The organism is Treponema sp. OMZ 788, from assembly GCF_024181245.1.
Classification (GTDB): Bacteria; Spirochaetota; Spirochaetia; order Treponematales; family Treponemataceae; genus Treponema_B.
Genome location: NZ_CP051199.1, coordinates 1672472 through 1730142, shown reverse-complemented (window position 1 = coordinate 1730142; position 57671 = coordinate 1672472). Strand labels below are relative to the sequence as shown.

The 57671-nt window shown below is 37.7% G+C and carries 58 protein-coding genes and 6 pseudogenes (2 of these 64 running past the window's edge); 44 read left to right on the top strand and 20 right to left on the bottom strand.

Features of this window, described 5'->3' with window-relative positions:
- The 9 genes and pseudogenes from E4O00_RS08495 to E4O00_RS08450 all read left to right on the top strand — a co-directional run.
- Positions 1–339, top strand: a pseudogene (locus E4O00_RS08495) (FprA family A-type flavoprotein) (it extends 890 nt beyond the left edge of the window).
- A 181-nt stretch (positions 340–520) separates the two neighbouring features.
- Positions 521–874: a transposase gene (locus tag E4O00_RS08490; protein ID WP_253676949.1), complete on the top strand. Its 354-nt coding sequence runs from the start codon at positions 521–523 to the stop codon at positions 872–874.
- Entirely contained in the window at positions 867–1355 is a 489-nt protein-coding gene (locus E4O00_RS08485) for a hypothetical protein (RefSeq protein ID WP_253676948.1), read from the top strand. The genes E4O00_RS08490 and E4O00_RS08485 overlap by 8 nt, the downstream gene beginning before the upstream one ends.
- Positions 1356–1483: 128 nt before the next feature.
- Positions 1484–2387 (top strand): annotated as a pseudogene (locus tag E4O00_RS08480) (Rpn family recombination-promoting nuclease/putative transposase).
- 113 nt (positions 2388–2500) lie between these two features.
- On the top strand, positions 2501–3148 hold the full coding sequence (locus tag E4O00_RS08475) for a PTS sugar transporter subunit IIA (RefSeq protein WP_253679699.1): 648 nt from the start codon (positions 2501–2503) through the stop codon (positions 3146–3148).
- A 12-nt stretch (positions 3149–3160) separates the two neighbouring features.
- A pseudogene (gene rsmA / locus E4O00_RS14270) lies at positions 3161–4052 on the top strand (16S rRNA (adenine(1518)-N(6)/adenine(1519)-N(6))-dimethyltransferase RsmA).
- Positions 4053–4547 carry a hypothetical protein gene (locus tag E4O00_RS08460; protein WP_253676946.1) on the top strand — a complete coding sequence of 165 codons (495 nt, stop codon included), beginning with the start codon at positions 4053–4055 and terminating at the stop codon, positions 4545–4547.
- Positions 4534–5540 (top strand): annotated as a pseudogene (locus tag E4O00_RS08455) (RluA family pseudouridine synthase). The gene E4O00_RS08460 and the pseudogene E4O00_RS08455 overlap by 14 nt, the downstream one beginning before the upstream one ends.
- The gene (locus tag E4O00_RS08450; RefSeq protein ID WP_253676945.1) at positions 5534–6328 is read left to right on the top strand and encodes a pseudouridine synthase family protein; all 795 of its coding nucleotides are present in this window, start codon (positions 5534–5536) and stop codon (positions 6326–6328) included. Before E4O00_RS08455 ends, E4O00_RS08450 begins: the two are co-directional and overlap by 7 nt.
- Here the strand turns inward: E4O00_RS08450 and E4O00_RS08445 are convergent.
- Positions 6261–7613, bottom strand: a complete 1353-nt coding sequence (locus E4O00_RS08445; RefSeq protein ID WP_253676944.1) for a bifunctional folylpolyglutamate synthase/dihydrofolate synthase — start codon at positions 7611–7613, stop codon at positions 6261–6263. The two genes, E4O00_RS08450 and E4O00_RS08445, sit on opposite strands and share 68 nt — an antisense overlap.
- Before the next feature lie 73 nt (positions 7614–7686).
- Between E4O00_RS08445 and murC the strand changes: the two genes are divergently transcribed.
- From murC to cmk, 3 genes are read left to right on the top strand one after another with little or no spacing between them, the layout of a single operon-like run.
- Entirely contained in the window at positions 7687–9132 is a 1446-nt protein-coding gene (gene murC, locus E4O00_RS08440) for a UDP-N-acetylmuramate--L-alanine ligase (RefSeq protein ID WP_253676943.1), read from the top strand.
- 2 nt (positions 9133–9134) lie between these two features.
- Positions 9135–10001, top strand: coding sequence for a YicC/YloC family endoribonuclease (locus E4O00_RS08435; RefSeq protein WP_253676942.1), 867 nt, complete (start codon positions 9135–9137; stop codon positions 9999–10001).
- Positions 10002–10018: 17 nt separating this feature from the next.
- Entirely contained in the window at positions 10019–10582 is a 564-nt protein-coding gene (gene cmk / locus E4O00_RS08430) for a (d)CMP kinase (RefSeq protein ID WP_253676941.1), read from the top strand.
- On the opposite strand, the gene E4O00_RS08425 is transcribed toward cmk, so the two are convergent.
- Both E4O00_RS08425 and E4O00_RS08420 read right to left on the bottom strand, forming a co-directional pair.
- Positions 10574–11251 carry a hypothetical protein gene (locus E4O00_RS08425; protein WP_253676940.1) on the bottom strand — a complete coding sequence of 226 codons (678 nt, stop codon included), beginning with the start codon at positions 11249–11251 and terminating at the stop codon, positions 10574–10576. The genes cmk and E4O00_RS08425 overlap by 9 nt on opposite strands.
- Positions 11252–11263: 12 nt before the next feature.
- On the bottom strand, positions 11264–12238 hold the full coding sequence (locus tag E4O00_RS08420) for a hypothetical protein (RefSeq protein ID WP_253679695.1): 975 nt from the start codon (positions 12236–12238) through the stop codon (positions 11264–11266).
- A gap of 208 nt (positions 12239–12446) precedes the next feature.
- On the opposite strand from E4O00_RS08420, the gene thrS reads away from it, so the two are divergent.
- Positions 12447–14204: a threonine--tRNA ligase gene (gene thrS / locus E4O00_RS08415; RefSeq protein ID WP_253676939.1), complete on the top strand. Its 1758-nt coding sequence runs from the start codon at positions 12447–12449 to the stop codon at positions 14202–14204.
- A gap of 21 nt (positions 14205–14225) precedes the next feature.
- Here thrS and E4O00_RS08410 read toward each other — a convergent pair whose 3' ends face one another.
- Together E4O00_RS08410 and flcA are read right to left on the bottom strand one after the other, a co-directional pair.
- Complete coding sequence (locus tag E4O00_RS08410) at positions 14226–14984, bottom strand: hypothetical protein (protein WP_253676938.1); 759 nt, start codon at positions 14982–14984, stop codon at positions 14226–14228.
- 30 nt (positions 14985–15014) lie between these two features.
- The gene (flcA, locus tag E4O00_RS08405; RefSeq protein ID WP_253676937.1) at positions 15015–18425 is read right to left on the bottom strand and encodes a periplasmic flagellar collar protein FlcA; all 3411 of its coding nucleotides are present in this window, start codon (positions 18423–18425) and stop codon (positions 15015–15017) included.
- A gap of 176 nt (positions 18426–18601) precedes the next feature.
- Here flcA and E4O00_RS08400 point away from each other — a divergent pair, with 176 nt between their 5' ends.
- From E4O00_RS08400 to ispH, 5 genes and pseudogenes are all read left to right on the top strand, one after another.
- Positions 18602–19306: a DUF4912 domain-containing protein gene (locus tag E4O00_RS08400; RefSeq protein ID WP_253676936.1), complete on the top strand. Its 705-nt coding sequence runs from the start codon at positions 18602–18604 to the stop codon at positions 19304–19306.
- Positions 19293–20366 carry a polysaccharide deacetylase family protein gene (locus E4O00_RS08395; protein WP_253676935.1) on the top strand — a complete coding sequence of 358 codons (1074 nt, stop codon included), beginning with the start codon at positions 19293–19295 and terminating at the stop codon, positions 20364–20366. The genes E4O00_RS08400 and E4O00_RS08395 overlap by 14 nt, the downstream gene beginning before the upstream one ends.
- 64 nt (positions 20367–20430) lie before the next feature.
- Positions 20431–20871 (top strand): 1,4-alpha-glucan branching protein domain-containing protein, encoded by a 441-nt coding sequence (locus E4O00_RS08390; protein ID WP_253676934.1) that lies wholly within the window; start codon positions 20431–20433, stop codon positions 20869–20871.
- Between the two features lie 95 nt (positions 20872–20966).
- A complete protein-coding gene (alr, locus tag E4O00_RS08385; protein ID WP_253676933.1) occupies positions 20967–22106 on the top strand; it encodes an alanine racemase in 1140 nt (379 codons plus the stop codon).
- 51 nt (positions 22107–22157) lie between these two features.
- Positions 22158–23043: pseudogene (gene ispH / locus E4O00_RS08375) on the top strand (4-hydroxy-3-methylbut-2-enyl diphosphate reductase).
- A 120-nt stretch (positions 23044–23163) separates the two neighbouring features.
- On the opposite strand, the gene E4O00_RS08370 reads toward ispH, so the two are convergent.
- Entirely contained in the window at positions 23164–24075 is a 912-nt protein-coding gene (locus E4O00_RS08370; RefSeq protein ID WP_253676930.1) for a tetratricopeptide repeat protein, read from the bottom strand.
- 140 nt (positions 24076–24215) lie between these two features.
- Here E4O00_RS08370 and E4O00_RS08365 point away from each other — a divergent pair, with 140 nt between their 5' ends.
- Positions 24216–25841, top strand: coding sequence for an ATP-binding protein (locus tag E4O00_RS08365; protein WP_253679693.1), 1626 nt, complete (start codon positions 24216–24218; stop codon positions 25839–25841).
- Here E4O00_RS08365 and E4O00_RS08360 read toward each other — a convergent pair.
- Entirely contained in the window at positions 25828–26478 is a 651-nt protein-coding gene (locus tag E4O00_RS08360) for a HEPN domain-containing protein (protein WP_253676929.1), read from the bottom strand. The two genes, E4O00_RS08365 and E4O00_RS08360, sit on opposite strands and share 14 nt — an antisense overlap.
- A gap of 401 nt (positions 26479–26879) precedes the next feature.
- Between E4O00_RS08360 and E4O00_RS08355 the strand changes: the two genes are divergently transcribed.
- From E4O00_RS08355 to E4O00_RS08295, 14 genes are all read left to right on the top strand, one after another.
- Entirely contained in the window at positions 26880–27815 is a 936-nt protein-coding gene (locus E4O00_RS08355) for a helix-turn-helix transcriptional regulator (protein WP_253676928.1), read from the top strand.
- Positions 27816–27925: 110 nt separating this feature from the next.
- On the top strand, positions 27926–28267 hold the full coding sequence (locus E4O00_RS08350) for a YkvA family protein (RefSeq protein WP_253676927.1): 342 nt from the start codon (positions 27926–27928) through the stop codon (positions 28265–28267).
- A gap of 10 nt (positions 28268–28277) precedes the next feature.
- Positions 28278–28460, top strand: a complete 183-nt coding sequence (locus E4O00_RS08345) for a hypothetical protein (protein ID WP_253676926.1) — start codon at positions 28278–28280, stop codon at positions 28458–28460.
- 19 nt (positions 28461–28479) lie between these two features.
- On the top strand, positions 28480–29499 hold the full coding sequence (locus E4O00_RS08340) for a GTPase family protein (RefSeq protein ID WP_253676925.1): 1020 nt from the start codon (positions 28480–28482) through the stop codon (positions 29497–29499).
- A gap of 13 nt (positions 29500–29512) precedes the next feature.
- Positions 29513–29704, top strand: a complete 192-nt coding sequence (locus E4O00_RS08335) for a hypothetical protein (protein WP_253676924.1) — start codon at positions 29513–29515, stop codon at positions 29702–29704.
- Positions 29705–29762: 58 nt separating this feature from the next.
- Complete coding sequence (locus E4O00_RS13995; RefSeq protein WP_256483875.1) at positions 29763–29897, top strand: hypothetical protein; 135 nt, start codon at positions 29763–29765, stop codon at positions 29895–29897.
- A 41-nt stretch (positions 29898–29938) separates the two neighbouring features.
- On the top strand, positions 29939–30511 hold the full coding sequence (locus E4O00_RS08330) for a hypothetical protein (RefSeq protein WP_253676923.1): 573 nt from the start codon (positions 29939–29941) through the stop codon (positions 30509–30511).
- A gap of 19 nt (positions 30512–30530) precedes the next feature.
- Entirely contained in the window at positions 30531–30830 is a 300-nt protein-coding gene (locus tag E4O00_RS08325; RefSeq protein WP_253676922.1) for a hypothetical protein, read from the top strand.
- A gap of 2 nt (positions 30831–30832) precedes the next feature.
- Complete coding sequence (locus E4O00_RS08320) at positions 30833–31111, top strand: hypothetical protein (protein ID WP_253676921.1); 279 nt, start codon at positions 30833–30835, stop codon at positions 31109–31111.
- 77 nt (positions 31112–31188) lie between these two features.
- Entirely contained in the window at positions 31189–32937 is a 1749-nt protein-coding gene (locus tag E4O00_RS08315; protein ID WP_253676920.1) for a hypothetical protein, read from the top strand.
- A 27-nt stretch (positions 32938–32964) separates the two neighbouring features.
- Positions 32965–33294: a hypothetical protein gene (locus E4O00_RS08310; protein WP_253676919.1), complete on the top strand. Its 330-nt coding sequence runs from the start codon at positions 32965–32967 to the stop codon at positions 33292–33294.
- A gap of 364 nt (positions 33295–33658) precedes the next feature.
- On the top strand, positions 33659–34114 hold the full coding sequence (locus E4O00_RS08305) for a lecithin retinol acyltransferase family protein (protein WP_253676918.1): 456 nt from the start codon (positions 33659–33661) through the stop codon (positions 34112–34114).
- A gap of 93 nt (positions 34115–34207) precedes the next feature.
- Positions 34208–34420, top strand: coding sequence for a hypothetical protein (locus E4O00_RS08300; protein ID WP_253676917.1), 213 nt, complete (start codon positions 34208–34210; stop codon positions 34418–34420).
- Between the two features lie 100 nt (positions 34421–34520).
- A complete protein-coding gene (locus E4O00_RS08295; RefSeq protein WP_253676916.1) occupies positions 34521–34751 on the top strand; it encodes a hypothetical protein in 231 nt (76 codons plus the stop codon).
- 44 nt (positions 34752–34795) lie between these two features.
- On the opposite strand, the gene truB is transcribed toward E4O00_RS08295, so the two are convergent.
- From truB to rimP, 5 genes are read right to left on the bottom strand one after another with little or no spacing between them, the layout of a single operon-like run.
- The gene (gene truB, locus E4O00_RS08290) at positions 34796–35866 is read right to left on the bottom strand and encodes a tRNA pseudouridine(55) synthase TruB (protein ID WP_253676915.1); all 1071 of its coding nucleotides are present in this window, start codon (positions 35864–35866) and stop codon (positions 34796–34798) included.
- A 2-nt stretch (positions 35867–35868) separates the two neighbouring features.
- Complete coding sequence (gene rbfA / locus E4O00_RS08285) at positions 35869–36243, bottom strand: 30S ribosome-binding factor RbfA (protein ID WP_253676914.1); 375 nt, start codon at positions 36241–36243, stop codon at positions 35869–35871.
- Positions 36236–38938, bottom strand: coding sequence for a translation initiation factor IF-2 (gene infB / locus E4O00_RS08280; RefSeq protein ID WP_253676913.1), 2703 nt, complete (start codon positions 38936–38938; stop codon positions 36236–36238). Before infB ends, rbfA begins: the two co-directional genes overlap by 8 nt.
- 7 nt (positions 38939–38945) lie before the next feature.
- A complete protein-coding gene (nusA, locus tag E4O00_RS08275; protein ID WP_253676912.1) occupies positions 38946–40427 on the bottom strand; it encodes a transcription termination factor NusA in 1482 nt (493 codons plus the stop codon).
- Positions 40428–40462: 35 nt separating this feature from the next.
- Complete coding sequence (rimP, locus tag E4O00_RS08270; RefSeq protein WP_253676911.1) at positions 40463–40909, bottom strand: ribosome maturation factor RimP; 447 nt, start codon at positions 40907–40909, stop codon at positions 40463–40465.
- Positions 40910–41179: 270 nt separating this feature from the next.
- On the opposite strand from rimP, the gene E4O00_RS08265 reads away from it, so the two are divergent.
- From E4O00_RS08265 to E4O00_RS08245, 5 genes and pseudogenes are all read left to right on the top strand, one after another.
- A complete protein-coding gene (locus E4O00_RS08265; protein WP_253676910.1) occupies positions 41180–42349 on the top strand; it encodes a type III PLP-dependent enzyme in 1170 nt (389 codons plus the stop codon).
- A 24-nt stretch (positions 42350–42373) separates the two neighbouring features.
- Positions 42374–43693: a leucine-rich repeat domain-containing protein gene (locus tag E4O00_RS08260; protein WP_253676909.1), complete on the top strand. Its 1320-nt coding sequence runs from the start codon at positions 42374–42376 to the stop codon at positions 43691–43693.
- Between the two features lie 39 nt (positions 43694–43732).
- Positions 43733–44962 (top strand): dicarboxylate/amino acid:cation symporter, encoded by a 1230-nt coding sequence (locus tag E4O00_RS08255; RefSeq protein ID WP_253676908.1) that lies wholly within the window; start codon positions 43733–43735, stop codon positions 44960–44962.
- A gap of 43 nt (positions 44963–45005) precedes the next feature.
- Entirely contained in the window at positions 45006–45635 is a 630-nt protein-coding gene (locus E4O00_RS08250; RefSeq protein WP_253676907.1) for an adenylate kinase, read from the top strand.
- Between the two features lie 204 nt (positions 45636–45839).
- A pseudogene (locus E4O00_RS08245) lies at positions 45840–46719 on the top strand (Rpn family recombination-promoting nuclease/putative transposase).
- A gap of 490 nt (positions 46720–47209) precedes the next feature.
- Here E4O00_RS08245 and E4O00_RS08240 read toward each other — a convergent pair.
- The gene (locus E4O00_RS08240) at positions 47210–48589 is read right to left on the bottom strand and encodes a tyrosine phenol-lyase (RefSeq protein WP_253676906.1); all 1380 of its coding nucleotides are present in this window, start codon (positions 48587–48589) and stop codon (positions 47210–47212) included.
- 114 nt (positions 48590–48703) lie between these two features.
- On the opposite strand from E4O00_RS08240, the gene E4O00_RS08235 reads away from it, so the two are divergent.
- Positions 48704–49324, top strand: a complete 621-nt coding sequence (locus tag E4O00_RS08235; RefSeq protein WP_253676905.1) for a hypothetical protein — start codon at positions 48704–48706, stop codon at positions 49322–49324.
- Positions 49305–50132, top strand: coding sequence for a hypothetical protein (locus E4O00_RS08230; protein WP_253676904.1), 828 nt, complete (start codon positions 49305–49307; stop codon positions 50130–50132). The genes E4O00_RS08235 and E4O00_RS08230 overlap by 20 nt, the downstream gene beginning before the upstream one ends.
- 7 nt (positions 50133–50139) lie before the next feature.
- Here the strand turns inward: E4O00_RS08230 and E4O00_RS08225 are convergent, their stop codons facing one another.
- The 7 genes from E4O00_RS08225 to E4O00_RS08195 all read right to left on the bottom strand — a co-directional run bounded on the left by E4O00_RS08225 (position 50140) and on the right by E4O00_RS08195 (position 54884).
- Entirely contained in the window at positions 50140–50682 is a 543-nt protein-coding gene (locus E4O00_RS08225; protein WP_253676903.1) for an ATP-binding protein, read from the bottom strand.
- A 15-nt stretch (positions 50683–50697) separates the two neighbouring features.
- Positions 50698–51036, bottom strand: coding sequence for an anti-sigma factor antagonist (locus tag E4O00_RS08220; RefSeq protein WP_010696721.1), 339 nt, complete (start codon positions 51034–51036; stop codon positions 50698–50700).
- A gap of 25 nt (positions 51037–51061) precedes the next feature.
- Complete coding sequence (locus E4O00_RS08215) at positions 51062–51580, bottom strand: PP2C family protein-serine/threonine phosphatase (protein ID WP_253679691.1); 519 nt, start codon at positions 51578–51580, stop codon at positions 51062–51064.
- A 73-nt stretch (positions 51581–51653) separates the two neighbouring features.
- Positions 51654–52010, bottom strand: a complete 357-nt coding sequence (locus E4O00_RS08210; protein WP_253676902.1) for a hypothetical protein — start codon at positions 52008–52010, stop codon at positions 51654–51656.
- Between the two features lie 19 nt (positions 52011–52029).
- Entirely contained in the window at positions 52030–52749 is a 720-nt protein-coding gene (locus E4O00_RS08205) for a hypothetical protein (protein WP_253676901.1), read from the bottom strand.
- Positions 52750–52822: 73 nt separating this feature from the next.
- On the bottom strand, positions 52823–53500 hold the full coding sequence (locus tag E4O00_RS08200; RefSeq protein WP_253676900.1) for a metallophosphoesterase: 678 nt from the start codon (positions 53498–53500) through the stop codon (positions 52823–52825).
- 10 nt (positions 53501–53510) lie between these two features.
- Entirely contained in the window at positions 53511–54884 is a 1374-nt protein-coding gene (locus E4O00_RS08195; RefSeq protein WP_253676899.1) for a tetratricopeptide repeat protein, read from the bottom strand.
- A 28-nt stretch (positions 54885–54912) separates the two neighbouring features.
- Here E4O00_RS08195 and E4O00_RS08190 point away from each other — a divergent pair, with 28 nt between their 5' ends.
- The 4 genes from E4O00_RS08190 to E4O00_RS08175 all read left to right on the top strand — a co-directional run.
- Positions 54913–55365, top strand: a complete 453-nt coding sequence (locus E4O00_RS08190; protein WP_253676898.1) for a tetratricopeptide repeat protein — start codon at positions 54913–54915, stop codon at positions 55363–55365.
- Positions 55352–55525 carry a hypothetical protein gene (locus tag E4O00_RS08185; RefSeq protein ID WP_253676897.1) on the top strand — a complete coding sequence of 58 codons (174 nt, stop codon included), beginning with the start codon at positions 55352–55354 and terminating at the stop codon, positions 55523–55525. Before E4O00_RS08190 ends, E4O00_RS08185 begins: the two co-directional genes overlap by 14 nt.
- A gap of 131 nt (positions 55526–55656) precedes the next feature.
- Positions 55657–57417: a tetratricopeptide repeat protein gene (locus E4O00_RS08180; RefSeq protein ID WP_253676896.1), complete on the top strand. Its 1761-nt coding sequence runs from the start codon at positions 55657–55659 to the stop codon at positions 57415–57417.
- Positions 57392–57671 carry the 5' portion of a tetratricopeptide repeat protein gene (locus E4O00_RS08175; protein ID WP_253676895.1) on the top strand. It continues 134 nt past the right edge of the window, so 280 of the gene's 414 nt are visible here — the first part of the coding sequence; the start codon lies at positions 57392–57394; the stop codon falls past the right edge of the window. The genes E4O00_RS08180 and E4O00_RS08175 overlap by 26 nt, the downstream gene beginning before the upstream one ends.

The window sequence follows — 57671 nt, the reverse complement described above, 5'->3', positions numbered from 1 at the left end:
ACCGCATTCCCGACACCGATGCTACCTTTATCTTGGGCGAGGCCTACCGATCTGCAGGGCTCTTGCTGGCTATGCCCACCTACGAATACAAGATGTTCCCGCCTATGGCTCATATTCTTGACTTGTTTGAAAGGAAGCACTTTATCAACAAAAAGGTATTCCGTATAGGAAGCTGGGGCTGGGTAGGAGGAGCCAAAAAAGAATATGAAACCCGTATCGAAAAAATTTAAGTGGACCAACATCGAATCCCATGAATGGCAGGGCAAGATAAGCGAAGAGGATAGGCGTATCTTAAAAGAAAGAGGAAGAGAATTGGCAAGGGCCGTAAAAAACGGATAAAAAAAATTTATCTTGACATCTTACATTTTGTAGAGTATACTCATTTTTGTGGATAGACATTATTTTTGGTTAACATCATTTTTTTCTCATTTTTTCCTTTTAAGGGCTTGTGATAAAGTGAGGATGTTAACCTTGGTTTGAACTGACCCCATAAATTAGGACACCTTTTGGAGGTGTACAGATGGGAAAAATAGAGAAGTACAGTATTGACTTCAAACTAGAAGTTGTAGGAAAATATGAACGAGGAACATGCGGCTACAAAAGACTCGCCAGAACATATGGGCTTTCTCGAGATACCGTACGCGATTGGTGTCTAAATCCACGTCTGCATGAAATAACAACTATGGCTCGGAAAAAGAAAATTAACAACGAAGAGCACGACCTTGAATATTATAAAACGGCAGCTCTTTTTTGGGAAACGTACGCAAAGAATGTCGAAGAGGAACTTGCAAAACAAGGTAAAAAAACTCGTTTTGAAAACGATTCAGGACTGTCTGGCAATAGCACCGCACACGAAGATACGGAAATTGTGTAAAGTTGCAGGAGTTTCAAAGTCAACATTCTATTATAACCGGAACAATGACCGTCAAGCACAAAAGGATGAAGAAAGACAAAATGTTTTCGCCGATTTTTTATCAAAGCTGCATAACAATAAGATAAAGGTCAAATTCGACGATGATAAAACATTTACATTTTTTATCGAAGATCCCTTTGTCCGCATGACCCTCGAAGGTCTGCTTAAAAAAAATCAAGGTATTACTATCGACTATTCCTTTAACCGCGAACTTATAAAAATAAAAAGAGAAGATTTTATTACTTTGCTGATTGAGGAAAGTGCAAAAGGCAATAAAGATGAAAAAAACAATAAAGATGAATTTGTTAAGTCTTTACAAAAACAACTAACTGCCGAACAAATAAAAAAGTTCGGCTTAACAACACTAGCCATCATTGAAAAAAGTCTAAATCTGACAGCTCTTTTTATGCCTATCATAAAAACCGCCTTAAGTTTTATGTAAAAATAAACATTAGTTAAGGCTTTATAAAAATTAACTTTTTTAAAATTTACTATCCATTGCAAACAATTCTTATAATAATTATGAAGGGAAAATTTTTTTCTTTTAAATAATTATTATGAGAGGCTAATATGAAGCAAGTGTTTAAAATTACCCTCCGCAATGACTATGCTTTTAAAAAAGTATTCGGAGTAGAGGAAAACAAGGATATCTTACAGGATTTATTGGAATGTATCTTAGACATTCCGCCTGAGGATATCTCAGGTTTGGAAACTCTTGGATAAGGAGTTTCATAAGGAACTTTTAACTGAAAAGTTAGGTATCTTGGATATTAAGCTGCGATTAAAAGATGGAACCTTTGTAGATATTGAAATTCAAAACAGGTGGCATTTTGATTTTCCTGAAAGAACCTTGTATTATTGGTCCAAGATGTACAATGAAAGAATAAAACAAGGCCAAGACTATACAAATCTTCCAAAGTGTATTACAATAAACTTGATAGGACAAGGTTTTAATAAAAATAAGCGTTTACACAACAAGTATCTTATTCTTGAGCAAGATACAAAAGAGCCCTTAGTTTCTAAACTTGAGATTCATATATTAAACCTTGAAAAGGCAAGGCTCTTAAAAGAAAGTCAATGTAAAGATGATAAAATGAAACGCTTATTAACTTGGTTAAAATTTATTGAAACTGATGACAGGGAGGTAAGAAAAATGTTGGCAGAAACTTCTAAAGTAATGGCAAAAGCAAATGATAAAATTATAGTAATGGAAATGAGTCCTAAAGAAAAATGGCTATATGACTCACGCATGAAATATGAAAACGACAGAGCCTCATGTATAAGTGAAGGGTATAGAGAAGGAATTTTACAGGGTGAAATAAAAGGCAGACAGGAAGGAATAGAACAAGGTTTTGCCGAGGGCTCATACCACAACAAACTTGAAACAGCAAAAAATTTAATTGAAATGGGTTTTGCTGTAGAAGATATAGTAAGAGCTACAGGACTAGGCAAAGAAGAAATTGAGAAACTCTGATTAATTTGATAAATTAACTGCACCGGCCCGTAAAAAAAGGGTAAAAATCTTTGCTATATCTTGACATATTTGTACATTTAGTGCAAAATGCCTGTATTTAGTGAGGTGGATTGTTGGCAAGCGAAATTTTAACGATTGAAGAAGTTGCCCGTTATTTGCGTGTTTCAGAAAGAACCGTATACGAGTGGGCTCAAAAGGGTGAAATACCTGCCGGAAAGATTGGGACGGTCTGGCGTTTTAAAAAAGATGACATAGAAAGCTGGGTTGATGAAAGATTGGCCTCTCCAAAAACTTCTGCTCCTAAACAGCATAAAATAGCAACTGAAAATGTTTTGTCGCCCGATAGGGTAGTTATGTTGGATTATGCTTCAAAGCATGATGTATTGGTTATGATGTCCGAGGTTTTGGCAAAGGCTCCTCAGGTAAAAAATTCCGCAGAGCTTTTGGATGCCATTCTAAAAAGAGAAGCTCTTATGTCTACGGCTGTAGGAAGAGGTCTTGCCATTCCCCACGTAAGGCTCGCTTCCGTAACAGACTTGGTTATGGCTGTGGGCGTTTCTAAGAGGGATATTTTAGATTTTGATGCTATTGACGGGAATCCTGTACGGCTTGTCTTTATGATTGCCGCTGCAAACAACCAGCACGATTATTATTTGCAGACTATTTCTCATTTTAGTGCAAAACTGCGCAATGACGAACTTAAAAGCCGCCTCTTAAATTCGTCCGACCCCATGGAGATTTACGCCCTCTTGTGCGAATAGGGTGACATTTTGATGGAATCCGGGACTTTTTTAGGTCTTCCTAATTATGATTCTCCTGCAGAGCTCAAGGCTCTTTTAGAGACCTTGGGTTTTGCCATGCAAAAAAAATTCGGTCAAAATTTTTTAATCGATAAAAAAACTCGTGAGGCCTTGGTTTCTTTTTTGGATATAAGGGAAGGAACAAGGGTTTGGGAGGTAGGCCCCGGCCTTGGAGCCATGACGGCCATTTTTTTAGAAAAAGGAGCTTCTCTCACAGCCTTTGAAATAGATAAGGGCTTTATTTCTCTTTTAAAAAAATTCTTTTTGGAAAATGCAAAAACTGATTTTATCTTAGTTGAGGGCGATGTTCAAAAAAACTGGTTCCCTCATTTAAAAGCACACGGGAAACCGGATATATTTTTCGGTAACTTGCCGTATAACATAGCTTCCGAATTTATTTCTTCTACAATAGAAGCCGGAGCCGTTTTTGATACCATGCTCTTTACAGTACAAAAAGAGGCAGCCGAAAGGATTACGGCAAGCCCCAATCAAAAAAAACTATACGGCATTTTCGGTGCTTTGTTCCTTTTTTTATGATTGCAAGATAGTTAAAACAATTCCGGCTTCAGCATTTTGGCCGCAGCCCAATGTAGAATCTGCAACTGTCTTGTTTAAGGCGAAAAAAGAATTTGCCGGGTATAAAAATTTTAAGCTTTTTATCAAAATAGTAAAGGCTCTTTTTTCTTCCCGCCGAAAAAATATAAAGAACAATTTGGGTGCATGGATGAAATCAAACGGATACGGCGATAATACCGATCCTGTTTTGCAAAAAGCCGGATTAGACGGAAATTTGCGGGCCGAGTCCTTGGCCCTATATGATTTTTTGCGGTTATCTGATATAATGTCCTCTTTAGGACAAAAATAAATGAAGCATACAAAAAAGATAGCCTCTTTGATTTTATTTGTTTCTCTTTTTTCTATTTTTCCGGTTTATGCTGACGATGCAAGGGTTTCAAGAACTCCTGACCCCTATGGAGCAGAGGAATTTAAGCAATGGCAAAAGGATTTACGCCGTTTTGAGATTATTACCTTTGGGGCCTTGCCCTTTGTATCGCTTTTATCTTTTTGGACCTATGATATAGCCCGTTCGATAATACACAAGGGCGATCCGGCCTATAATCCCTGGCCTCTAAAGGATGCCAAGACTGCGATCAAGCTTACCGAAAAGGAACAGCTGAATATTTTTTTAACGGCTGTTGGAATTTCTTTGGCTGTTGCCGTAATCGATTTGACATACCGTTCAATTAAAAGAGCCAACGAAAAAAAGCAGGAACAAAAAACTGAAGAACCTTCGATTTTGCTGATTCCTCTTGAAGATAATCAAAATGTAAACCCTGAGGCGGCCGATGGCTCTAAATAGGATGAGCTCTTATAGATCTATATCCGAAAAGTTTAAGGTTGAAGGTCTTTTATCTCCTTGCAGAATTGATGTTTATTGTACCGAAAGGCTAAAAAATTTAAGCCGTTCCCAATTAAAAACCGGCTTAAAATCCCTTTTTGTAAATTCAAAAAAAGCTAAACTTTCCCGCAATGTTCAAAACGGAGATATTGTGGAGCTGGTGTGGGATAATCCTGTACCCGAATATGCCTACCCTCAAAAACTGCCTTTAAATGTTATTTATGAAGATGAGAACATTATCGTTATAAACAAGAAAAGGGGCTGTGTAACCCATCCTGCAGGCGGAAATTGGGATAAGACCCTTGTAAATGCCTTAAATTATTACAGGCTCTATGATTCCCAAATCAGCGATGAGTTTGCCGAAATTCTTAATAGTTTTTTAATTACAGAAGATAAATTACCAATTCTTGATAAGTTTCCCTTGGATCTTTACCGCATGGGCATTGTTCACCGTCTGGATAAAGAAACTTCCGGCCTTATAATTACTGCAAGAAATTCAAAAACCGAAAAACTTTTAAAATCATTTTTTAAAAAAAAGGGTGGTAAGAAAATATTATCTTGCAGTTCTTGACGGCGTTCCGCCTAAAACCAAGGGAAGGATAAAAACTTCGGTTTTTAGATCCGGCTCCGACAGGAAAAAAATTTAGGGTTTCAGGCGATTTGTCTAAAGGGAAGGCCGCTCTTTCATCATACAAGGTGCTTAAATCTAACGGAAACAAGTCCTTGGTGCTTTTTAGAATTTTTACAGGCAGAACTCATCAAATCCGTTTGCATGCAAAATTTATGGGCTGCCCTGTTGCAGGCGATAAGGTTTACGGTAAGAAAAAAGATACTCCTATGATGCTGCACGCTTATAAGATAGTAATTCCTTACGGCTCAAATTCAAAAAAAGAATTTACGGCTCCGATACCTAATGATTTTAAACAAATACTTATACGGGAGGCTTTATGTTAGTTGATTGTAAATTTTCTTCCAAGATTGAAGTGATTTTTGAAAATGAGGCTTATGCCGTTTTATATAAGCCGCGCGGGATTCCTACGGCTCCTTTGTCGGCTGATGAAGAAGGAACTTTAATTTCACATTTTTTAAAAAGATGCCCTGAAGCTTATGCAGTAAAAGGTAAAAAGGATATTGAAGCAGGCCTTATCCATAGGCTTGATACGGCAACGAGCGGCTTGGTTTTAATTGCAAAAAATCAGGAGACCTATGATGCTTTAGATTTGATGCAGTCAAATAACCTGATTAAAAAAACATATGCCGCCTTTACGGATATTAATGATGCGGCCGATTTAAACCCAGATTTTTCTCCTTCAAGTCTTCCGTATAGAATTTCAAGCCAGTTCAGAAGTTACGGCCCTAAAGGGAAAAAAGTTCTTCCGGTTTTTTACGGTATGAGAGGTTTTTGCTCTACAGGGAAAATTTATACAACCAACATTATCGAGATAATAAACTTTCCGCCTAGGGGAAATTCGGTGCCGATGGTTTCATGTACACTTACACAGGGCTTCAGGCATCAGGTAAGGGCTCACCTTGCTTCAATAGGACTGCCCATTTACGGAGACCCCTTATACAACGGAAAATTCAAAGATTTTCCGCAAGAAAAAATAGATTATCACTCCTATCCCTTGCAGCTATATGCTATAGGTCTTTCCTTCCCTGAGCCTAAAAAAAACTTTAAGCTTGAGGATCCAAAAGAGTATGTATCCTTTTCGCTTCGGCCGCCAGATAAAATGATCCTGTAATCAAAATAGGTCTGTTTTTTTTACGGCATTCGATGATTTCGTTTTTTATTGCTTCCTCATAGTCTTCATTTTTTTCTACTATACATGGAGTGCCATTTAGGGCTTCTTGTACGGCTTTGTAGCTTAAATCGGGATTGCTTTTTTTTGCAGTCCCCGGAATTGTTACAACTATTTTTGAAAAATGATTTTTAAAAAACGGAACCATGTCTTTTACATTTTTGTCTTCTGCACAGGCAAAGATAAGACTGCCTTTTTCTTTTACAAGTGCGGTATAAGTGCTCATGCAAAGGCCGATGCTGTTTTTGGTATGTGCTCCGTCAATTATGATTTCAGGCTTATCCGAAAGAAGCTCAAAGCGGGCAGGGAGCCAAGCCCTTGAAAGTCCTCTTTCGATAACTGCCTCATCCATCTCGGGGAAAAGATATTTGACCGTGCAGGCGGCAAGGGCCGCATTTTCTGCCTGAATGCAATCGAGGAGTTTTAGGTTTGCACTTATAGGCCTTTTAAACAGCTTGCTTAAATGATGCGAATCTTGAAAGTTAATATCGATTGTTAAGCCCGCCTTTGATAGATTGCAGCTTACAGGCTCTTTTACGGTTTCGGGGATATAAAAAAATTCGGCATTCAGCTCAGCCGCTCTTTTTTTAAAGACCCTTAAAGCCTCATCAGGCTGCTTACAGCAAAAGACCGGCGTGTTCTGCTTGATTATGCCGGCCTTCTCAAAGGCGATTTTTTCTATAGTGTCTCCTAGGTATTGGGTGTGTTCAAGCTCAATTGGGGTTAAAACGCAGGCTCTTGGTTTTAGGATGTTGGTCATATCCAGCCTTCCTCCCATGCCTGTTTCGATAACTGCCCAATCCGTTTTTTGCATACTAAAAAGCAAGAAGGCCGTAACCGTAACTATTTCGAACCAGCCCGGATCTATTTCGGGTTCTTTTTTAATAATCTCCTCAAAGCCCTTTACGATTTTTCTATAAGCAGAGGAGTAGGCTTCATCATCAAAAAAGCTGCCTGCCTGGGTCATCCTTTCTCTGAAGTCCGATACATGAGGCGATGTGTAAAGACCTGTTTTTTTTCCGGCTTCTTTTAAAATTGATGCAATCATGGTAGAAACCGACCCCTTGCCCTTTGAACCTGCAATATGCACCGATAAAAAATCATCTTGCGGATTCCCGAAAACTTGGGCAAATTTTCTCATTTTTTTAAGATTATCTTCGTCTTTATGTGCGTTTCTTTCATAATTTATAAAGGCATCCAGCCATATACCGAATTCTTCCGTGTTCATCAGGCTCCTCTTGTTTTTGAGTTTCGCTTAAAACCCTATTGCTAAAAAACAGAATATAGAATATTATATATATATGTGTCAAGTTATTCTACCCGATAATTTAAAAGGTTTTAAGATTTACATGATCGGCATTAAGGGCACAGGAATGACGGCTTTGGCGGAAATTTTGGTTTCTCGCGGAGCCGTGGTTTCAGGAAGTGATGTGCCTGAAAGTTTTTATACTGAAGATGCTTTAAAAAAACTTAATATAAATATTTTTTCTCCTTTTTCCTCAAATAATATTCCCGATGATGTAGGGCTTGTAGTTTATTCGGCAGCCTATTCTCCGGAAAATAATGAGGAAATGTATGAGATAGAACAAAGAAATCTGCCCAAGATGTCATATCCTGAAGCAATAGGGGCATTGTCACGCAATTCCTATTCTTGCGGCATAGCCGGGGTTCAAGGAAAAACCAGTACAACGGGCATTACCGGTTCTATCTTAAAAGAATTAAAGCTGCCCGTTTCCGTTTTGGCCGGAAGCGTGATAAAGAGTTTCGGCGATTCATGCACTATGCTTTCCGGATCAAAATACTTTGTTGCCGAAACTTGCGAATATAAAAGGCATTTTTTAAACTTTTACCCCAAAAAAATAATTTTAACCGGAATTGAGCCGGATCACCAAGATTACTATCCGACCTATGAGTCCATATTAACCGCCTTTTTGCAGTACATAGACAGGCTTCCGCAATTTAGCGAACTTTTTTATTGTGCAGATGATGAGGGGGCTTGCGAGGCTGCCCATCTAAGTTTTTCGAGCAGGCCGGATCTTGTTTTTATTCCCTATGGAGAAAAAGCATCGGGCGACTATAAACTTAATGTTTTGGGTGTGAGTGACGAAAAACTCTACTTTTCTCTTGCAGGCTTTTCCGGGGAATTTTATTTGCAGATACCGGGAAAGCACAATGCCTTAAATGCCGCCGCTGCAATAGCCCTTTCGGTTAGCCTTTTAAAGGAAGAAAATGGCGAAATATCTATGGCCGATGTTTCTGCCATAAAAAAGGCTATATCTTCTTACGCCGGAGCAAAGAGGCGTACCGAGCTTATAGGCAGGGTTTTATCTAAGGATATTTTGGTTTATGATGACTATGCACATCATCCTACGGCAATTAAATCCCTTTTGAGCGGACTGCGTCAATTTTATCCCAAAAGGCGTATCATTGCAGACTTTATGTCCCATACCTATACCCGTACCGAAGCTCTTTTGGAAGAGTTCGCTTCTTGTTTTGGCGATGCCGATATGGTTATTTTGCACAAAATTTTCAGCTCTGCACGCGAGCAATATCAGGGGCAGGTTGATGCCGAGCTCCTTTTTAACCGCACAAAAAAATACCATAAGAACGCCTTTTTCTTTAATGAGGTCTTGGATGCAAAGAAATTTGTTCTAGAAAAATTAAGACCGGGAGACCTTTTTATTACGATCGGTGCCGGCGATAACTATGTTCTGGGAACGGAAATATTAAAGGAGCTGAATGTTTAAATATGAAAAGCATGACGGGCTATGCCCTTACCGAAAAAAATGAGCCTAATTCCTTTATAAGTTTGGAAATAAAAAGCTATAATTCAAGATATTTGGATTTAAATTTAAATTTTCCTTTTTGGCTTTCTGCACTTGAGCCTGTTTTTAGATCATACTTTTCTGAAAGAATAGCCCGAGGAAAGGTTGAGGTTTCCCTCCATGTAAAGGATGCGGATATCGATGTAGACATTCTCACAAATACAAAGGTCGCAAAGGCCTATGCAAAGGCTATGAGGGAAGTGGCAGAAGCTGCCGGAATAAACCCCGAAATAGATATAAACCGCTTTTCTGAAAAAGACGGCGTAATCATAATAGAAAGAAACATAGATATTCCTGCTTGGGAAAATACCCTTCTTCCCATATTTGAAGAAGCATTTATAAAATACGATAAGACAAGGCTAGATGAAGGTGCTGTCTTAAAAAAAGATATTTTAACAAATCTCGATAGAATTTATGCCTCTTTAAAGATAATAAAAAAATATGCTCCTCAAATGGAAGAAATTTTTTGCCAGAATATTAAGGAACGATTTACCGAGCTTTTAGGCAGTGAAATAAACGAGCAGCGCATTATGCAGGAAGTTGCCGTAATGCTTGTGAAATATACGATTAACGAAGAAATTGTCAGGCTTGAAGCCCACTGTAATTCTCTATCTCAGGAGTTAAAGAAAAATGAACCCATAGGCAAAAAGCTCGATTTTATTTGTCAGGAAATAAACCGGGAAATAAATACCATAGGTTCAAAAAATCAGATGATTGAAATGTCTCAATCCATTATCGAAGTAAAAGATGCTCTTGAAAACATAAGAGAACAAAGCAGAAATGTAGAGTAGGTTTTATTGGAGAAAATATGAAAAAGACGGCTTTTAAAATCCCTGAAGGAAGGGAACTTCGGATTGCTATTTCCGGCCCTTCGGGTTGCGGAAATACTACGGTTTCTACATTAACCGCAAAGATCTTAAATTTACCCTGCATTAATTACACATTTAAAAATATAGCTAAGGAGCTAGGTCTTCCCTTTGATGAGGTTTTACGAAGAGCCCAAAAAGATTTTTCCTTTGATAGAACGGTAGATCAAAAACAAATCGAGCTTGCCTCTGCAAGATCCTGTGTTTTGGGTTCAAGATTGGCTATCTGGCTTTTAAAGCAGGCCGATTTGAAGGTTTATCTAAGAGCTTCTATAGATGTCCGCTCAAAAAGGATTCAAAAGAGAGAGGGCGGCGATATAGAAAAAATAAAGGCCGACACTAATTTGCGGGATCTTGAAGACACCCGAAGATATAAAGAATTGTACGGTATCGACAACACAAAATACGAAAAAGCTGATCTTATTATAGACACCGATAATATTTCACCGGAAAAAATTGTGGAGAAAATATTGGATGAACTTTATGATAGAGGTCTTTTAATTTAAAAAGTCTGCGATAGTTTGTCTATCCTCATCGGATAAATCCACAAATTTTAAATTTAGCACACTGTCAGTTGAAAGAATCTTACAATTCGGAACGATAAAATTATGCTCGATTTTTAAGGAGCATTGATCGAGAATCATGTCTACATTTAAGTTCCCCACATTGGCCGGCATATCCGGTAAAAATACCAGATCGTTTTCGGTTAAGTTTTTTACCGTTCCGGTTATTATGGTTTCGTTTATAGGATTTGTGAACAAAAATTGAACACTCTTTGAAAGATTTTTAATATGCTTGTAATTATACCTATCAAAAATCACTCTAAGCTCTTCAAGGATGTCTTTAAACTCATCATTTTCTTTTATATTTATAATGCCTTGAACGCCCAAAAACATTGCCTTATCTGCTTCATCTGCCGAAAAATCTGGAGGAGTCAAAAGGATTACCAGCATTTCCTCTCTTGATGTATCCCAGCGGATGTGCTGAGTGATAGGCTTCCAATGGCGCGGAAAGTCTCTGGAATTTATTATTACCATGTTGGGACTTATTTCTTCTATATTATCCAAGGCCTTTAGAGGAGAACGGTAATGTATCAGCTCAAATCCATACTCCGAAAAAAGAGGCTGTAGATCGTCGGTTGAGCGGGGTAAATCCGAAATCAATAATGCTTTCATTAAAATTCGTCCTTATTCTGTTCCTAAGTTTTCGACTATATAATCGTATACAGTCCATATACCGTCTTTTGAGGTCAAAAAATATGTAAACCTCTTTTTTTCTCTAAAATTAGAGTATTCAAACCATTCTATGACCTTAACCTCAGCCTGTGTGGCCGTATAGCCTGTATGCTCTATTTTAAACTCTACAGGAATAACGGCAATGTCCTTATCGACTCTTTCTTGGCTTAACTCGTGTTTGTAAACTTCAATCATCTCCATTCTTCCGGATTCGGATTCGGCCTTAAATCTTCGGTTTCGTGAAGGATCCCGCGATATCATCTTTTCCAAATCCATATAGAGGAAGAATTGCTCCCAAAGCGATTTTTGGCGTGCAGTCAAAAGATAGCCTATAACCTGGTCGGGAGGAATCGGTTTTGCCTGCAATATTTCTCCCGATATTGGAGAAACGGGAAGAGAGCCTAGGGCAGCTGCAGACGGTGCAGGTTTTACCTCAAGACTGAGCTTGTTTGAAACAACATGTAATTCCGAATTATCCGAATAGCGTTTTAGTTCGGGAAAAAACATTCCGCTGACCAAAAAGACTCCGGGTTCATTAATTTCGATGTAGTCTTTTAGGTTTTCGATAAAGGAGTAGGTTTCTCCCGGTTCTAAGGTTATTTCGCGGAAATAAATCTGACGGTTTGTGTTCCGTTTTCTCATCCATTCCGCCGTATGGCGTAATTGTCTGTTTTTGCTGTTGATAATCCCAAAATCTACGCTAAAAGATCTGTCGTCAGCAAGTTTAAATCTTAGGGTTTCGGAGTTATTGTTTGTAATCGAAATTTGTACAAAAATAGGTTCGGAGGCTCCGGCTCCCGGATAATAGACGCGCCTGTCATAAAATCTTATAGAAATATCGGCCTTGGAAACAGGTTCGGCCATGTTTTGAGCAAATATAAATAAAGACTGAATAATGCAAAAAATAATTATAACAACTTTTTTCACGTCAACATCCTCCGTTTTAGATTGAGAGTCTCTCAAACTATTATCGGCATTTTTTTTCTTTTTCATTAGTTTATACATTATACTCTATTGACTCAAGACTAATCAATAGAGTATACTAATCTCAATATGCTAATGTTTATTTTGAGTTATAGTATATAGCTTTTTTTTAAAATTAACAATACATATCAATATAAATATAGAGGAAAATATGTCAACTTTACAAGAAAAGTCAAAAAAATTAAGCACTCTCAGGCATAGTACTGCCCATGTTATGGCTGAAGCCGTAGTCAAACTTTTTCCCGGAACCAAGGTTGCTATAGGGCCTGCCATTGATTACGGATTTTATTACGATTTTGAACTTCCTCGACCGATCAATAATGATGATCTGCCTGTAATCGAAAAAGAAATGAGGAAAATTTTAAGTACTCATTCAGGTTTTGAAAAAGAAGTTATAAGCCGGGAAACAGCTCTTGAAATGTTTAAGGAACAGCCCTTTAAGATTGAACTTATAAACGGGCTTGCTGCCGATGAAGAGATAAGTATATATAAATCGGGAGAGTTTACCGACCTTTGCCGCGGCCCCCATGTTTGCTCGATGGCAGATATAAATGCTCAAAGTTTTAAACTGATGAAAACTGCGGGTGCTTATTGGCGTGGAGATGAAACAAAACCCATGCTTACCCGCATTTACGGCACCGTTTGGGAAAAACCTAACGATTTAAAAGAGTATTTGGCCATGCTCGAAGAAGCCGAAAAGAGGGATCACCGAAAAGTAGGCAAGGCTATGGATTTGTTACATGTTGATGAAGAAAATCCCGGACAAATATTTTGGCATCCTAAGGGCTGGACTCTTTATTTGACCATCCAAAACTATGTACGAAAACGCCTAAAGGAAGACGGCTATCTTGAGGTGCATACCCCCTTTGTTATGCCCCGCTCCTTGTGGGAAAGATCCGGCCATTGGGCAAAGTATAAAGAAAATATGTTCATCACCGAAAGCGAAAAAAGGCTTTTTGCCCTAAAGCCGATGAACTGTCCGGGGCATGTTGAAATATTTAAGCAGGGTATCAAAAGCTACCGTGATTTGCCCCTCCGCTTAGCCGAATTCGGTTCCTGTACCCGAAACGAGCCTTCCGGTTCATTGCACGGTATTATGCGTGTCCGCGGCTTTGTCCAAGACGATGCCCATATCTTTTGTACCGAAGAGCAAATTTCTTCCGAAGTTTCAAAATTCTGTGATTTGTTAAAGAGGATTTATGCCGACTTCGGTTTTTATGAGGATAAAATTCTCGTTAAATTTTCGACTCGCCCCGAGCAGAGGGTTGGAGATGATGCAACTTGGGACAGGGCTGAAAAAGCTTTGGCCGATGCCTGCATAGCTGCCGGCCTTGAATATGAAATTGCAGAAGGCGAGGGTGCTTTTTACGGGCCTAAGTTGGAGTTTACCCTTATTGATGCCCTGGGCCGTGAATGGCAGTGCGGTACCATACAGGTTGACTATCAGCTGCCTTCAGCAGAAAGACTAAACGCCGAATACATAGGGGATGACAACAATAAACATCATCCGGTAATGCTTCATAGGGCTGTTTTAGGTTCTTTGGAAAGGTTTATAGGAATTTTGATAGAAAACTGTGCAGGTATTATGCCTCCTTGGCTGGCTCCTGTGCAGGCTGTAATTGTTCCTGTAGCTCCGGCTTTCAACGAGTATGCCCAAAGAGTGCAAAAAATCTTGGATAAAAAAGGCTTTAGGGTTATAGCCGATGTCGGAACAGACCGCATGAATGCAAAGATCCGAAAACATCAGGAAGAAAAGGTAATTTATCAGCTCATTGTAGGTCAAAGCGAAATGGACAATAATTCCGTTGCAGTCAGAATGAGAAAGGGCGGACAAAAGGTTATGAGCGTAGAGGAATTTACCTCCTTCTTACAGGAAAAGATAGATTCTTTTGCCATAGATGCCGAATAAGGCTTTTTTTAAGTTAAGCGGTTATTTTTTGACCGCAGGGTGTAACACAATACCTACCTGTACCATAAGACCGTCAGAGCCCTTGCTTTTAAGTTTATCCCAAAGGTTCGAGAAGGGCAGGTAGGTTTTTAGCTGTACCCCGGCCTTCCATCCGGATTCTAAGGTATATTCTGCCTTAAGGCGTAATGATGGATAAATAAATCTTCCTTGCTGCCAAAAGTATCGGTTTATTTCTTTTACTTCATCCGAGGCCTTTAGTCCTTCGGGACCGGAATCATTAGGTTTTATGCCCGGCTCAAGCAAGCCGAAACGCATAAAAAAGGCAAGCCCTCCGCCCATGCTTATTGTCCATCTTTTTAAGTCAAATCTTGCCAAAAATGGAACATCAAGTAAAAAACTCATTGTAAGGGCAACTCTGTTTTCTATTTCGCAAATATAGGCCTTTTTACTGTAAAATCCATAATGAAAAAGCGAAAAATCCAAGGAAGGAACGATGCTTAGCATCTTGATACCCTTGTATTCGTACTCTGCTCCCAGATTTAAGGCTGTTCCCATAGGCGGGGCAGCTTGTTTTTTCAGGCTTGAAAATATTATCGAGGTTCCTATGTAAAAGCCGAAGTCTGAAGGCTCCTTGGTTAGAGCTTTGGGCTGAACTGTTTCAGCTGTTTGTTTGTTTTTTTCTTCGGTGCCTTGTTTTTTTTCAGCCTCTTGAGCATAAAGATTAAAACTTAAGCAAATTATAAGCAATATAGAAAAAAATAAGTTTGTTTTTTTGATCATAATTTCTCTCCGTTTTATTTTCGTTTCCGGCTATCTATCTTCTGTTTGCTGTAGAATTTTTTCGTTTTCAAGGGTTTTAGGTATATCGCTGTAAATTTCGGGTACAAAAGCCGAGCGTGGTTTTACCATGTTTTGAATGTTTGCATAAGCCAGGTTTATGGTTTTTGCCCGAATCATCGTTTCAGGGTTTCTGTTCAAAGCATCCCAAGCTCTTGTAGATTCTCCAAGTAAGGATAGTGCCCTTCCGTTTTTGTTTGAGTCACCGTTTTGAACGGCTATCCTGTTTAGAACTACGGCAAGGTTATTTGAGGTGTGCATGTAGTCTTCTACAAATTCTGCATGATCAACTCGTGTTTGCGGAAAAATAATTCCCTTGCGTACTTTTTCGGCATCCAATAATTCCATCAACCTTTCATAGTATGCTTGGGCCGCAAAATAATTTGTGTATTTAAATAGAACATTGCCGAATCCGTACAATAGGTTTCTGTCATTCGGTTTTTCGCTGTAAGCGAGGGTCATAGCCTTCATTGCATCGGAGTAGTTTTCTTTTTGATAGTGAATGTATCCCATCCTGTATTGGATTGAAGGACTATCGTTTAATTCCCGAACAGCATTTTCGTAGGCATCCAGTGCTTCATCATAGTCTCCGGCGATAAAATAAGAAATATCCCCATAGTTTGCGTAAAGTTTTCCCACAACATTAGAAGGATACATGCCTTTTTGGGAAGTATAAGTTTCGTATTTTGCAAGAGCCCTTGCATAGATTTCCTGAGCCTCGTTATACATCTTATCTTCTGCAAGCAGTTCTCCATAAAGCCGCATTGCATCTATCTGCCTTATGGTCCGTTTAGGTGTCATTTTTATGCTGTCTTCATAAATGTTGATTGCGGTGATAAGGTAATCTTTGGCTGCCTCATTTTTTTGGTTATGCAAGAAAAAGCGGCCCATATTATAATTTGCCTCAGGACTGTCAGGGCGTTTTTTTATGGATTTTTCCAAGAGTTCCCGCAGGTCTTCTATTTTTCCTATCAAATTTTCTGAATCGGTAGGCTTGGGTTCATATCTTTTTTCGAGAAGATAGCCGCTAAGCTCTATCAAATCTTCATCGGGCAGTTTTTTGTTTAAAAAATGATCTTTTAGAGGAAGCACTTCAGCCAAATTATCCGTCCGGATAAAATAACGCATCATTCGTCCTGAAAATACATCCTTTACACCGTAAAGGTTTATAAGCCCGACATATGTTTTGCGTGCATCTTCATATTTTTCAGGATCTTCGTCTGCCCAGTCCAAGTAAATATCTCCCAAGGCTAAAAGAGCACTTTGATCGTTTATGTGATAATCGAGAACTCCACGCCTTAAAATTTTTTCGGCTTTTTCATAATTGCGTAAATCGGTGCCGAGCATATCCGCATATTCGATTCCGCCTTGGCGGTCATGGTTAAAGTCAAATAAAAGCCTCTCGTAAATTGTTTCTGCTGATAGGAATTGCTTTTTTTCGCGGAAGGCATTTGCAAATTTAAAATACCATTTTCTCTTTTTCTTATAGGTTCCTGCTTCATCAAAGCTGGTGATCGCTTTGCTGTATTGAGCTGATTCGATATGGGTCATGCCTTCTTTGTATAAGCCTTCGGCAACGATAGGTTTGTATATAAATTGCCATACCAAAACAAAAATAGAAAATATAAAGCCCAGTGCTACTGCCGTTAAAATTGCTGCGGGCAATATCTTATGTATAAAGCGGTACTTAAATGTTCGCTTTTCTTTTTCGTATTCTTCATAGGATTTTTTATCGAAGCCTCGAGGAATGGGGATGGACTTATCTAAGATACCTTCTAATTTGCTTACTATCTTTTTTAAAGAAACATCGTTGATAATTAAATGAACGATTTCCATCTTGTTTAATTCGGAGTCATCCGCATTTACAAGATAGTCTTCAAGTTCTATTCTTAAATTTAGGGGGAATGAAGAAACTCTCTCTATCAGGTAGTCATAATCTTCTTCCGAAATTGAAAGAGGAATTTTGCCGTCATAGTCTTCTTCATCTATTTGTTTTTTTGATTCAAAAAATTTAAAATTCTTATCGGGCGAAAACTGAATAAAACTTTCCGGAACTGAAAAATCATCCATTCCTCCGCCCATTTCCGTATTTAGAACATTGTCGTCTATTGCAAAGGCTGTGTGTTCATCTATTTCAGGGATGTCAATATCGGTAAAGCCTCCTCCCTGCGCTGAGGCTTCTTCTTGGGCTTGACTCGGTTCTTCCGAATCTTGAAATTCTTCTTCCGGCAAGGGCTCGTCAAAGGAGGCTTCCAATGCTTCCGGAGATCCGGAAAAGCTTGAAAAGTCTTCTTCATCTTGTTCGGTTGATAGGTCTATGCTGCCGGTCTCGTCGGGGATGGGAGAAAGATCAATGCTTTCAAGTTCGTCGGCTTCAGGGGATATATCCATACTTTCAAGACCGCCGTCTTCGGGTTCAAGGTCCATGCTCTCAAGTTCGTCTATTTCTGAAGACATATCTATGTTGTCAAGCTCGTCTTCTTCAGGCGATATATCTATACCTTCAAGTTCATCTATATCGGGCGACATATCTATGCTGCCCGGGTCATTGGATAGAGGCGAGAGACCTATGCCTTCCTCCTCAGTAGATAGGTCAAGATTTTCAAGATCTTCTATTTCGGGGGACATATCAATGCTGCCGGGATCATTTGATAAGGGGGGAAAGTCCATGCCGCCAAACCCTTCTTCCTCGGGCGAAAGATCTATGCTTTCAAGTTCGTCTACATCATTATCAGTATCATCCGAGGCTGTTATGCCTAAGTCGGCAGGCTCAAAAGAGGTGTTTTCATCCTCCAAAGGTTCTACTTCCCCAATGTCTGAGAAGTCTTCGGTTGAAAGGTCTATTTCTTTTTCATTAAAAGCATCTAAATCGGCTGTGTTTTCTATGCCGAGGTTTTCGTTTTCTGCTGATTCCGGCTCCTGCATAGCAAAGTCTGAATCAAAGTCGGGAAAAATATCTTCTGCTCCGCCGTCTTCGCTTCTTGCTTCTTCAATCATATCTCCAAAGCCTGAAAGTAAGGCTTCGGGTACATCAAGCCCGCCGTCATCTAAACTGTCGATATCATCCAATGCCCCCGTGTTTTCAAGGTCTAATCCGGAAAGCATTTCGTCAAAGTCTTGGGAGGTTTCACCTTCTTTATCATAGTCGGCCGAAAAATCATCAGCCGAATCAAAGCCCAAAGAATCATCCTGTTCTTGTTCAGATGAAATTTTATCTTCATCATTAAAACCTAATAAGTCATCCACATTTACATCAGGAACAGGCATTTCGTCAGGCAGAGGCAGATCTTCACGCCTTTCACCCCATTTAGCCGTGATTTCGGGTTCGTTTGCTATTGTGAGAAGTTGATTCTTAAATTTTTCAAGCTCTTTTATACTAGGCATATTGAGCGGGCCTCCCCCATTATTTTCGGCTTATTTTAATTCAACTTGATATATTATTTTATACCATAAAAGGAGTTTTTTTTCAATGAGTTTTTTATTTTGATTTTGTTTAGAAATATTCTAAAACATCCGATAAGTAGATAGGTTTATATTATCGCTTAAATTAGGGGATATGTGTGAATTTATCTAAAAGTTATTTACAATCCGTTTCAACGGATGAGCTTTTACAAATTGCCGATGATTATGGCATATTTGTAACGAAGTGTAGAGATAGAAATTTAATAATTGATGAGCTTCTTGAAATCAATGAAGAGGCAGATTTGGTGCATCACAAAACTTCAAAAAACCATAATGAGGATTTGGTTTTAGATGATGATGTTTATGATAAAGATAATACAGGCTTAACTCTTTCCTACAACAAGACCGAAATTCATGTCCTTCTAAGAGATCCTATGTGGGCCTTTGCTTTTTGGGATTTTTATAAACCGGAGTTTTTGCGTGCAGTTAATGATCCCGATTTTGATTCTTTCTTTTTAAGAGTTAATTTATTTTCTGAAGATAATCTATCCGAGGCGTATGATTCCTTTGATATTGATGTTACCGATTGCGATAGGAGCAGATATTTTTATCTTTCTTTTAATGATGCGGTTACAAAGGTAGAACTATGTTCACGCAAAATAGACGGAGATATTTCTGTGTTAGCTGGGTCTAATTTTATAAGGCTTAAACGAGAAAATATTCCAAATAATTTATGTGTGCTCGATAATGATGTAAGTTCGCCCTTATATCTTTCAGGAATTTCCTTATTAAAAAAACATCATTTTAAAAATTACCGCCAAGCCTTTAGAGAAAAAGAGGAGTCAAAAATTGAAAGATTATAAACTGCTTTTTATTTTGGATGCCCATTTGCCTTATGTCCGCAATGAAGTTGAGCAGGGCTTTATAGAAGAAGATTGGCTCTTTGATGCTTTGTCATATCTTTATCTGCCTGTACTAAAAATGTTTTCTAATTTGCAAAAAGAAAATATTCCGTTTAAGATAGGTGTAGTTTTTGAGCCTGCACTATGCGATATGCTTTCCGACAAGGTTTTACAGGATCGATACCGGCAAAATGTTCAGCGTAAAATTGAGTTTGCAAAAAAAGAACTTGAACGTTTTGAAGATTGTGCAGAAACAAAAAGACTCATTCAGTATAACTTAAAACGCTTTAATGATGATAAGAGAATCTTTGAAGATTGCGGAGGAAATATTTTAAATCAGTTTGATTCACTTGCCCGCAAAGGTTATGTAGAATTATTGGCAACGGCAGCAACAAATTCCTATCTACCGTTTTTTTTAAACATGCCTGAAGCCATCTCTGCACAGATAGAAATGGGACAGATAAATTACCGCAAGCATTTTAGTGCCGTGCCTTCAGGTTTTTGGATTCCTTCTCTGGCTTATTTTGACGGTCTTGATGACATTATAAGAAGTTACGGTTATGATTACACGGTTGTCGCTCCGGAAGGATTTTTGCTTTCCGAGAAGATTCCGCCTGCCGGTGTTTTTTCGGCGGCAGCTTCAAAAAACGGATTAAAATTTTTGACCTGTGATCTTTCCGCTTGTAATTCTCTGTATGATGAAACCCACGGCTTTCCTCAAAATAAAATTTATATTGATGTAGAAAATGATGTCGGATTTAAACTGTCAGAAGAATATCTGGCTTCAGTCTTTGATACCTCAAAGGGAAGACGGGCAATAGGTTTCCGCTATTGGTCAAGGGAGGAAGAAGAAACACCATATGACATACATGGAGCTCATTCCCGGATCTGGACTGATGCCGAAGCCTATGTAAATTCTCGTGCAGAAGCTTTAAAATCCGTTAAAGAAACAAAGACTTGCGAAGTGCCATTTTCTCTTTTAATTATTTCTTCGGATTTTTTCGGCAAAAAAATGGTGTGAGGGGCTTATATGGCTTGAGCGGGTTTTTAGGCTGATAAATGATAATGAAGATCTTGAGTCTATTTTGCCTTCTACAGCGGCTAATTTGTCCAAGCAGCTTTATACAATTAAACCATTCTTTTCTTCATTCTTGAGATCAGGTTATGCTGCCGAGCTTTTAACAAAAGATAATGATTGGATGTATCGGTATATCCTTAAAATTACGGAGAGAATGATAGGGCTGGTAGAAATGTTTCCGGCCGATGGAAGTTTAAAAGAGAGGGTTCTAAATGCTGCTGCAAGAGAGGTTCTTCTTTTACAATCTTTGTATTGGCCTATTTATATAAATGATCCCCAGCTTCGTGATTTTGCAAAAAGGCGTTTTATAGAACATGTTAATTCTTTTACGGCCGCTTATGAAGCTCTTGGTGCAGATTCTCCTGATGCAAAATGGCTTTCAGAGCGTGAAAGTAAGTATCCGGTTTTTAAAGATATAAATTACCGTATTTTCAGCCGAAAAAAATAAACGCGGCAGCCTAAAACTCTAAGATGAAAAAGGACTAAGGATGTACATTTTTCATCGGTCTTGAACAAAACTTTATAAATGTATAAAATATTCTTATGAGAGCGACAAAGGCTATTATCCATTTGGATAACTTACAATATAACATTAAAGAAATAAAAAAACGGCTTAACAAGCATATAAAGATTTGTCTTCCGGTTAAGGCAGATGCTTATGGTCATGGAGCTGTGCGTACGGCTGTTGCAGCAATAAGGGCAGGAGTTTCTTATTTAGCGGTTGCTTCTATTCAAGAAGCTGTAGAGTTAAGGGATGCCGGTATTGTAGCTCCGATTATTTCTTTAAGCCTTCCTGTACTTGAAGAAATTCCTGAGATGCTTAAATACGATATTGAACCATTGGTAATAGATGAAGAGTTTATAAACGATCTAAACCGCTTTGCAAAAAAACTAAATAAGAAGGCAGGGGTTCATCTTAAAATAGATACCGGAATGCGGAGGATAGGCTGTTCTCCTATGGAGGCCGTTAAACTTGCAGTTCAGATAGACCGTGCCGAAAATCTTGAGCTTAAAGGCGTTTGTACTCATTTTGCCGTTTCGGATTCTACCGGTGATGAAAATGTTAAATTTACAAAAAAACAGATTTCTGTTTTTAAGGATTCAATAAAGGAAATAAAAAAAGCCGGAATAAATCCCGGATTGGTTCACGCTGCAAACTCCGGGGCTGTTCTTCAATATCCCGAAGCTCAATTCGATATGGTGCGTCCGGGAATCTTGGTGTACGGTTATACTCCTTCTCCGGCTTTAAATTCTTTAATAGACTTAAAGCCCGTTATGGAGCTTGTTACTCAGGTAGTACTTATTAAAAAAATTGAAAAGGACACAAGCGTTTCTTATGACAGGTGCTGGACAGCCGAAAAAGAAACATTTGTTGCAACCCTTCCAATAGGTTATGCTGACGGCCTTATGCGCTCCCTGACAGGTTTAAGGGTAAGAATAGGAAAAGACTTTTTTCCTATTATCGGACGAATCTGCATGGATCAATGTATGATAGATATAGGTGCTTCTCCCTGGGTTCAAAGATGGGATGAGGTTTGTATCTTCGGCCCTGTTTCAAAAGAGCATCCTAAAAATAATACGGCTCAAGATCTTGCAAAGATTGCCGGAACAATTCCTTATGAGTTGACATGCGATATAAATAAAAGAGTACCGCGTGTTTATATTGATGAAACCATACAATGAGCTTCCGATATTTTTAGAAGCTTCCAATAAATGTTTACAAGGTTGGTGTCTATGATTGTAAAGCGTGCGGAGGTTTTAGGTTTTTGTACAGGCGTACGCAGGGCTGTTGAAGCTGTTCTTAAAGAAGTAAAAGAAAATACTCAAAATAAATTTAGTCTTTACACATTTGGTCCGTTGATTCATAATCCGCCTACAATGCGGCTATTAAAACAAATGGGTGTTGAAACTATTGATGCCGAAAAAATTTACGGGGGATGAAAATTATAAAGATTCCGTTATCGTAATAAGGGCTCATGGTGTTCCTCCTCTAAAAAAAGAGGAACTTCAAAAAAGCGGGGCCAAAATTGTAGATGCTACTTGTTCAAGAGTAAAGGCAAGCCAAAACCTTGCCGGAAAACATGCTGCAAATTCTTTTGTTATTTTAGCCGGAGATAAAAAGCACGGAGAGCTTATAAGCATTGCAGGCTATGCTGAAGGAAAATGTTTAATCGTTCAAAATGCCGAAGAAGCTTCTTCAATAGATTTGCCGTGTTCTCTGTACAAAAAAGGAAGTGCCGTTTTAATTGCTCAAACTACAATTAAGGAATCGGAGTATGAAGCAATTGCTTCCGCTTTAAAAAAAAGAATAAGCGATTTAAAAGTCTTTAACACAATTTGCCGTGCAACATATGATAGACAAGCAGCTCTAAAAAAATTGACCCATGAGGTTGATGCCGTTTTAATTATAGGCGGAAAAAATTCGGCAAACACAAAAAGGCTTTATCAAACTGCCTTAGACGAAAATAAACCGGCATGGTTAATCGAAGATGCTTCCGAAATACCGGAAGAGATTTTTTCTTATTCCGTAGTCGGTCTAACTGCCGGAGCTTCCACCCCCGATTTTATAATCGATGAGGTAGAAAAAAAACTACTGGATTCTTGCAGGCCGGTACATTAAATAAGTCCTATTTTTAGGATTTAATAAATTTTTAATAAGTATCTTTTGATAAGAATTAAATTGAAGAGATACCGTGTAACCGGTTTTTTGATCATTATCGATTACACGGTTTTATAAAAACTATTTGGTAATTTTTTTCAGTTCTGAAAGTTGCTGTTCTGCCATATCTTGAACCCGTTTATCCGGATTTTTCTTAAGACGAAGATAGCATTCTTTTGCCTTATCATATTGCTTTAAACCCTCATAGCATCTGGCCATATTAAAAATAATTACATAATCCTCATTTGTAAGTTTATCGGCTTTCAATAGCACATTCAGAGCTTCTTTGAATTTCCCTTGGCCGATGTAGGCCAAAGACAAATAGTTATGCACTTCGATATTGTTAGGGTATAAATTTAATTGAACTTCACATGCTTTTTCCGCAGCAGCTAAAGTTTCGGGTGTGCTTTTTTGAATCAATGACTTGTAATATTCGTTTACTGAAATTAAAAAAAAGCGTTCACTTTCTGATGATGGAATTGCCTCATTCATGCTCCAAAGCCATTTATTATTGATTGTCTTGGAAAGTTTTAAGAGTTCAATAATCCTTTGCGACTGCTTTTCATATTCTCCTATTAGACCTAAAACATGGATTCTTCCAAAATACATATCCAATCGGTTTTTCCCGAATTTTAAACCCTTCTCCAAATATGACAGAGCCTTATCAATATCTTCTTTTTCGTACCAGATGTTATTGTTTAGATAACCTGCAATTTTATTTGTTTTTTTATCCACTAGGGCCGACGAATTACTATTATCCTTTTTATAGGTGTCCAATGAATGCTGTGATCTCTGGCCTTTAAGCAGGTAGTAATTAACATAGGCAATGTAGAGCTCAGGGTTTTTAGGCTCTGCCTTTTCCCATTTGGGTAAAAGGTTTGCAATACCTTCAATATTTTGAACCGAAAGTAACTTTTCATATTCGGATTTGTAGTCGGCAAAAATCCGAAATGACATCAATAGAATGAAAAATAATACAATACTTTTTTTCATATACTTTTTCTCCTTGTAAGAATTATGTGTATATTTTAACATAAGGCTTATGGCGGGTCAAGAGGATTTTATTATCTTAATTTTGCCTGAGCTCCGTATAATTGACACCTTATCCTACTTATGTTAAACTATTATCTATGATGGATTTTAGTAGAAAACTGCCGATAGGTGTGCAGAGCTTTAAGGTACTGCGTAATGATAATTATCTCTATGTTGATAAGACCGAATATGTTTATAGGCTAGCTTCTTCAGGCCGTGTCTACTTTTTAAGCCGTCCGCGCCGCTTCGGGAAAAGTCTTTTTCTTTCGACATTGGAGGCTTATTTTTTAGGCCAAAAAGAACTGTTTAAGGGCTTGGCTATTGAGAAATTTGAAGAGGCCGAAAAAGGAAAAAGAGAAATTTGGCAAGAATACCCTGTCCTGCATTTGGACCTTAATCTTGCAAAATATGAAACAAGGGAAGATCTTGAAAGCGTTTTAAATAATCATCTTTGTAGGTGGGAAGAACTATACGGCAGCAGTAATTCTGAAAACACCCTTGCAGAGCGTTTTTTCGGAATCATAAGCCGGGCATACGAAAAAAACGGACGACAAACAGTTATCCTAATCGACGAATACGATAAGCCCCTCCTTCACACCATGTGGAAGGATGCTGAACTGAATGAAATCTATAAGACGATCCTAAAAGGTTTTTTCGGGGTTATAAAAACTGCCGATCAAGCAATCCGTTTTGCTTTTTTAACGGGAGTTACAAAATTCAGTAAGGTAAGCATATTCAGCGATTTAAACAATCTAAACGACATAAGTATAAATCCTGAGTTTTCTGCTATTTGCGGATTAACTCAAAAAGACTTAGAGGACACTTTCCGGCCGGAAATAAAGGCTTTGGCCGAACGGAACGAGTTAAGCCACGAAGATTGTCTATCAGAATTAAAGAAAAAATATGACGGTTATTGTTTTTCATATGGAAGCGAAACAATGTATAACCCCTTTAGTTTGCTCAATGTATTTTTTTCAAAACAATTTGAAGACTATTGGTTTGCAACCGGTACTCCGACTTTTTTAGTAAACGAATTAAAACGAGCAGACTATAACATTCCCGACTTGGACGGAAATGTAGAGATGAATTCTGCCTTCTTATCGGATTATAGAGCGGGTGCGGATTCGATTATCCCGGTCTTATTTCAGTCGGGATACTTAACTATCAAGGGTTACGATAAAGAATACAAGATGTACAGGCTGGGTTTCCCGAATGAGGAAGTCCGCTACGGCTTTTTATATAATCTTTTACCCGAATATTCAAACATAAACTTTACCGATACCTCTTTTAATGTAGTTCAGTTTACAAAGGATTTAAGGGCCGGAAGAGTCGATGAGTTTATGCAAAGGCTAAAATCTATAATGGCGAGCCTTCCCTACGATACAGTAAAAAAAGAAAGCGGAGAAAGCATCTCATTGAGGGAGCATAATTTTCAAGTCTGCGTTTATTTAATATTTGCACTTATGGGTCAGTTTGTCGAAGTTGAAACTCCCTCATCTACAGGAAGAACGGACTGCGTAGTAAAAACCGAAAAGACAATTTATATCTTTGAGTTTAAGTTAAAAGAAAGTGCGGAATCAGCCTTAAAACAAATCAAAGAAAAAAACTATGCTGAAAAGTACAAGGCCGACAAAAAAGAAATAGTCCTTATCGGAGTCAGCTTTAACCCTGAAGAGAAAACCGTAAAAGAATGGATTAAAGAAAATATTATCTTTACTCCTTTATAACCGGATAGTAGGGCTTTCCCCAATCTTCGGTATGATTATCCATAATTATTTTTATTATAGCTGGAAGAATGTTAAGCAAAAAGGTGCAGGCCTCTTTTTTTTGTGCCGTATTTACGGAGCTGTTAAATGAAGCTCCTCCATGCAGGATTTGATTCCTCAAGGTATAAAGTCTTTTAAAAAGAATGTTTAAAGTTGTTGATGTGTTTTGATCGGCTATCGCTTTAAAGGCTCGTTTGTTTTCATTTTGAAAACCCGCTTCCCAATTCTTTTTTGCGGCAGAATTATTTTGCTCGTCCCAAAACGGCTGAAAGGTAAATTTATTGTTTAAAAAAATTCTTATATTTCCCGAAAAATTATTCCATACAAGAGAATAAAGTTCTCGGGCTTTATCCAGTTTACAGACCTTTCTTAAAAATTCGCTTGCTCCGCTTCTGTCTCCCAAGGAATTGAGTTCATCGGCATAGACGGCATTAAAAGAAATCCACAAAAATATAAAGCAAAGGTCGGTGTTTTCTTTTTGGCGTTCGGCCTCGTTTAACCAGCTGAGAGCCCTGTGGAGCTTTAACCTCAAACTGTCTTCATAGTTTCCGGATTCGTTTTTAAATTGTTCATTTATTCCGAAGATGTTTTCCTGCATAATTTACCTCTTTTAATAAATTGATTAATCTTATTGTAATGTATTTTTTTTATGTTTTCAAGATTTATTAAAAAATATCTTGATTTTTCTATCTTAATATGATAGAGTTATGTGCATGGAGTTGAAAGTAGCCTTGTGTTGTATTTTCATATATTCACTTGTTGTGCCCCTCTTGTTCTTAAAGAGGAAAAGTAGCTTGGCACACTTTTTGCTCAATCAATCAATCAATCAATCAATCAATCAATCAATAATACCTTTTTAAAACTTATAATTTTTATTTTCCCGATAAAAAATATCAAATTTATTTTTACACCGACATTATTTGACGGGGGCAAGGTTGTATAATATGGGCATGACTGAAAAAGAAGGTAAGATACAATTTTGGCGGCTGTTAAAAATAGATGAAAAAGTACGGGAAAATCTTTTTTCCTACAGTCCGCTCTCTTTCAAAGGAATTTGAAGTAAGCAAGCGTACTATTGAGAGGGATATAGAATTTTTGCGTGATATGTATGATGCTCCCATTTCCTATGACCACAGCAAAAAAGGTTATTATTATACTCAAGATACTTTTTTCTTAAAAAGTTTATTTTTATCGGCCGATGAATTTTTTTCGGTTGCTGTTTTTGAAAAACTATTAAGACAATACCGTAAAACACCTATCGAAGAAAAACTAAAAAAAGTTTTTAAAAAGCTGACTGATCTTTTGCCTAAGGATGTTGTAATTTTTGATTCTCTTTGGCTTGATGCAGCCGTAACCTTTATTGCCGAACCTTCTCCCGATATTGATCCCGAAATATTTTCAAACGTTTTTGAAGGAGTAAAAACTCATCATGCAATTAAATTCTTCTACCGAAGTTTAGAGCAGGATGATGCTGCCGAGCGTATTGCAGAGCCTTATCACATTGTCTGCCAACGCGGTGCATGGTATGTAATAGGCCTGTGCAGGTTGAGAAATGAGCCTCGTATTTTTTCTTTTAGCCGAATGCAAAAAGTTAAAGTGCTGGAAAAACAAACCTTTGAAGTTCCAAAAGATTTTAAGGCGGAAGATTACATAGATAAAAATGTAGGAGTCTGGCTTACAAAGCGGGAACCTTTTACGGTTAAGCTATTGTTTTCTCCTAAGGTGGGAGTCTTTGCCGAGGAGCACCGCTGGAGCGATGATCAAAAAATCACTATACATCGGGATAAGTCTGTGGAGGTAAGTTTTTCGACCACTCAAACCGAAGAAATAAAACGCTTTGTTTTAGGTCAAGGTTCTACGGTAAAAGTTTTGGAACCGCCAGAGCTTGTTGAAGAAGTACGAGAAGAGATTAAGAAGATGCAAAAAATATATTAATTAGAAAGTGATAGTAAAAACAACAAAGGTTTTAATGCTGAGAATACTCGGCTAAAAAATAAATATTTTTAAAAATTGCAAGAAAAAATTTGCAAAGTAAGGAGTTTTTTATGACAGAAGATGAAAGAAAAAAAAGTGAACAAATGTTTAATGAGTTCTCGCAAAATGCCAGTAGTGAAGATATTCAAAAAATAGCTTCAAAATTGGATGACATGAAAAGGGGACCTATAGCAGAAATTTGGCATTGGGTTACTGCTTTATGGAACATGATTATGGATCCAAGTGCTGCATGGACTGCGAAGGCCTTGGCGATAGGGGCCTTAGTTTATTTGGTTTCTCCTATAGATGCTATTCCGGACTTAATACCTGTATTAGGCTTGACAGACGATGTTGGAGTTATAACTGCTGCAGTTGGTGCTTTAGCTGATGCCTTGAGTAAGTATGAAAAATAGGATTTATAATATGATTAAAGAACAAGAAAAATTTTATAATGTGAAAAAGAATGATAAAAAAATGAAAGATATTGAATCTATAGGTATAAAAACAGCTATTGAGCTTTTTCCTCTAATACCTATGGCTTCTTTATTTATAGGTGCAGCGAGCCTTACTTATAAAGTTATAAAAAATGTTAAAAACAATAACTAAAATTTATGGAGGTTAATGTATGAAGTCTATTCAAGAAGTTTTTGACAGAATAGAACAGAAATTCGGTACTGACATGAGCAAAGTTAAAAATATTGTCAGTGAAGAAGAAAACAAACCGCTTGTAGCAGCGGTCTTTGGTCAAACAGGAACGGGGAAAAGTTCTTTAACAAATGCTCTTTTCGGAACTAAGTTTAAGGTTGATGATACAAGACCTTGTACTAAGGAACCGCAAAAGCATATAGAGAAGGGTGCTGATGGTAAAAAAGTAACTTTTTGGGACTTGCCAGGCTTAGGGGAATCAGATAGTGCTGATGATAAATATATCTGCCAATATGCTGATATTGCAAAAACATGTGATGTTATTCTTTGGGTGTTTCAGGCAGATACACGTTCTATATTGATTGATAAACAAGCATTAAAAAAAATAACAGATAAGTTGGAAGAAGATGAAAAAATAAAATTTCTTTCAAAAATCACTGTTGTGCTTACAAAATCTGATACTGTCGCTTCTGATTCATGGTTATTTGCAAAAAATGATAATACGTTAATCACAGCACCCGGAAAAGAGACAGAAAAACTGTTAGATGAAAAAGCTCTTTATTTTTACATGGAGTTATTTAGCGGTTATGAAGATTTATTAATTCACCGTATAAATCTTAATTCTGAATGTAAAGAACCTATAAAGTTCCATTCTAACCTTTGGATAGATGTTGAAAGTCAGAAAATAGTTCAAAAAGGTAAAATTTCCGATAGTGATTGGAAATCTATTATAAAGAAGAATGACAAGTACAAAGAAGAATTAATGGAGTTATATAAATCACAGCGTGGAATTATCTGTTCTGTTAGGTATAATTATAACTTAAACGAAGTAAAATACCGGATTGTAAATCGAACGGAAGGAATGTCTATATTGCGTATGGTAAATAAAATTAATGCAGAAATTCCTGAATTTAAATGGAATACTGTAAAAAAATTAAATATACCTATTATTTATGACATAAAATCAAAAAAATATCTGTTTAGTGCAGAAACATTATAAGGAGATAGTAAATATGGATGAATATGAAATTCAAGAACGTATCCAAAATAAGATGGAAAGGGATGCTAAATTCAAGAATGAATTGGAAGATTTGATAGCAAAGGGATTGCTTGAGCTTGCTGAAAAGTTGATTAGAAAAGTTGTCGGTGTAGTAGTTGATCTTGCAAGTAATTTCTGGGATTGGCTAATGAGTCTATTTAATTAGTATTTAATGCAGTATAGGTAATTTCTATACTGCCAGTTAATTTTAAAGGAGAAATAAAATGAAAAGTATTCTTGTTCAAATTATATTATTGATTATAAACTGCGTGATACCTGATCCTATTCCTTTTATTGATGAAATTATTCAAATAATAATTTTAATTTTAACTATTATAGGAAAGGTAAGAAAAAGTTAGTTAAAAAAAGCAAAAAAAATTGCAAATTAAGGAGATATTGTATGGGTGTATTAGATACTATTAATGATGTTGTAACTTTAGGAGCTTCAAGTAGAGTTAATTCTGCAAAAAAAAGATATGAAAGTGCAGTAAATGAATTCAATAGAAGTTCTGATAGACTTAGGTCAAGAATTAATAATGTTGAAAGTCTTAGTGAAGAAATTTCTGTGTTTATAACTTGGGCAAGAAGAAATCAAAATAAGATTCATAAATTATTAAAAACTAAATCACTTTCAAATAAAGAAAGAAATATTCTTGAACAAACAAATAATATGCCAAATCTGGTTTTTCATAAATCTAATAAAATAGTGGCAGAATGTTTTGATGGAAGTGATTCTTTTGATACTTTTTCAGAAATTCTAGCAACAATTTTAATGCCTATGGGGACAGGTATTATTGCTGCTAATGCTAAGGCTGATGAAGTTATAAATAAAATTGAAAAGGAAACTAATAAAGTAACTAATAAGTTAAACTCTTTAAATGTAAAAGTTGCTGAAGCTACAAAGATAGAACAAGATTTAAGAACGAAGTTATTAGCCTATAAGGCTGCAAAAAATATTATAGAAAATTTATAAGATTGATAAGGAGTTATTTATGAATGATTTAATGGTTATACAAAAAATTTCCTCAGAAGTATTAACACCGATTTTTCATGCTTGGATTTCGACTGTTGAAAGTAATAATAAGAGAACGATTGAGTTAGCTAGAATTAATTCAGATTTAAAAAAAGCTATACACTCAATTAGCAAAAAAGGACATGTTCAGCGGACCGGTATTATTGCATGTCAAAATTGTATTATTTCAGCAATTAATAATTCTTCATTACCTAACGAGCTTAAAAGAGTCGCTATCTCTGAGGGCTACAATGCTATAAGAGAAATAGCAGGGCTTTAAACATGTTTAAGAATGTTTTTAATAAAGCCAAGCTGACTAAGAAAAAGCTTGATGAAGAACTTGAAAAAGAGATGCTAAAAATAGAGCAAGAAACATATAATTTTAACAATGAGATTGAAAATGTTTCTAAAAAAAATATCGAAAAAATAAATATTATGTCAAAGACTTTGAATAATACTGTTGATATTGATGAATCTGATATTAAAAAGTATTTTTCTGGCATTAGACAGACTGCAACTTCTGATATTGAAAAAGAAGCATCTGAAAGAGCTTATATATAAAATTTAGAATCGATAGATATCGAATAGATAATAGCTATTACGATTATTAAAAATATAATAACCAAGGAGAAAAATAAATGTCGTCAATTTTTAGAAACTTTTTAAGTGGAGAGTCTAAATCCAATGAGAAAAAAAAGCAGGAAAAAGTTATGCCTACAGCTAAAAAAATTGAAATCAAAAATACAATATTAAGACAAAATGTTGATACACAGCTAGATACAACAGATGCTTTTAATTTAAATACAAAAACAAAAAGTTGTCTACTAACTATGCCCGAAGCAGGGCAAGAGAAAAATGAAAATGGTGAAAAAGTTCTTGGTCTAATAGATATTGCAAATGAAAATATTATTGATATATGGTTAGATAAAAATGGAAATCCTATTGTTACTTGTTGCGGCGGTGCATTTGAAGGATATTATGTTCTGAATGATGGTAATTGTTACGGTCCGTATCCTGAAAATATAAAAAATCTTATACCATTACGCAGGTTCCCATTTTATTTTAATATACAGAATAAGAATTCTATCCTTGTGAAAAAAGATGGAACCACAGAAAAACTTGGAAATATAGAATATTGTTGTTACTATGATGAAGATAAATTTGCATGCCTTATTTCAACAGAAGGAAAAGGGTATGTATATGACGGTAATGAAACAAAAGGGCCATATATGAAAGGAGTATATGACTTTATAAGTCTAAAATTTTCTAAAGATGGAAAGTTGGTATATACAGCAAAAGAAGGTGATACTGCTTATGTATATTATGGAGATGAAAAAATAGGACCGTATGACGACGCTGATAGTATTCAATTTGATTCTAAAGGTTCTTTATATTTTCGTTTATGGAAAGAATATTATGCAGAGAGTGATGTATATTGTGAGAGCTGTGTATATCATGATGGAAAAGAATTAAACATATATGATTATATCGAATGTCTGTATTCTACTGAGAAAGGAGGATTTGCTTATGGAGCACAGAAAGATGATCTTTGGTATGTTTGTTATGGAGATGAGGAATTTGGTCCTTTTGATGAGATTAGATTTTTTCATATTAAAGGATATGGTGCTATTAGCGGCTTCTGTAACGACTTAGTTGAAGAATATGCTTTCGGATTTAAAAAAGATGATGAATGGTATGTTTATAATCGCCATGAAGATATAAAATATGGTCCATTTGAAGATATTTGTGATGCAATGGTTTCACCGGATAAAAAAGTATTAATTCATACTTATGGAAAGGATATTGTTGGCAGAGGAGACTCATGTTTATACTTGGGGCAGGAAAAAATAGCAACTTTTGAGCAAGAGGTTCAAGTATGTAAAGAATGGTTTAGAAAAACAGGAAAAATAATATATAGTTATAAAAAAAAGCATGGCGGCTATGGTGTTTTCACAGGAAAAGATGAAGTGCATACTTGCGGAGGTTTTAGTGAAATTATTATTTCTAATGATGGAACAAAATTCGCTTTTATTGTTAAGGCAAAAAATAAAGGTGAGACTTATGTGATTAATGGAAATGAAAAAATAGGACCGTTTGAAGATTTACGAAGTGTAAAATTTTCATCAGATGATACGACATTATTAATAAGTGCTAAAATTGGTGATTATTTTTATAAATATGGGTCGGATATAGAGTTTGGTCCTTTTGATTATAATTTTTCAGATAGTGAATTTTCTTCAGACGGAAAAGTATTGGCATTTATATTTAAAGATGACAAAAAGAAAAAGCATTCTCAAATTATAATAGACGGAGAAATTTACCCCGGAGTTATTTATAACGGAAAACCATTATATGTAAAAGATGGGGAAATACTTTTGAGGGATTAAATAAATATTAACTCTAAGGAGCGACTTATGATCTCAATATTCTCTAATTGGAAAATTATTACCTTTATAGTTTTAATTATTTTTTCACTGCTTTTTTTTGTTATTTTTAAAGTGTTATCAAAGATTTTAATCGATGCTTCTATGCAAATAGACTGGGGTAGAAAAATGTTGGCTAAGGTAGATAATCCTTTAATACGGCTTGTAGAAGGGAAAAATATAAATATCGGAGCTAATTTATTACATACGGGAGAAAGACTATACAATATGGGAAAAATATTTCAAAAAATACTTTTAGCTTTGAGTATAGTTTTCTTGCTTGGAAGTATCTTTTTCTTGATTCTATTTTTTATTTCCTAGTGCGTTGTAATTGTTTTTTGGCTGATTTCTTACTCTTGACTCAAAATATAAAGTTATGATACCATAATACACATCAATAGAGTAGTAAAATTTAACCCCAATAATCTCAAACAAAAGGAGCAAAACATGAACCCGACAAATAATGTTCGTCCCCCGATGATGGGGGAAACGGTGTGGTTTTATTGCAAAAAATGCGGACACCGTTTTATGGAAAAAAACAGAGAGAGGGCTGATTCCTATGCTTGCTTCAAGTGCAACAACCAAATGTCCGAAATGCGGAGGAACTGCAAAATACGACAATATGATGGTGGTTTATTGATTCATTTTTTAGTTTGTGAATTTGAATAATTAGGAAACATAGGAAATGAATAAGAATTTAAAAGAAAAATTCTCTCTTGGCGATATTCTCTTTGTGGATCGAGGACTTTATCAGCATTACGGTATTTATGCAGGTAATGGCAGGGTTATTCACTATGCCGATAAACTCGGAGATTTCGGAAACGATATCTGCATTCAAGAGGTAAGTTTGGAAGCCTTTGCAAAGGGTGCCGAAATAAAGATATGCAATCTGCCTTCTTCGGTCAAACAATATACCGGAGAGGAAACCGTAGAAAGGGCTCGGTCCAGACTGGGGGAAGCAGAGTACAATCTGATTTTTAATAATTGCGAGCACTTTGCCGTTTGGTGTAAAACAGGTATTTCCGATTCCTCGCAGGTAAACAAGGTCTTAAAAGGAGCTGCCTATGTTGCAGCAGGGCTTACTCTTGCCGCAGCAATTTACGGAATATTAAAAAATATAGAAACGGATAGCAATGATTAATTTTTGAATTTTCTCTATGATTTTAACATACTATTGACTATGTTTCTAAAATTGAGTAAATTCTATTATGTACCTTAATTTAAGGATTAGTGTATGAGTATAAAAACTGATATTCTTTCACCGAATGATCCTCTTTTTACGCATTTTTTTATAAAGTTCAAATGCGAGTCTTGCGGAATAATTATAGAAAATAAAGACAGTGCGGACTTATACAAAGCCGCAAAGTTGCCTTCTTGTCCGGAGTGTGGAGGTAAACTAAAAAAGATAAAAGAAAACATATCTGCCGATCTGAGGAAAAGATATTAGATGAATATATTTTGTAACTAAATATTAGAATATGTCTTTAATATAGAGCATTTATCATGCTGAAAATTATAACAATAAAATAAAGTCAGGAGATATTTTTATGAAATGCAAATATTGCGGAAAAGATGTTAGGCCTGTAGGCCCTAATTTGGAAAGTGACGATAACGGATATATGTGCCCTGCAAGTGTGACAAAAAAACATGTTATCACACCTGACGGTTCACATTGTATTCATTGCGGCCGTGAGACCAAAACTTTGGGAGACAGGGTTGTAACCAGCTACGGTATACGCTGTTCGGCATCTCCTTCAGGAAGTCACGCCTTACAGTAAATTAAAAATCAGGGCTTAGCGTTTTGATTAAAACCGTTAGGCCTTTAATTTTTTATTACTGTTTCATATTTCAGATAGTTTTTATTTATTCCTATAATACCGATCCATAAATTATCGCAAAAAACGCATATTTTTTTATTCCCCAAGGATAGATGTTTGATATTTTCTAAAACTTCATCGGCATTTAAAAACCAATTGAATTTCATTTTTTTTCCGTTATAAAAATCGTTTAGATAGCTTCTATTCAAAAAGATTTGAAGTAACCGCAGCTTTTCTGCCGTTTTAGGAGAGAAGGTAATCGCCTTTGCCGCTATTTCCGAAAGCTCAATTTCTTTCGGTTTGTAGAAAACCGTCTTATCTGCCGGCCTTGCATAATCCGGTTTGTAACAAGCCTCATGAGGTGATTCCGAAAAATCACCCAATAGAGAAAAACCGGCGGCATCTTCAAGTTTAAAGTTTCCCACAGCTGTTCTCCGCAAGGCCGAGACATAGGCACAGGAGTGAGCTTTTTTTGCTATATCTCTTACAAGGGAGCGGATATAGGTTCCCTTTGAACATTCTACACTTATGTGTGCATACTTGATTTTTGTATCAGTGTTTATGTTTAAAAAATTCCTTTCTGTAAATTCCAAACCGCCATCGGTAATTATTCTTTTAAGATTGAGTTTATAAATTTCTATTTCCCGTTCTGCAATTTCTATCTTTTCTCCGCTGCGTATCCTGTCGGAAGCCCTCTTTCCGTTTATTTTTATTGCAGAAAATTCGGGCGGCCTTTGGAGTATTTTGCCTAAAAAAGAGGGGATTGCTTCCGTTAAATTTTTATAAGAGGGAAGGGGGGCTTTCAACACCGGCTCGCCCTCAGGATCGAGGGTATCCGTTTCTGTTCCGAATTCCATCCATGCTTCGTAAGTTTTCTTTTCGGCTGAAATTATATCGGCAAGTCGGGTTAAGTGCCCTGTAAGAAGAACCAGAAGACCGTCGGCAAAAAGATCCAAGGTTCCGGTATGGCCTACCTTCTTTGTCGAAAGGGCTTTTTTTACAGCCGACATTGAGGCAAAGCTGGTAAGTCCCGCTTGCTTTGCAAACGGGACTATTAGGTTTTTATTTTGTTCCATTTTTAAGATAGGTCTTCATCAGGCTCGGTAAAGTACTCAAGGTTTTCAAGTTTGTTTACCATGTCGATTCCTTCCTTTATACTTTTATCGAATATAAAGCTGAGTTCGGGACACTGCCTTATGTGAAGCTTTTTTGCAAGGCTTGTTCTTATAAAGCCCGATGCATTTTCCAAGCCGCGGACTCCCTGCTTCGTCTTATGCTCATCTAAAAAGCTTGAAACATAGACCTTAGCATAGGCAAGATCGCCTGAAACAATTACCCTGTTTACCGAAAGAAGAGAAGAAACTCGCGGGTCTTTTATTTTACCCGAACAGATAAGGCTCGAAATTTCTTCCCTTATCTGCTCACCCAATCTTGCAAGCCTAAACTCACTCATTTGTTTCAGTTCCTTCTTCTTTGATTTCCGGAGCCTTGTATTTTTCGCTGTCGCTCAATTTTCTGGCAACCTGAATCATCTCGATAATTTCTAACTGATCATCGACCTGTATATCGTTAAAGTCTTCGATACCAATACCGCATTCAAAACCTGCCGCAACTTCTTTTGCATCGTCTTTGAATCTCTTCAATGAAGAAAGTTTTCCGGAGTGAACGACTATGCCGTCTCGGATAACGTGTACTGCACAGTTTCTCTTTACGACACCTTCAAGAACATAACAGCCTGCAATCTTTCCGATTTTGGGAACCTTAAAGGTATTTCGAACTTCGACCATACCGATAACCTGTTCTTTAATATCGGGCGAAAGCATTCCTTCCATGGCCATCTGAATTTCTTCAACAGCCTTGTAAATAACGGTGTATTTTCTTATGTCAACCTTTTCCTGATCGGCCAAAAGTTTGGCCTGAGGAGTGGGGCGTACATTAAAGCCTATGATAAGAGCGTTCGAGTCTGCGGCTGCAAGCATAACATCGGAGTCATTGATGGCACCTGCAGAAGCGTGTATTACGTTGAGCCTTATTTCGGGTGTGGAAAGTTTTTCCAAGGATTGCTTTAAGGCTTCTACCGAACCTTGAACGTCTCCCTTGATGATAACCTTGAGCTCCAATATTTCGCCGTCATGGATTGTTTCATAGAGGTTATCGAGGGTAACCTTCTTAACATTCCTTGAATCTTCAAAGCGTTTGAGTTCCTGCCTCTTATCCGAAATCTGGCGGGCAATGCGTTCCGAATCGGTAACTTGGAAGGGGTCGCCTGCATTGGGCATACCTTCAAGACCGAGAATTTCTACGGGCATACTGGGGGTCGCTTCATCGATTTTTTCTCCCCTGTCGTTAAATATGGCTCTTACACGGCCCGAATAAATACCTGCAACATAAGGATCTCCCGTCCTCAAGGTTCCGCGCTGAACGATAATTGTTGCAACAACGCCTCTTCCGTGGTCAATGCGGGATTCTATAACCTTTCCTTCCGCATTGCATGTATAGTTGGCCTTAAGTTCAAGCACCTCGGCTTGAAGTAGGATTGTATCAAGGAGGTTGTCCAATCCCAATTTTTTTAGAGCCGAGATTTCGACAAACATGGTGTCGCCGCCCCATTCTTCGGGCATGAGTCCCAATTCTGAAAGACGGGTCTTAACCTTGTCTACATTTGCCTCAGGCTTATCGACCTTGTTTACTGCAACTATTATGGGAACCTTTGCATCGCGTGCATGATTTATGGCCTCGATTGTTTGGGGCATAACGCCGTCATCGGCAGCAACTACCAAAACAACTATATCGGTAATTTCCGCTCCTCGTGCACGCATCATGGTAAAGGCTTCGTGGCCGGGAGTATCGAGGAAGGTAATTTTTCCTCCGTGGGTGTTTACCGTATAGGCACCTATGTGCTGTGTAATGCCTCCGAACTCTCCCGCTATAACATTGGAGCTTCGGATTGCGTCAAGGGTTTTTGTCTTACCGTGGTCAACGTGTCCCATTATGGTTACAACGGGAGGCCGCGGATTAAGATCCGATAAATCGTCTTCCTTGCTTTCGATAACCGTCTCATCATAGAGGCTTACAATCTTGACATCGCATTCATATTCCGATGCAAGAATGGTGGCCGTGTCGGCATCGATGGACTGATTCATGGTAACCATCATTCCCATGCCCATGAGTTTTCCGATAAGCTCAGAAGCCTTTAAGTTCATCTTTTTGGCCAATTCTGAAACGGAAATAGATTCCATTATCTCGATCTGTTTAGGAATATTGTGAATTTTTTCCTTTTGCTTTTTCTTTTGATTTAAGAGGCGTTCTTCAAAAAATTCGTCTTCCTTGTTTTTTTTGTTATATATTTCTTTTTTGGCCTTGTGGGCTTTTTTATTTGTTTGAGCCTTGTTTTTTTCGACAGGAATCGGTGCGGGAGCTGCTCCTGGCCTTGAGCCGCCGAAGCCGGGCTTGTTTTGGGGTCTGTCTCCCGGTCTGCTCTGCTGTCCGCCTTGGCCTGTTCTAAAGCCTTGCTTTTTTCCGTCCGAGTAGGCACGGGCTTGGGCACCCGAAAAATTGCTTTCACGGCGTCTGCCTTGGCCTGTCTGTCCTTGACCTCCGGGTCTTTGAGGCCGGTTACCTCCCTGACCGCGGTTATTTCTTCGGCCCGAATCGGCCAAATTACCGGCCTTTACATTGGGTCTCTTGCTTGTAAAATCTATCGATTCTATCGAGGAAGCTGCCGGCTTTTTTCTTTCAGGCTGTTTTTCTTCTTTTTTTGAAGCATCCGGTTTTACCGAATCAGAAATTCGCTTTTCATTTTGTGCAGAAGACTGCTCGCTCCTCTTATCTTCAGTACGAGGTGCCGGCTTTTTTGTTTCTTCAACCCTTTCACCGGTCTTTTTTTCTCTTACAGCGGTTTCTGCAGGTTTTGAGTTTTGCGGCTGAGCTTTTTTAACGGAAATAATCGGTTTTCCGGAAGTTTTTCCGCCGGAGGATTCGTCCGAAGAAGATTCGGGCTTCTTTGATTTTCCTGCCGCATTTTTTGAAACTTTGACAACGACTTTCTTTTTAGCGTCAGTTTTGCCGGATTCAGGTTTAGAATCTGCAGCTTTACTGCTTTTTTTGTTGAGAATTACATCAGGTTTATTTGTATTTTCTATATCCATATTACTCCTACTCTTCGTCCTCATATTCGAAAGCAAGATCTACTCCGCAATTGGGGCATTTTGTCATATCTATTGTTATTTTGTGACCGCATTCAGGGCATTCAAATTCTTCAACCTCATCATCAGAAACAGGTTCGCTTTCTTCTTCATCGTCTTCTACAACTTCAACGGCATTAGCTATAATGTCAAGAAGAGTATCTGCCATCTCGGCGGTAAGACCTTCCAAGGCTCTGATTTCGTTATCTTCCATATTTATCAAATCTTGTATGTCTTCAATTCCGTTATTTTTTAATACTGCCAGAATGTCTTGGGTAATTCCGGGGAGCTCGGAAACATTGGAAATTTCCTCATACTCTTCCTCTTCATCCCTAACATCATATTTGGCGTCATCTTTAAATAAGTTTTCAACAGCCTTTCTGGCATCTGTGTAAATCGGCATTTCTTTAAACTGCTCTTCTGTTTTTACATCGATATTCCAGTCGACAAGGCGGTTTGCCAAGCGGACATTTAAACCTTGCTTTCCGATTGCCAATGATAATTGGGAGTCTGATACTATTGCAAGGGCAAGTCTCTTTTCTGCATCCAAGATCATAACATCCATGACCTCGGCAGGAGAAAGGGCACTTTTGATATAGGCCTTCGGATCTTCGGAGTAGGGCAGAACATCTATCTTTTCATCATCCAGTTCTGCAATAACTGCCTGAATTCGTGCTCCCTTCGCTCCAACGCAGGCTCCTACAGGATCTACATCATCCCTGTCTGTTGAAACCGAAATCTTTGTCCTGTAACCGGGTTCTCTTACGATATTATGAATTTTTACTATTCCGCTTTCAATTTCGGGAACTTCAAGCTCTAAGATCTGTCTTACAAATTCCGCATCTGTTCTTGAAAGGATGAGCTGAACCACATTTGACTGACGGTGTTTTTTTACTTCCCTAACCAAGGCCTTAATTCTTGACTCTTCTCCTGCGGCTGCATTCCTTCCGAAGTGATCCCGCGGAGACTGATATTTTTTAGGCAGTAAGCCTTCGACCTTTCCCAAATCTACATAAATATTTCCGTTGCGTTCCCGGTGATAATAGCCGATTATGATTTCGCCTACCTTTGTGCTGTATTCGGCATAAAGAGAGTCTTTTTGCATTTCTCTTATACACTGAATGGCTCTTTGCATTCCGACTCTTACGGAGTTAATGCCGAGACTTTTAGGATCGATTTCAACCAAAAGCTCATCGCCGGCCTCGCAAGCGGGGGCAAGTTTTTGAGCTTCTTCCAAACTTATATCAAAAACATGGCTTTTTGCATTTTCCGTTATTATTTTTTTTGAGTATATTTTTCCTGTTTCTTCATTAAACACGGCATTTGCATCTGTTCCGAATTGTTTTTTATAAGCCGCTTTTAAAGCCTGCTCTACAATGTGCAAAACAAAATCGTCATCAATCCCTTTTTCTTGTGCAAATTCCCGAATCGCTTCGATTATTCCTTCAGACATTTCATTCAATCTCCTTAACAAAGCTAAAATTATTCTTAAAGATTACATCTGGCTTTTTTTATATCCTGATACGGAATGCGAATGTCTTGATTATCAGAATTTAAAATAATGCCTTCGGAATTTACTTCTTTTATAATTCCGTGCCGCCAATCAGTAATACTATTATCCCAAATTTGGGCTTCCTCGCCTACAAAGGCATAAAACTCAACTGCCCGCTTTACAAGCCTGTTGATTCCCGGAGAACTTACTTCCATCGTTACATCTTGCGAGCCTAGCAGGGCTTCAATACGGGGTTGAAGACTTCGGTGCACCGAGGTACAGTCTTTGATACCGACACCTTTTTCGGATTTTATTACCGCCTTTACCTGCCAAACATCTTTTTTGTGAAGAACATTAAGATCTACCAGCTTAAAGCCTAGTCCTTCAACAAGAGGTTCACATTCAGAAAAGTACGGAATATCTTTTTTTTGAATAAGTTCCACTCCAACCTCCTCTCAAGATACCCTTTGCATACAAAAAAGGAGCCGTTTGAACGACTCCGGATACATAAGGATAATATATGTTCTGAGACTGATAGTACCATAAAATCGAAATATATTCAATACATACATATGGAAAAATATTAAGTTTTTTTATTTTTTAGATTAAAAATATTAAAAAAAAGCCCGTTTTAGGCCTTAATACTATTGACAGTTATGCGAAATAGCTTTATAAGGTAATTTATTATTACTATATTTTGGGAGGTCGGCCTAATGGAAAGAAAGGATTACATTAGCGATTCTGAGTGGAAACACTTTATGAGTTTTTCAGAAAATCTGGAAACGCCCTGTGTTGTTATCAACCTAAAAACAATCAAAAAAAATTATCAAAAGTTAAAGGAAAATTTCCCTTATGCGGATGTTTTTTATGCAATCAAGGCTAACCCGCATGAAGAAATTATTAAGATGCTCAACGAGATGGGCTCATATTTTGACATAGCTTCACGCTATGAACTTGATAAGGTTATGAGGCTGGGTGTAAGCCCTGAAAGAATTAGTTATGGTAACACCATAAAGAAAGCAAAGGATATTGCCTACTTTTATGAAAAGGGTGTCAGAATGTTTGCAACAGACAGTAAGGACGACCTTAAAAATATAGCTCAATTTGCTCCCGGTTCAAGAGTTTATGTGAGAATTCTAGTTGAAAACACTACCAGTGCCGACTGGCCCTTGTCAAGAAAATTCGGCTGTCATCCCGATATGGCTTACGACCTTTGTATTCAGGCTAGAGATTCGGGTCTTATTCCTTACGGTATTTCTTTCCATGTAGGAAGCCAGCAGAGGGATATCGGTCAGTGGAACGATGCCATTGCAAAGACAAAATACCTCATGGGTTCTTTGGAAGAAGAAGAAGATATCAAACTTGAGATGGTAAACATGGGAGGCGGATTCCCTGCTTCTTATGTTACACCTGCAAACGATTTAAGCGAGTATGCTTCCGAAATTAACCGATATTTGGAAGACGATTTCGGTGATGAACGCCCCCGAATTATCTTGGAACCCGGCCGCTCCCTCGTAGGCGACAGCGGTATATTGGTAACCGAGGTCGTTATGATTTCCCGCAAAAACAATACCGCCCTGTTCAGATGGGTATATCTCGATACTGGTCTCTTTAACGGCCTTATCGAAACACTAAATGAGTCCTTAAAATATCCTATCGTTACAGATAAGGATGAGGGCTGCAAAAAATGGGGTGAGGTCGTTTTGGCAGGTCCCACATGCGACAGTATGGATATTATGTATGAGGATTATAAGTACAGTCTTCCGACCAACCTTAAGCCCGGGGACAGGGTATACTTCCTTACAACCGGAGCTTATACTTCCAGTTATGCTTCAGTAGAATTTAACGGCTTTCCGCCGATTAAAACCTATATAATGAAGTAAAGCTTTATTTGAAAGAGGCCGGCCATGTTAAAGACCCTATATAAAATTGCGGCTTTGGTTATTTTTAGTTTTTTTATTTTTTCTTGTTCCGAAAAGGAAGAAAAAATAGGTACTGAAAATAAGGGAGCACAAGCTAAGGTTAATTCTCCGGCCGGCCTTATTTCGGAAAAAAAAGATAAGGATGTTCAATCGGCCGGTAGTAAAACTGATGCGGTTGAAGACCTATATCAAAAGGCCTTAAACGAGGCCTCGGTTATTTTTGAATTTAATACAGTAAACAAGAAAATAAATTTAAGCATTAAAGCTGATGAAAATATCAAAATTGAAGGAGCTGTTCCTTCGGAAATCTCTGCCGACGGCTCGGAAACCGAAATATTTGTATCAAAAAATTCTCTAGCCCTCTTGGGCGATGTAAAAGAGCTTAAAATTCATGATACCGAAATTTTAAGCGGAGTTAAAATAATCAAGGCTCAATCTTTAAAGCTCTTGGATATCTCGTTTTCGGGGTTAAAGAATATAGAATTTGCAGATTGCCCTTCTCTTGAAGCCTTAATCCTTGAAGGCAACAATAAAATGGAAAAGCCTGATTTTTCTTCTTTAAAGGGCTTAAAACAACTCAATATTGCAGGAACAAAAATTCAAGATATGGATTTTTCGATATTTCCTAGACTTGAATACCTTGATATAAGCTCTGTAAACTTAAAAGCCCTTGACATTTCAAAAAACCTTGAACTTAAAGAGCTTTATTGTGAAAATTCGGGTTTAACCGATCTTGATTTAACCAAAAACATGAAATTAAACCTTCTTAATTGCAGGGCCAATAAACTTACCGATCTGATTCTTTTTCAAAATAAAGAGTTAAAGCATCTGGATTGCGGCAAAAATGAACTTGATAAGCTTTTGGTAAGCCTTAACACAAGGCTTAAAAAACTTCATTGCGATGAAAATAAAATAGGGGACTTAGACCTTTCTTCTTTGAAAGAGCTTGAAGAACTTTATTGCCACCGCAATAAAATAGAAAATCTTACAGTCAGTTCAAATCCCAATTTAAAAACTCTTTTTTGTTTTGAAAATATGATTAATGAAAAATCGATGAAGTCTCTCTTTGATTCTTTAATCGCAGGGGACGGATATAATTTTAAAACTCTTGTAGTCTATGCCGAAAAAAATCCGGGCCTTATATACAAGGCTGATGAATACTTTGACAGGAATTTTATTCCTACGGAAGAAATGCTGAATTCTTCTTCCTTTAAATTTTGGAAGGTTTACTTTACCCTTTACGGCCTTGAAGATATGGGCGGAATAATCGACTCCCTTGTTCAAAAAACGGGAGACTCTTTTTAATCTATTGACTGAATCCTTGTCTTTTTGTAAAATGAGGCCATGAAAATTTGGATAAAATATCTTATAGGTTCTGCTTTGGGGATTGTAATTGCAGTCCTAGCTTCTTCCGATAGTGAGTTTTTTAATGCCGCTGTTGATTTTACTTCTAATATAGCTATTCAATTCGGCCGCTATTCCCTTTATCCCGTTTTATTTTTCGGCTTTACCGTAAGTATATCTAAATTGCGCGAAAGCCGCTCCTTATTAAGACTTTCAATATATATTGCCTTATTCATTATTCTTTCGTCCTTTTTGGCGGCTCTTTTGGGCTTGGTTTCAGTGTCCATAAGCTCTCCTGCCAGGATTCCGATATTTGTTGAAGAGACAAGCTCTGTGGAAGGCTTAGGGGTTGGCGAGTCCTTTTTACGCCTCTTTCCTTCAAGTGCCTTTGAAGCCCTTATGGACGGCCTTTATATTCTTCCCCTCTGCATCTTTGCAGGCTTTGCGGGAGCTGCTTGTGCTGTCGATAAAAATATTTCAAAGCCTGCTTTAACACTCTTTGATTCTCTTTCGAGAATTTCTTATGCCGTTATGGCTTTCTTTGTAGATATGTTTTCAATCGGGCTTATAGCCTTATCGGTTAGCTGGTTTATCAAGTTTCAAGCCATGCTTTCTACCAAATTTTTTACCAGTTTGGTTGTTCTTTTATTGATAGATTTTTTTATAATAGCCTTGGTCATATACCCTATAATCTTAAAAATAATATGCAGAGACGTAAATCCTTATAAGGTGCTCTACGCTTCGATCGCCCCTGTGTGTGCAGCCTTTTTTTCTGGCGATACAAATTTAACATTGCCTGTCTTATTGCGTCATTCAAATGAGAGTTTGGGGGTAAGAAGGAGAATCTCTTCCGTATCATTGCCTGCTTTTTCGGTTTTCGGCAGGGCTGGGAGTGCGATGGTTGTTACCATCAGTTTTATCGTAATTTTAAAGTCTTATTCCAGTTTGGGAATAAGCGTAAAGGATATGTTTTGGCTTGTAGGTGTTTCAACCGTTTTTTCGTTCTTTTTAGGCCGTTTTCCGGTAACGGGAACCTATGTTTCCCTTGTTGCAGTTTGTGCGATATACGGAAGAGGTTTTGAATCGGGCTTTTTGATTTTGCGTCCGGCAGCCTTTTTTATAGGTTCGGTAGCTGCCGCCATTGATGCCTTAACCGCCATGGTAGGAACATATATAATCGGCCACCTATCTAAGATGACCAACACACGCACTTTAAGGTTCTTTATATAAGAACTTTGAGATATTTTAATATTGTTAAAAAAGGAAGAGAGAAATGAACTGTATTTTTTTGGGCCCGCCGGGCGCAGGAAAGGGAACCCTCGCTTTTGAGGTTTCAAAATCGTATAAGATCCCGCATATTTCGACCGGAGATCTTTTTAGGGCTGCAATAAAGGATCAAACCGAGTTGGGAAAAAAGGTTAAGGCTGTCATTGATTCCGGGGCCTTGGTAAGCGACGATCTTACAATCGCCCTTGTAAAGGAGAGATTGGAAAAGGATGACACCAAAAACGGTTTTATACTAGACGGCTTTCCGCGGACAATTGCTCAGGCCGATGCCTTGAAGCATATCGTAAAAATCGATTCCGTTATCAACTTTGATATAAGCGATGATGAGGTTATCCAGCGTCTTTCAGGAAGAAGAATTTGCTCCTCATGCGGCCAAAGTTTTCATATAGAATTCGTAAAGCCCAAAAAAGAAGGCCTTTGCGACTCTTGTTCGGGAGAGCTTATTACCCGTCCCGACGATAAAATCGAAGCCATCCAAAAACGCCTCGAAACTTACAGACATCAGACAGCTCCCTTAATCGACTATTATGGAAAAAAACACCTGATCGTAGATATAGATGCCCGCCCATCATCGGACAAGGTATTGGCTTCTTTTGAAGCGAAGTTTCCGCATTAAGTACAAAGTGCGAATGACCTAAGCACAAAGTGCGAGTGTCGAAGTACAAATGGCATTCGCACTTTGCCGTTTGATAAAAACTAGTTTTCTGTGCTCGATATTTCCTAATTTTTTTAAATTTTACTACCTATTACAAACAATCTCTATAATAATTATGAAAGAGGAAATTTTTCTTCTTTTAAAAAATTATTTAAGAGGTAAAATATGGAAAAATTATTTAAAATAACCCTCCGCAATGATTACGCTTTTAAACGTATATTCGGAACAGAGGAAAATAAGGATGTTTTACAGGATTTTTTAGAATGTATCTTAGACATTCCGCCTGAGAACATCGCAGGATTGGAACTCTTGGACAAGGAGTTTCATAAGGAGCTTTTAAGTGAAAAGTTAGGTATCTTGGATATCAAACTACGGCTAAAAGATGAAACCTTTGTAGATATCGAAATTCAAAATAGGTGGCATCGTGATTTTCCTGAAAGGACCTTATATTATTGGTCTAAAATGTATAACGAGGGTATAAAACAAGGCCAAGACTATACAAATCTTCCAAAATGTATTACAATAAACTTGATAGGGGAAGGCTTTAATAAAAATAGGCGTTTACACAACAAGTATGTTGTATTGGAGCAAGATACAAAAGAGCCCTTAGTTTCAAAACTTGAGATTCATATATTAAACCTTGAAAAGGCAAGGCTCTTAAAAAAAAAGTCAGTGCAAGAATGATAAAATAAAACGCCTATTAAACTGGCTGAAATTTATCGAAACTGAAGATCCGGAGGTAAGAAATATGTTAGCACAAGAATCACCGATGATGAGAAAGGCAAATGCAACAATAGAATTAATGAAAATGAGTCCTAAAGATAAATGGCTATATGAATCCCGCATGAAATACGAACACGACAGAGCCTCCTGCATAAGTGAGGGCTACCAACAAGGTATTGAAAGAGGTCTTGAACGCGGCTTTGCTGATGGTGCATACCAAAATAAGCTTGAAACTGCAAAAAACTTGCTTGATATAGGGCTTGCCGTAGAAATTATTTCAAAAGTTACAGGTCTTAGTAAAGAAGAGGTGGAGAAGCTGTAAATTAGGGGGAAAGGGAAACTTGTTCTGGAAAAGTCAATACTAGTACAGACCCTAAAGCCCCTAAAATTATAATTTAAGCAACTTTTATTGAAGCTGCTTTTTGCCTATATACAGAAGGAGGATATCCTCCTTCTGTAAAAGTATTGATTCTTAACCTGTTGTAGTAGACCATGATGTAACGCCATACAATTGATCGGTATGGGAATTGGTATACTTATAGGGCTATTATTTGAAGCATTACTATTAGCTCCTGCCCTCGTTCTTTTTGAAAAGTAGAGGCGATATCAAGAAAATAATTCCCCCTTTGCGTAGCTCAAGCCAAGGCTTGAGCGCCTTTGCGCCCCTTGCGATTCCTTTCACAAGTCTTTACATTATTTATTAGACTTAAAATAAAAAAACTAGGCCGTTACGGCCTTTCTTCTTAGAAAGGTAAAATGAACAGCCTAGTTTTTCAATTAGGGAAACTTATGATTAGTTTACCCTTCAGTGCTTAGATATGCTCAAATCTTGCTGTAAAGAAGCGGAGCTGTTTGGGTTCGTAAACGAACTTTAAGCCCTTTATGTCTTCTTTGTGCTTGTAAAGCTTGATTACGGCATCTGCTACCAAATCCATGTGCTTATAGGTATAAACACGGCGGGGGATGGTTAATCGGACGGTTTCAAGTTTCGGGATATGGTTTTCGCGAGTTTTGGGGTCGCGTCCTGCAGAAACAATACCGCGCTCCATACTTCTTACTCCCGATTCAATATAAAGCTCTGCTGCGAGGGCCTGAGCGGGGAATTGGAGCTGATCCAAGTGGGGGCAGAATCTTCTTGCATCGAGGAAGACGGCATGACCTCCTACGGGTTCGATGATGGGAACTCCTGCTTCCAAGAGCTTGTCGCCCAAATAGCGAACCTGCTTGATTCGGTGTTCGATGTATTCAAACTGCAAGGCTTCTTTTAGACCGATGGCCATAGCTTCCATATCTCGGCCTGCCATACCGCCGTAAGAGGGCATACCTTCAAATACGACAACGAATTCTTTTGCAGCCTGGAAAAGCTCTTCGTCATTCATGCAGAGGAAGCCTCCGATGTTTACGATACAGTCTTTTTTACCGCTCATGGTGCATCCGTCGGCGTAGCTGAACATTTCTCTTACGATTTCTTTGATGGTTTTATCGGCATAACCTGCTTCCTGCTCTTTGATAAAGTAAGCGTTTTCTACACAGCGGGTTGCGTCATAAAAGACCTTGATACCGTGTTTTTTTGTAAGCTCGCGTACAGCCTTCATGTTTTTCATAGAAACGGGCTGACCGCCTGCAAGGTTTACCGTAACGGCCAAACATACATAGGCTATATTTTCGGCACCTTTTTCGTTTATAAGTTTTTCAAGTTTATTGAGGTCGATGTCTCCCTTAAAAGGAACATTTTTGCCTGCATCATGGGCATCATCGTTTATGATGTCTACGAAGATACCGCCGTTTGCTTCTTGATGGTAGCGGGTGGTGGTAAAGTACATATTTCCGGGTACATATTGGCCGGGCTTAATTGCTATCCTTGAAAGAAGATTTTCGGCACCGCGGCCTTGGTGGGTGGGTACAAGATGCTTAAAGCCGAAAATATCTTGTACTGTTTCTTCCAAGTGATGAAAGTTGCGGCTTCCTGCATAGGCCTCATCTCCTATCATCATACCGCCCCATTGCTTGTCGCTCATGGCATTTGTTCCCGAGTCGGTAAGAAGGTCAATGTAAACATCTTCCGAGTTAATAAGGAAGGTGTTGTAACCGGCTTCCTTGGCAACCTTTGCCCTCTGTTCTTTATCGATCATCTTAACAGTTTCTACAACCTTAATTCTAAAAGGTTCCGCAGGATAATTTTTAATATCCATAAAAGTCCTCCATCTGTTAGTATACAGAAAATGATATGCGGGAAAATTCCCGATTAACTATAACATAAAGGCAAGGTATTGTCTAGTTAGTATAAGATGTGATATAAATATTATATGAAATTAAAAAAAAGCCGGGCTATCTTAAATTTTATATTGTTTTTTAGCTTTTTTATCAGGATTGCAGCAGAAGATGATGCCTTTCCTACAATCTTGGAAGAAGCTAAAAGATACTTTGCCGATATAGACTGGACTGTATCCGAAACAATCTCATCAGCGCCCATGGCAGAACCTTTTACATTAGAAGAGATAAGGGCTGATAGTTTGAGTGCCTATGGAGATACAGCTTTAGAAGAAGGGATTTTCCCTTCTTTAGACGGACTCGGTGTCTTGGATTATACCGGCATCGAAAAATCCGTATTGAATTTTTTGGACAGTTTAACCTTACAGTTTAAAGAAAACAAGGTGGATATAAACATTTGTTCAAAAGAAAAACCTTTTTTACCGTATCTTATAAATTACAGGCTTGATTCCTTTAAGCCCATAGTATCCGCCTTTTACGGCAGACCTGAGCACAAGGCCGATAAAAATATAAAGACCCTTTTTAAATGCAATATAAGGGGTGAAGATAAAATCTTTTCCGTTATTTTTGAAGTTTCCCTTATTTTTAATGAAGAAAAATGGTATCTTGATTCTTTCGATGTTGTTGGAGAGAAAAATGAAAAAAGCTCTCAATAGAATCGAGTATGAGTATATAGCCGATACCTTTGTCAGAGAAAAGCCTCCTTTAAGCATTCTATGTAATAATGCATTTGTAAAAATAGACTCTTTTTTTTATAAAATTATAGATGGGTATATTTTTTTTAAGGCGGACGGAGTTGAAGTCAACGATGATATAAAGGTTTTTTTTAATCATAAAAAAAGGCCTCTTTATTTTCTTAGCAGAGTAGAAAAAAAAGACGGCATTTTAGTTTTTAAGATTTCGGATAAATTTTATAAACATGATGATGAGTTAAAAAACTGCCAAATTTCATTGCGGAATTCTTCAGGGGTTAAACTGAAGGCCGGTATTTCAAGAGATTTTACCCTTAGTTTTCCTTATCCTCCGGTTGTAGATGATGAAGAAAGTGAGGCCTTTTTTTCCCTTTGCTCTAAGGTTTCGGCTATGATGAACATAAGTGCAGATAAAATTCCGGGTGCTTTTTTTTACAGGCTTTATGAAACGGCGATAAAACACAAGACCCCCGATTTTAGTCCCTGCCTCTTATATGCAGATGCCGATTTTTTGCTTATTTTTTGTGTTGATAAAAAAGCGGAAGACATTTCGGCTTTACAAACGGCTCAAATGGAAATATCTTTTGACCGCCGAAATGTTAAGTGCCTATCAACATTTTCTTTTTATCTCCCAAAGCTGCAACTTGATTCTTCAGGTGAGAGCTGCGGAGTTCTCTGCCTTACAATTAAAAGCATTCAGGAAGAAGACAAACGCTTTTTACACGAAAAGGCTCATTCAAGTAAGTACGGGTATCAAAAAACTAAGTTTTAATCCAATCTTAAATCGAAATACCGTGCTTTTTTTGAGGGTATTTTTTTAGCATTGCAACGCCGTTCTTTTTCTTGTTAAAGATAAAACCTCCGTCCCAGTACTCTAGGGCTGCAAAAAGGGCGTTTCCGCCGTCGTATTCATCGCTTTGGTCTGTCCTAAATGAAACATAGGCTCCAAGGTTTGCAAAGTCCTGTTTATGCAGACACTCCAAACGTTTTCTATTGAATTCGTTCCACTTGTCTATTTCTTTAAAGCCTTCTCCTTCGTCTTCAACGATTAAGTGTGCATGGGTGGAGCTGAATTCGTACCATACCTTTACTTTTTTGGAAGGATTACAACGGTTTCCGTGTTTTACTGCATTTTTAATAATTTCGCTGATTTGTTGTTCCAAGAGGTTGATTCCCTTTATTTCTAAGGGGGCTGATTGTACTATTAAAAGAGTAAAATATCTGATTTGTCTGAAATCGGACGGAAATTCTTTATATAACATCCCTGTTTTATCGAATAAGGGACTTTTTTCATCAACTATAAGTTCTTTTATACCTGTCATAGTCTTGTCCTCCGTTTAGCTTTCCATTTTTTGTAATGCTTCTTCCAAGCTGTTTGTTATCGGAAAATATCCCATCAGCTTTGTAAGTTCTATAACCTTTTTCACGGAACCGTGAATATTTGTTATAAACAGCCTTAAATTCATTTTCTTTACGGTAGAGCAGATATAAATCAATGCTCCTATTCCTGAAGAGTCAATGTAATCCACGTCTTCAAGATTTATAATCATACATTTTATTTGACGCTCGATCATTTTCATAACAAGCTCTTTTAGTCTGTATGAATTGTATAGGTCCATTTCACCGCTTACGTCAATGATGTAAACCTCTTTGTTTTTTCGGATTTTTAGTTCCATAACAATCTCCTTAACAACCTCTCTATTATCTAGCCTTAATAATCAGCAAAGTGCGATCATCATGAGTCTGGGCCTTTCCTATAAACGAAACCATATCGTTTTTTACTTTATTTACTATTTCCTTTGAAGGTTCGGAATGATTATCAGCCATGATTTTTGCTAGTCTGGCGGCTCCGTACTGCTCGCCTGAGGTATTAAGCGTTTCGATAATACCATCAGTATAAAGTGCGGCAACATCTCCCTTTTTCAAAGGAACCTTTATGCTTTTATATGTTGAACGGACATCTATACCTATAGGATCCGTTTTTTGCTGGAATAATTCAATCTTGTTTTTTTCTTTGTTCCATATCATCATAGCCTGATGACCGGCACCTATGAATTCTATCGTATTTGTCTTTGGTTCATAGGATAAAAGAGAAATACTTGCAAAATGGTCTATGTCTATCTTTCCTGTGATTCCCTTATTAAGCCAGTCCAAGATAGCTTCCATATTTTGGTCCGTGTTTGTTATAAGGTAGAGGATTGCCCTGATCATAATCATAATAATTGCAGACTGAATACTTTTACCTGCAACATCTGCAAGGACTATAAATATTCTTTTTTGCTGAACAATTACATCATAGTAGTCGCTGCAAATACCCCTCTCCTGTAAAAAAATATTCTCCGATTTCGAGGCCGGGAATCTTTTTTAAATTTTTTGGTAAAAGAATTTTCTGAATTTTTGCAACAGTATCTGTGATATTTTCTATTTCGGCATGTTCCGAGGCTTCCAAGATGCTTACTGTAAGGTTAATCATTTCTGCCGCAAAACCGGATAAGCAGTCGCCGGCTCTGAGTTCATTTTCAGAAAAAGGAGCCTTATCGGGACGGCGTGATACGGCTGCAACACCGACTACAACTGTGTTTACCATGAGCGGGAAGAAGATTAGGCTGCCGTGCTGTAAAAATTCTTCGCTTCCGTTATCGGGCAGCAAGGGATGTTCTTTTCCGCTTTTAATCAGGAGATTTTTTTCCTCCGGAGGCAACTTCGGTAAATATAGAGTTTCCCATTTCAAATTGGGCATATTTAAAGTTGGAAAAAACATGGTCTTCTCTGCGTGCAAGGTCATCAGGTAATTTGTACGGAGGGGGAAAGGATCCTACCAAGGCCTTGACTGCCAATACGTCTTCAAAACTTTGTACTGCAAGGACTGCCGCTCCGTCAGCCGATAATTCCGTTAAAAAAGACTCGGCAATGTATGTAAACATATCTGAAGATATATCTTTTTTTCCAACAATTAATCTGTTTGTCTTTTGAAGCATTAGCCGTGCTGTGTTTATAATTTTGCGTGCCCGTAAAGACTCTTCAGAGGGGAGATTTTGTAATTCTTTAATATAGTCTGCATTTGCCTTGTCTTTTTTGATCTTTTCGATTTGATCCTTAAGGTATATTTTTTCGGATAAGGTCATATAAACGGTAAAAACAATTACAACAACCAATAAGCCTATATTTAAAATAATGTAGTTTTTAAAAACTATAGAGGCTGCAGCACTTATACTTATTATGAGAGTAGAGGCCAAGGTCGAATATGTCAACAAAACAAAGGGCCTTGATACCTCTCTAGCCTTTTTTTTGTTTATAGCCGTAATTCTTATGAGAAATAATAATAATAAAGTAGTCAATACCGAAAGAGTAATCAATGCATAAAAGTCAAGAGAATCAATTTCTTTCATCGTAGTAATTCTATCATCTAAAGTGAATATCGTCAAGATTTATTTTGAAAATAATGATAACAATTTGTCAATTTTACCTGACCTCCAGAATATGCCTACTGTATGCATTTATTATCTCCGTTTCGCCGTGCTTTGTACTGCGGGATTGCTGCGGGTCATATATGTGCACCTGTCCGTGTATAAGGTATTTAGGTTTAAAAAAGTCAATAAATTTTGTAAAACATTCAAAATATTCTTGCTTGTTGTCTTCGTTTTCTCCTTCGATTAACGGCGGGCTGTGGGTTACCAAAATATCTAAATACCGGCCGTATTTTAGCTTGTTTAAAAGTAGTGAAGGTATCATTTTTGACAGCTTACGTTTCATTTGTTTTTCGGTAAACTGATTTTTACCGTCATTGTGCTTTTTTGCCCCTGAAACACCGGCGATTATGAGGTTTTCATGTTTACAGTTTTTAAAGCCGATATACACACCCTGATTGCTTTTTTTTGTGTTTCCTTTTTTAAATATGTTTATTTCTCCGTCCTTTGTTTTTTCGGCCATTTCGGGATGATAGTGAGTAAGAGCTTTTAAGTGGTGGCTTCCGAAAACAAAGTAAAGAGGTTTATTTAAGGATGTCTGTACAAAGTCGAGGTAGTCTATAGGCAGGTCGCCTGCCGAAATTATAAAGTCTACATCTCCGTATTTTTCTTTTATGTCCTTGCTGTAGATAACCGGATCTATCTGATCCGAAATACATAGAATTTTTTTCATTATCCTGTTCCTAAAATGTAAATTTTACTTTTGCAACTATTCTTTCAAGTTTTTGTCTGTCAATCAGGTTAAAAGGCCTGTTTTCTGCAAACTTTACAGCATCCGGCGAAAAATTGCCTGATGTTATAATGTGAGAGGTAACTACGGCCTGTTTTTTCATCTCTTCATGGACGGAGCGTAAAAAAGATTCGGTAATGGTGTGTCCGTCCCTCGAAAAAATCAAAAGTTGGGGCTTTTTTCTTGTGTTAAGCCATTGTTCCGAGCCCTTTTCGACTGCGAGTATTGTACAGCCTATCTTTGTTTCTTTTAAGGCTTGAACGGGATAGTCAAAGTGCTGTTCCGTAATATCCCTGCACATTTGGAAAAATTCTTCCTTAATTAGTGTTAAATATTCTTTCATGTGATCGTTTGTACGGAGATCCGCATATTCGGCTAGTTTTTGTGCCGTGTTTCTGAATTTCGGATTAACCGCACTTATTGCTTCCCACTGTTCTATTGCCTTATCTATTTCTCTTTGTTTTTCGTAGCATTCGGCCAAAAGATACCTTGAATAAAGAACTTCAGGAGCCGACAGCTGTTTTGAAGATTTTATAGCCCTTAAAAATTCGAATTCGGCCTTTTCAATGCTGTTGGTTTCCAAATAACAGCTTCCCCTTTCAAAAAAGCATTTTGTTCTTATTTCCTGTTTTCGTGCTGCCTTTTCCAGAGCTGAAAGGGCTTGGGCATAGTTTTTCTTGCTTTTTAGGATTCTTCCATGATAATAAAGCGTTTCGCTGTTGTCGGGGGCTAATTTTAAGGCTGTGGCAATGGCTTTTTCTGCTTCAGGAATTTGATTTGCCTTAAAAAGCAAGAGACCTAATGAGGCGTAGGCTTCTGCAAAGCGGGAATCGGCTTCGATTGCTTTTTGAAAATAAGCTATTGCCTGATCCGACATGTTTTTATTTTCATAAATTTGTCCGGCTTGAAAATAAGCCTTAGGATTTTTAGGATCTTTTTTGTTTAAAAGCATAAATTCCTTTAAAGCCTCATCCGGCTGCTGGAATTTTAAATATAAATCTGCTATAATAGTTCTGAACTCGATTTCTGTTGCGGGGTTGTTGAATACTGCTGTCTTGTTTAGAGTTTTAAACTCGATAAAGGCAAGATCTACTTTTTTATCTGCAAGATAAGCCTTGCCCAGAAGGTATCGGGCTTCCGAATCTCTGGGATTTTTTGAAAGTATTGATTTTGCATCTTTTATCGCTGCCCCATATTTTCCGGATTTTAAGTTTTTTTCGATTCTGGATCTCTTTTTAGGAAAAAGAACCGATTTTAACAAAAAAATGATGAGAAAAATGAGGCTTGCACTTATCGCAGCAATCAAAATAATCGTTAATGAAGACATACCTATATGGTATAGTTTTTGGGAGGGAATGTCAAATATGAAAGCTCACTTTTATCGATTAAAATTCAAAAAAAGCATTCTTTTTGCTGTTTTTTTATCTTTTTTTCCTATGCTTTTTGCCGTGGATTATTTTGAAGAGGGTAAAAAACTCTTGTATTCGGATAAGCCTCAAGAAGCCGTTTCTGCTCTTTTTAAGTCAGTCCAAGAACAGGGCTCTCCAAAATCGGTTTATCTTTATCTGGGGGTTGCTTATTTTAGAATAGGTAAGTACAGTGATGCCTTAACCTATCTTTCTCAAGGAAAAGATAATGATCTTTTGAACGGGCATCTTTATTATTACAATATAGGCAATGTGTATTTTTTACAAAATCAATTTGAAGCTTCGGAGCTGGCTTATAATGAGGCAATTTCTTCAAACGGGCTCTATGCTCCGGCTTTTTTTGAACAGGGCCAATACACGCATAAAATTGGAAAAACTTGAGGGTGCTTTACAAGATTATAAAATTTATTTAAACTTAAAACCTGAGACACTGCAAAGATCTTCAATCGAAAAAATGATATCTCTTTTGGAAAGTATTGCCGAAGAGGCAGCTCGGGCTAAAGCATTAGCCGAGGCGAAAAAAAGCTGCGGAAGAGGCTGAACGCTTAGCCGCTGAAGAGAGATATAAAAAACTTATGGATGATGTAAATGCTAACCTTTCGTCGGTTGACAATGCGGATGCCGTATCGGCCGGAGCTGACGGCACAATAGATTATTCGGAGGAAAACGAACTTGACTGATTTTCAAAAATTCCTAATAGGTATTTTAACCGGTATTTTTATAGCCGTTTTAGTTGTTGTAGGTATTTTGTTTTTTACAAAGAGCAAAACCTCTGATTCCGCTGCTTCAGATATGCATACTCTTGCTAAAATTGAAGCCGAAAAAGAAGAGCTTGCCCGCCTTCAAGAACAAACAGCCAAAATTGAGGCTGAACTTGAAAAGGCAAAAAAAGAAAGTGAAAAAGAGCTTGCTCTTTTAGAAGCGGAAAATCTCAGGCTTGCTGAAGAAATAAATAAAAACCTTGCAGCTTCCTCCGAAAAAGAAAAAAAAGCTGCCGAAGAAGAAAAAAAGAGAAAGGCTGCGGAGGCCTTAAAACGGGCCGAAGATGCAAAAAAGCGGCAGGAAGAGTTGATTAAGCAGCAAAAAGCCTTAAAAGAAGCTGAAGAAAAGAAAAAAACATCAATAAATGAAGCCGATAAAATTGCTGCCGCCAAGGCCGAAGCAGAGCGGAAGGCTAAGGCTGAACAAGAGAAAAAAGCTAAGGAAGAAGCCGAACGCAGGGTTAGGGCTGCTGCCGAACAAAAAGCAAAGGATGAAGCCGCAAAAAAACTTGCTGCGGCAGAAAAACAGAGGCTTCAAGAAGATGCCGAAAAGAAGGCTGCTCTTGATGCACAAAAGGCCGCGGAAGCCCAACGGCTCGCAAAAGAAAATGCCGATGCAAAGACGAGAGCCTTGATGCAGGAAGTTGACGGCTTGGTATCTGAGGGAATGAATTTTTTAAAAAACGGAAATCTTAATTCTGCCCTCAGCATCTTTTCAAAAGCTTCTGACAAGATGCCCGATTCTGAAGTTGCTTTTAAGGCAAAAAAATATCTTGATATAGCTTCTGCCCTAAACGATTTTGCTTCAGAGCGTGAAGGGACCGGCGATGCCGAAAGATCTCTTTCTGATGCCGATACATACATAAAAAAATCATTAAATGCCGATGGGCAAAATGCAATGGCCCATTATGTGTATTCTCAAATCGCAGATGCACAAAAACAGCCTCAGGTGGCTTTTTTGGAATTGGAAAAAGCTCAAAGTTTAGATCCCGATAACTATCTATATAATTATGAATTGGGTAAAAAATATTATGCTCGAGGGCATTATCAAAAAGCAAAAACCTCTTTTGAGAGGAGCGTAAAATCGAATCCGAAATTCGATAATGCTTTCTTTAACTTGGGAATGACTTGCAGAAAGCTCGGCTTGGATAACGATGCTTTTTCTGCTTTTTCGTCAGCTGTACGGATAAAGCCCGACTATGTAAAAGCCTTTTTAGAGATGGCCCGCATACGCAAGGCTCAAAGAAAATTCGATCAGGCTGTTGAAAACTATAAAAAAGCTGTTTCCTATGAACCGGCAAATCTTGCGGCCTTGAGGGAAATGGCTCAAGTTTATGCGGATTTGGGACAAAATAATTTAGCCGAGCGTCATTTTAAAGAGGCCGTGACTCTTGGCGAAGACGATGCGATAACCTATTATAACTTGGCGACTGTGCAGGTTGATCTTGGCAAATACGGAGAAGCTTTGTCAAATGCCGAAAAAGCTTATAATCTCAAGCCCGCGGATGCAAGAGTCTTGTATACATACGGTTTAACCTTAGAAAAGAATGGAAGAAAGGCTGATGCTTATGAATATTATAATCAGGCTGTTTCTGCAAATAAAAACTATGCTAAGCCGAGAATAAATCTAGGACGCATGTATTTGGATGAAGAAAAAATTCGGGGAAGCTGAAGAAAATCTTTTGGCTGCCTATAGACTTGAACAAAACAATTTTGAAGTAAACACGAATTTGGGCAAGCTCTACGGCTTAAAAGGGGACTATAACAAGTCGGTTAACCATTATTCTAATGCCGTAAAAACACAGCCTCTTAATATTACTGCAAAACAGAATTTGGCTGCGGCCTATATTTCGGCAGATCTAAAAGAAAATGCCGTAAGTGTTTATGAGCAAATTATAAAGGTCGATACAAAAAACTGGGATGCTT

Excerpts from the sequence above, each read along its gene's own strand:
- murC (WP_253676943.1), top strand. The coding sequence starts at position 7,687 with ATGTGTCAAGTTATTCTACCCGATAATTTAAAAGGTTTTAAGATTTAC.
- E4O00_RS08225 (WP_253676903.1), bottom strand. The coding sequence starts at position 50,682 with ATGACAGGTATAAAAGAACTTATAGTTGATGAAAAAAGTCCCTTATTC.
- E4O00_RS08300 (WP_253676917.1), top strand. The coding sequence starts at position 34,208 with ATGAGTATAAAAACTGATATTCTTTCACCGAATGATCCTCTTTTTACG.
- cmk (WP_253676941.1), top strand. The coding sequence starts at position 10,019 with ATGAAAAAGACGGCTTTTAAAATCCCTGAAGGAAGGGAACTTCGGATT.
- thrS (WP_253676939.1), top strand. The coding sequence starts at position 12,447 with ATGTCAACTTTACAAGAAAAGTCAAAAAAATTAAGCACTCTCAGGCAT.
- E4O00_RS08350 (WP_253676927.1), top strand. The coding sequence starts at position 27,926 with ATGACAGAAGATGAAAGAAAAAAAAGTGAACAAATGTTTAATGAGTTC.
- nusA (WP_253676912.1), bottom strand. The coding sequence starts at position 40,427 with ATGTCTGAAGGAATAATCGAAGCGATTCGGGAATTTGCACAAGAAAAA.
- E4O00_RS08310 (WP_253676919.1), top strand. The coding sequence starts at position 32,965 with ATGATCTCAATATTCTCTAATTGGAAAATTATTACCTTTATAGTTTTA.
- E4O00_RS08260 (WP_253676909.1), top strand. The coding sequence starts at position 42,374 with ATGTTAAAGACCCTATATAAAATTGCGGCTTTGGTTATTTTTAGTTTT.
- E4O00_RS08450 (WP_253676945.1), top strand. The coding sequence starts at position 5,534 with ATGTTAGTTGATTGTAAATTTTCTTCCAAGATTGAAGTGATTTTTGAA.
- alr (WP_253676933.1), top strand. The coding sequence starts at position 20,967 with ATGAGAGCGACAAAGGCTATTATCCATTTGGATAACTTACAATATAAC.
- E4O00_RS08230 (WP_253676904.1), top strand. The coding sequence starts at position 49,305 with ATGAAAAAAGCTCTCAATAGAATCGAGTATGAGTATATAGCCGATACC.
- E4O00_RS08315 (WP_253676920.1), top strand. The coding sequence starts at position 31,189 with ATGTCGTCAATTTTTAGAAACTTTTTAAGTGGAGAGTCTAAATCCAAT.
- E4O00_RS08205 (WP_253676901.1), bottom strand. The coding sequence starts at position 52,749 with ATGAAAGAAATTGATTCTCTTGACTTTTATGCATTGATTACTCTTTCG.
- E4O00_RS08360 (WP_253676929.1), bottom strand. The coding sequence starts at position 26,478 with ATGCAGGAAAACATCTTCGGAATAAATGAACAATTTAAAAACGAATCC.
- E4O00_RS08250 (WP_253676907.1), top strand. The coding sequence starts at position 45,006 with ATGAACTGTATTTTTTTGGGCCCGCCGGGCGCAGGAAAGGGAACCCTC.
- E4O00_RS08190 (WP_253676898.1), top strand. The coding sequence starts at position 54,913 with ATGTCAAATATGAAAGCTCACTTTTATCGATTAAAATTCAAAAAAAGC.
- rbfA (WP_253676914.1), bottom strand. The coding sequence starts at position 36,243 with ATGAGTGAGTTTAGGCTTGCAAGATTGGGTGAGCAGATAAGGGAAGAA.
- flcA (WP_253676937.1), bottom strand. The coding sequence starts at position 18,425 with ATGCCTAGTATAAAAGAGCTTGAAAAATTTAAGAATCAACTTCTCACA.
- E4O00_RS08445 (WP_253676944.1), bottom strand. The coding sequence starts at position 7,613 with ATGAACACGGAAGAATTCGGTATATGGCTGGATGCCTTTATAAATTAT.
- E4O00_RS08490 (WP_253676949.1), top strand. The coding sequence starts at position 521 with ATGGGAAAAATAGAGAAGTACAGTATTGACTTCAAACTAGAAGTTGTA.
- E4O00_RS08305 (WP_253676918.1), top strand. The coding sequence starts at position 33,659 with ATGAATAAGAATTTAAAAGAAAAATTCTCTCTTGGCGATATTCTCTTT.
- E4O00_RS08220 (WP_010696721.1), bottom strand. The coding sequence starts at position 51,036 with ATGGAACTAAAAATCCGAAAAAACAAAGAGGTTTACATCATTGACGTA.
- E4O00_RS08340 (WP_253676925.1), top strand. The coding sequence starts at position 28,480 with ATGAAGTCTATTCAAGAAGTTTTTGACAGAATAGAACAGAAATTCGGT.
- E4O00_RS08345 (WP_253676926.1), top strand. The coding sequence starts at position 28,278 with ATGATTAAAGAACAAGAAAAATTTTATAATGTGAAAAAGAATGATAAA.
- E4O00_RS08200 (WP_253676900.1), bottom strand. The coding sequence starts at position 53,500 with ATGAAAAAAATTCTATGTATTTCGGATCAGATAGATCCGGTTATCTAC.
- E4O00_RS08295 (WP_253676916.1), top strand. The coding sequence starts at position 34,521 with ATGAAATGCAAATATTGCGGAAAAGATGTTAGGCCTGTAGGCCCTAAT.
- infB (WP_253676913.1), bottom strand. The coding sequence starts at position 38,938 with ATGGATATAGAAAATACAAATAAACCTGATGTAATTCTCAACAAAAAA.
- E4O00_RS08240 (WP_253676906.1), bottom strand. The coding sequence starts at position 48,589 with ATGGATATTAAAAATTATCCTGCGGAACCTTTTAGAATTAAGGTTGTA.
- E4O00_RS08235 (WP_253676905.1), top strand. The coding sequence starts at position 48,704 with ATGAAATTAAAAAAAAGCCGGGCTATCTTAAATTTTATATTGTTTTTT.
- E4O00_RS08335 (WP_253676924.1), top strand. The coding sequence starts at position 29,513 with ATGGATGAATATGAAATTCAAGAACGTATCCAAAATAAGATGGAAAGG.
- E4O00_RS08370 (WP_253676930.1), bottom strand. The coding sequence starts at position 24,075 with ATGAAAAAAAGTATTGTATTATTTTTCATTCTATTGATGTCATTTCGG.
- E4O00_RS08195 (WP_253676899.1), bottom strand. The coding sequence starts at position 54,884 with ATGTCTTCATTAACGATTATTTTGATTGCTGCGATAAGTGCAAGCCTC.
- E4O00_RS08355 (WP_253676928.1), top strand. The coding sequence starts at position 26,880 with ATGAAAAAGTACGGGAAAATCTTTTTTCCTACAGTCCGCTCTCTTTCA.
- truB (WP_253676915.1), bottom strand. The coding sequence starts at position 35,866 with ATGGAACAAAATAAAAACCTAATAGTCCCGTTTGCAAAGCAAGCGGGA.
- E4O00_RS13995 (WP_256483875.1), top strand. The coding sequence starts at position 29,763 with ATGAAAAGTATTCTTGTTCAAATTATATTATTGATTATAAACTGCGTG.
- E4O00_RS08265 (WP_253676910.1), top strand. The coding sequence starts at position 41,180 with ATGGAAAGAAAGGATTACATTAGCGATTCTGAGTGGAAACACTTTATG.
- E4O00_RS08255 (WP_253676908.1), top strand. The coding sequence starts at position 43,733 with ATGAAAATTTGGATAAAATATCTTATAGGTTCTGCTTTGGGGATTGTA.
- E4O00_RS08325 (WP_253676922.1), top strand. The coding sequence starts at position 30,531 with ATGAATGATTTAATGGTTATACAAAAAATTTCCTCAGAAGTATTAACA.
- E4O00_RS08410 (WP_253676938.1), bottom strand. The coding sequence starts at position 14,984 with ATGATCAAAAAAACAAACTTATTTTTTTCTATATTGCTTATAATTTGC.
- E4O00_RS08460 (WP_253676946.1), top strand. The coding sequence starts at position 4,053 with ATGAAGCATACAAAAAAGATAGCCTCTTTGATTTTATTTGTTTCTCTT.
- E4O00_RS08320 (WP_253676921.1), top strand. The coding sequence starts at position 30,833 with ATGTTTAAGAATGTTTTTAATAAAGCCAAGCTGACTAAGAAAAAGCTT.
- E4O00_RS08330 (WP_253676923.1), top strand. The coding sequence starts at position 29,939 with ATGGGTGTATTAGATACTATTAATGATGTTGTAACTTTAGGAGCTTCA.
- E4O00_RS08435 (WP_253676942.1), top strand. The coding sequence starts at position 9,135 with ATGAAAAGCATGACGGGCTATGCCCTTACCGAAAAAAATGAGCCTAAT.
- E4O00_RS08425 (WP_253676940.1), bottom strand. The coding sequence starts at position 11,251 with ATGAAAGCATTATTGATTTCGGATTTACCCCGCTCAACCGACGATCTA.
- E4O00_RS08365 (WP_253679693.1), top strand. The coding sequence starts at position 24,216 with ATGGATTTTAGTAGAAAACTGCCGATAGGTGTGCAGAGCTTTAAGGTA.